We start from the raw sequence: 57671 nt of genomic DNA, 5'->3' as shown, positions 1-57671 counted from the left end.
AGCAAACCATTGGAAAGCCATGACATTTTCGTTTTGGTGGATGAAGGCCACCGAACCCAGCATGGCACATTTAACATTGAAATGCAAAAAGCATTGCCAAACGCCTGTTTCATAGCGATGACGGGAACTCCGCTTTTCAAAAAAGACAAAAGTACGGCAGTTAAATTCGGAGGAATTATTGATGCCTATACGGTTGACCAGGCAGTGAAAGATAAAGCCGTAGTACCTCTGCTTTATGAAGGGCGTTTGGCAAGACAAACTGTGAACGCAGCTCCCTTAGACCGGTTTTTCGGAATGGTTTCAGAACCGCTAACAGAATATCAGAGAGCCGATTTTAAAAGAAAATTCAGCCGGGCTGATCAGCTGAATAGTGCTGAACAAAAAATTTATGCGCTTGCCTGGGATATCAGTTTACATTTTCGGGACAACTGGCAGGGTACTCCATTTAAAGCGCAGCTGGTTTGTGATAAAAAAATCAATGCGATTCGCTATAAAGAGTTTCTAGACGAAATTGGTATTGTCAGCAGTGAAGTTTTGATTTCTTCATTGGACGAACGTGAGGGAGAAGCCAGCGTATATGAAAACGCTTCGGATAAGGAAAAGCGATTCTGGAAGAAAATGATGGATGAACATGGTAATTCAAAAACCTACGAAAAAAACATCATCAATCGTTTCAAAAATCAGAAAGATCCCGAAATAATCATTGTCGTAGACAAGCTGCTAACAGGATTTGATGAACCCAAAAATACTGTTTTATACCTGACAAGGAATCTTCAGGGACATAAATTGTTACAGGCGATTGCGAGAGTAAACCGGATTTATGCGGATAAAGAATTTGGCTATATCATCGATTATTATGGTGTGATCGCTAATCTGGACGATGCGCTGGAAATGTATTCGACCTTCGAAGATTTCGATTCGCAAGATCTGGAAGGTGCTTTGGTCAATATCAATGATGAAGTCAAAAAATTACCTCAAAAGCATTCGGAGCTTTGGGATATTTTTAAAACCATTGCCAATAAAAGAGATGCAGAGGCATATCAATTATTATTAAAAGATGTAGCAATCCGGGCAATATTTTATGATAAACTGGCTGCATTTGCAAAAGGCATGAAGCTGGCATTTTCGTCAATCTCATTTTACCAGGAAGCCGATGAAAAGACCATAAACCGTTATAAAGAAGATCTGTCCATGTTTTTGAAACTTCGTGTTGCCGTCATAGAACGGTATAGCGATGCCATTGATTACAAACAATATGAAGGACAGATTCAGAAATTGATTGATACACACATCACCACCGAAAATGTAGAAACGATCACGGAACTGGTCAATATTTTTGACAAAGAGAAATTCCAGCAAGAAGTGGAAAGCACAACAGGCAAGGCAGCCAAGGCCGATAAAATCGCCAGCAGGACCTCTAAACACATCTCAGAAAAGATGGAGGAAGACCCTGCTTTTTATAAAAAATTCTCGGAAATGTTACGGGAAACGATTGCCGACTATGAAGCCAAACGTATCAGCGAAGTGCAGTATCTTAAGAAGGTACAGGAAATTATGGATCAGGTATTGACCCGTAATGATAGCGATATACCTGAATCGCTAAAAGGTAAAGATGTAGCAAGAGCATTTTATGGTCTGGCAGTAGAATCGCTACACGAAAAAATAACTGATAATAATTTAAAAAAGGAAATTGCAACACATTCTGCTTCACAAATTGATGACCTGATAAGGGCCGCAGTTCTGGATTTCGGAAAACCAGTGGTGGACTGGCAGTATAAAACCAGCATAACGGGCAAATTGCTGATCGATATCGGCGATTACCTGATTGACGAGGTTCGGGATAAATACCACATCAACATGACATTTGCTGAAATGGATGACCTCGTATCCAAATGCATAGAGGTTGCTAAATTACGCTATCGATAATGAAGGATTACATCGACTTTGGGTCAAAAAAAATAGAATTTCATTTAGAATTCAATAACAGAAAATCACTTGGCATTACAGTTACACCTGCGTTAGAGGTATTAGTAAAAGCGCCTATTGAAACGCCTATTGAAAAGATAAAAGAAAAACTGCAAAAAAAAGGCCCCTGGATTTTAAAACAACTAAGCTTCTTTTTGTCGTTTCATCCAAAAACTCCAACCAGAAAATTCGTAAGCGGGGAAACGCATCTATATCTCGGACGGCAATACCGGTTAAAAATCATACATGATGAATCAAAGACTGTACAAGACTATCTAAAAATCAACCGTCAGTTTATCGAAGTATATGTTTCTGACAAATCTAAGGTCGAGATCATGGTTAAGAATTGGTATTTGGCAAAAGCAAAAGAAAGGTTTCATCAATTGGCAAAGCCGTTATTTGAACAATTTGTTTCAAAATACAATTTGACAGATGCTAATTATCAGCTTGTAATCCGGGAGATGCCCACACGATGGGGAAGCTGTACACCAAAAGGGAAGATCATCCTCAATCCGGAATTGATTAAAGCACCAAAAGGTTGCATAGAGTATGTCATTATACATGAACTCTGTCATTTAGTTCACCACGACCATACTCAGAAGTTTATTGATCTTCAAACTAAAGAGATGCCGGATTGGGAAAAATGGAAAACTAAACTGGAAAAGCTGTTGGCTTAGCGAGCTCCACTAACGGACGTAGTAAATAACGTCAACTTCTCTCTTTACAATTTTTCGCTCTATACTTGTATTAACATTCGTACCCTTGCAGCCCTCAATAATTCCAAAACTCAAATATCCTACTCCCTCAACAACCAAACATCCGAAATCTTCGAATTCTTCCGCCAGTTCAGATCGGATTCTTCCGGGCCGTCGAAGGTGACCGAGATTTTGCCGTCTTGCGTGAGGGATAACGGGACGATCCATTCTTTGAACGAATCCTGCTCCTTGTTGTAAATTTTTGGAGAAAGTCTTTGTCCATCCACACGTAAAAGCGCCTCGCCATATCCCGCCACGCGGATGATGTACCGCGCGCCCGGATCCAGATTTATATAATCGAGCGCCGGTTCTCTTTGGAAAAGCTGGAAAGAAAGCCGTTTTCTGCTTTTTCCACTGTCCCACCAGGCCACATCCGTTGCGTCATCGGAAATCGTTTTTACACGCGGCCCCTTGCTCACACTGGAAATATCATCGTAGTAACTTCCTTCTCCGGGATTTTCCCAGGTCGCTATACGTTTCAACATTGCCAACTGTTCAGCAGGCTCTTTTATCTTTTTGATCTTCTCAAATTCGTCGGCTAGCCACCAGCGGTTGTTCAGCGGATAATCTACAAAATCCATCACCGCACCGCGTTCCGGATTTCGTGGTTTGTGTTTGGCCGAGCTCGTTTGCAAACCGATGGAAATGTACAAGGCGTCGCTCAGGTCTTCAATGTGTTTGCGGATATCTCTGGCAATCGGCTCGGTATCGGCTTTGTTGACAATCGACAGCGCCTGATCCATGGATTTTGCGATGGTCTTGTTATCTGCTTTGGCCAGGATTTCGTTTGCCTGTTTTTCCAGTTCCTGCTCATTGATCAGTCGCAGCCGGGTATATTCGTCGTAATATCCTCTCAGCAAAAGCATTTGCCAGCGCCAGTTATCTTTCAATTTGGGATTGGTGCTTTCCAGGTTTTTCCAGAACTGGTAGGTCATTTCAACGCCTCCGTTTTCAGCCAGAGCACTTTTCCAGTTTTGTTCCAGCGCCTCAATGCCACTGGCAACGGCGTTATCAATATTTTTACCAAAGAAAAAACTTGCATATTCTTTCAATATCTGGTGCACATCCTTTTTCACATCCCAGGCACGCATGCTCCACAAAACCTTGTTCACATCATCATGGCTTCCATCGGAATAAGACACAAAACCATCGGTGAAGGGCGCGTATTTTTCATGGATTTTGGCAAAAGCATAAGGCCGCGGATTCACGGATTCCCTTCCGAGCGTCAAAGCAAAAGCCTGGTCATACTTTTCAACAGGAAATTCACAGCGAATGGCATGGGTTATGTCGGGATACTCGCGGTGCTGATATTGTTTCGGAAGCCGGTAACGGGTTTCAGCCATTGGTGGACTACCCGGTCCGGATACCACGCCCTGAAGCCAGGTCGGTTTTTCCGTTTCAAGATATTTGTAAAAATAATCGATCTGTTCCACGCTGAATCCCTGTAACGAAATCCACATTTTGGCGCTGGGATGATATTTCACCAACCGGCTTTGCAGCTCTTTCAAAAACGGCATCACGTCCGATGGCTCATTCTCCCCAGGATCACCGCCGGGGAAAAATATATGATCAAGGCGAGGTGCTTTTTTGTAAAACTCCTCATGCATTTCAATCTCTGCTTTTCGCTTGGTTTCATCCTTCAGATTGAAAGTGGCCGGCGTCCAAACCCAGTAATCCATGTCATATTTCTGACACATTTCACTCATTTTGATCCGCATTTCAGCAGAAGAAATTTTAAAATGTGGACTCGGCGCTTCACCTTCCTGGAAAGGAATTCCTTCAATGGCATTAGTTCCAAAAATCGCCAGTTCGCGGATGTACTGATCGAATTGTCCGGTTGTCCAGGCGTCGTATGTATTGGCGGTAGTCCGGTATCCCAACTGATGGCCGCGGATCGGATAATCCGGAGAAGATGCAAAATCAGCTTTTTCATCCAGTTGAAGTATATTTTTATCCATTCTCAAATTCCGGAGCAACCAGCCGGAGCCGAAAAGAATTCCACGTGAATCCGCTCCGATGATCCAGATAATATTTCCTTTTTCAGAAGTTTCTGTCACAATACGATATCCTTCTTTTTTAAATTCAGGATTGTCGGCAGTTCTTTTTGCCGGAGCTATTTTTCCAAATAATTCAGAATCTGTTGCCAGAACGAGTGCAATAGTCGGCACTCCGGCTTTCGGCCAGACGGCCGAATTCTTCAAACCAAAACCTGTTCTTTTTGCTATTTCCTCCGAAAGTACCGCCGCTGCCGTTTCCTTCATTGGGGATGAAATATTGGGTGAAACCAGCAATATCGTATTTTTCAGATTTATAGTCTGCGCATATAAGGAATGACAGAAACCGGAAAGAATCAACAAAATACAACTTGCCGACATTTTAAAAGCTGGCAGAAAACCGTAAGACTGAATTTTTAAACGCATAAAAAGAAATACTTCCGTGGCAAAATTACTTTCTTCTATATACTTCAAATTCGTTCATTAAGGCCAGTTAAGGAATCTCCATCCTTTTATAAAACAAAACAGGGCTGCCCAAAAAGCAACCCTGTTTTTGAAAATCCCTAAACCCTATGCTTTCCCGTAAACGCCTGTCAGATATTCTTCAACTGTCGCCGGTTTTCTGCCTAATATGTTTTCCAATGCACCATTTGTTCCTTCAAATTCACCCAAACCAATCGCCTGACTGAAACCGGCAACAAGTCCGGCAACTTCCGCAGTAGCACCAGCGTTTGTCAGCGTTTCGATAAACTCAGAAACAGGTGGATTTACATAAGTAATTGTTTCGCCTGTAATTTTTGAAATGATCACAGCAATTTCAGTAAAATTAACTGCTTCGGAACCGGCCAGTTCAATGGACTGATTATCGAATTTCCCAGTTTCATCCAATAAAATCAATGCGCCCGCCTCTGCGAAATCTTCTCTTGCAGCAAAAGCCGTTTTCCCCTCACCTGCTGGTAAATAAATGGTTTTGTTTTGAAGAAGATGCTCACCCGCAAACATGGGAATGATATCTGAATACAAACCGTGTTGTAAAATCGTATAACCAACGCCGGACGCTTTCAACACTTTTTCGGTATATAAATGGCTTTCTGAAATAAATCTGATCGGCGAATCCGCGGATTCCGTTTTACGCTGAAAGCTTGTGTACAGAATATGTTTTACGCCCGCTTCCTTTGCTGCATTGATTACGTTTTCATGTTGCTCACCACGATTATGGTCCAATCCGGAAACCAGGTACAGTTTGTCGACACCATCAAATGCTTTCAAAAGGGCTTCGCGGTTTTCATAATCGCCCACATGAATTGTAACACCTTTTGTTTTAAACGCTTCTGCTTTTGCCGTATCACGAAGCAGAATGGTAATGTTTGAAGCTTCTGTTTTTTCCAAAAGGAAATTTGTCACTGCTCCACCAAGATGCCCTGTGGCACCGGTTATCAAAATCTTACTCATATCTTTTTATATTTTAAACCAATAGTTACTTTTGTATAGTTAAAGGTAAATAGTAACTTAACTACCCACAAGAACGTACGTAAAAATCAATTACTTACCTTGAAGTAACTTTTGCTGAAAATCAATCGATTATGATAAAAGATAATTTAAAAAAATACGAAATAATAGACGATTGTCCCGTACGAAATGTACTGGATCGTGTCGGTGACAAGTGGTCTATTCTGGTTATTTCAATTTTGGGAGAAAGTGGCACGTTGCGGTTCAATGAGCTAAATGCAGTTATTGGCACCATTTCTCAAAAAATGTTGGCTGTGACACTGAAAACATTGCAAGCCGACGGACTTGTTTCACGGAAAATTTATCCTCAGGTTCCTCCGCGAGTCGAATATACACTAACGCCGCTTGGAGAAAGTTTGCTCCCGGCCATGTCACTGCTTGTGAATTGGGCTTTGGAAAACATGCCTGCGATCAAGGCATCGCGGGAGGAATATTCGAATCGGAAAGAGTTGGTTTGAGGAGATTTATTGATTTTCAATAATTAAATTTCAGGTAATGTGAAAGGTCTGTGGGGACACAGACCTTGGAAAGAGGGAGACACAGATCTTGGAATTGGGGACAGATACCTTGGGATAATTCAGAGAAGAATAAATATTTATGCACCCATAGCAAAGGTATTTTCGTCCGCATTTTTGTTCAACAAGGCTGCTCCCAAGTCATCATGCGTTACTGCATATTCCAGGACAGACTTTACAAAATCATTTAATGTTACATCATATTGTGCTGCTAAAATTGCCGCTTTTTTATGCAATGCAGATGGAACACGTACGTTAAAAACCCCTTTATAAGTTTTATCCGGAGACTTATTTAATTGTTTACAAGTTTCCAGATAATCATCAATTGCTTCTTTTAAAGCATTTTTAAGTTCATCCACAGAAGTTCCTTCAAAAAGTATAAGATCATTGATTCCAATAATTTTACCGAAAAATACTTCATCCTCTGAACTGTAATTGATCGAGGCTGTATAGCCATTATATGTTAAGGAATTTACCATTTAGATTTCCTGTTTTCTTTTAAAATAATTATTAACTGATCAATTACATAAGTCTTTACTATCATTTTAGGATGCGGCTTATGTAACGTGATGATAAATTTATTCTCATCACTGAATTTTCTTCTGGACCCAGCAGTTTTTCCGGCAGCAATTTCAGTATAACCATAAAAATTCAGGACTAATACTAATTCGTCCCATGTCAAGTCTTTTGGTTTGCTTAAAAAGCGAATCACCAATTTATTTATCTTGCTCAAGTGCGTGTTATATTTGTAACTAATATTTAGTTACAAATATAGAAATAAATATTGTATCTACTTGTATATCTTTCAATCTGTCAAGTACATAAGCCATCGAACGAAATCAAAGTATCGTATTTGGATATTTTCGCACTCAATAAACGAACTTCGTCACCTACTATAACAAAATCTCAATTTTTCAATTCCCCTACCCCCACAATCCAACTTTTCACTCTTTAATGCAATATTTTTTTCGAAATTTATGTTACTTATTCGTAAGATATAAGAGTTGACACCTACCGTTGAATAAAATTTCTTTCCTGTCGCCAAGATTCTTTTTGGTACAATATTTTAAGGTATCATGAATTATGTTGACACAAAGTCCACATATGTATCGTATCTATCATAAACCAGATTGACGCTACTGACCATGCATATATTAGTTACCAGGGTTGACGCTATCGGAGATGTTGTTTTGGCTCTGCCAATTTGTGGATACATAAAGGAGAGCTTTCCTGGTGCACGCGTTTCAATTTTAGCCAGAAAATATACTAAACCGGTCGTTGATGCCAGCGATTCCGTTGATAATTTTATTGATTACGAGGAGATTTTCGCAATGCCTTATCACGAGCGGGTTGCCTTCATCAAGCAGTTTAAATTTGATGCGATCCTGCATTTGATTACTCAACCGGATTTGAACAACCTGGCAAAAGATGCCGGAATTCCAATACGGATTGGTACGATAAGTCGCCCTTACCATTGGCTGAAATGCAACAGACTGGTTTGGCTTCGCCGAAAACAATCGGATGATCACGAGGCTTTGCTACATTTTCGGCTACTCAGACCGCTTGGGATAAAAACAGTCCCTGAAAAACTATGGCAGTATTATCAGCTTAATCATTTTGCAGAACTTCCGAAAGAATTTTCATCGCTTTTGAATACGGATAAATTCACAATAATCCTTCATCCAAAATCGAATGGAAATGCCCTGGAATGGGATTTAAAACGCTTTTCTGAACTTATCGCATTACTGGATCCGGAGGTATACAGAATATTTATAACCGGCTCGGAAAAAGAAAGAATTGAATTAAAATCCTGGGTTGAAAGTTTGCCACCACATGTGGTAGATTTAATGGGAAAACTGCCTCTCGATCAGCTTATTTCGTTTATCCGTAAAACGGATGGACTCTTGGCCGCAAGTACCGGACCCATGCACCTGGCAGCAGCGACAGGAATTAATACATTAGGATTATTTCCGAAAAACAGACCTAAACATGCCGGAAGATGGGGCCCCATTGGACCAAAAGTAGGTTATATACAAACTAAAACCGAAGACCTGGATAGTATTTCGGCCTGGGATGTTTTCAGAAAAATAAAACAGTGGAAGAAAATCAGAGACACAAAATCAGTTTCGAATTAGTTGAAAGCCGGATATTAACTGATCAGGCTTTTTCTTTTATGGTTTTAAAACGACTGAAAATTTTCTTTGGAACGTATGCCACAATACATAAAAGCACAAGGATCAACGTCGCTTTCCAGGCAGAGGAAAATCCCTTAAACTGAAAACTTCCGTCGGGGGCCATGTCATAAAACACGCCAAATTTTTCAGTGATTACCATATCTTCTCTAAAAGGCTCTGCCTCACTGAACCAGGTTTTGGTGATCACTTTTCCGGTAGTATCAATATAAGCGTATTTATCATTCAGCTGGATCATAGCCACTCCATGTTTAAAATAGGAAGCAGACTGATAAATGATCGGCGTAGTAATTTTCCCGGTTGTATCAATGTGGCCAAACTTTCCATTCAGAGAAACCGAAGCTCTGTTTTCATCCATAAACCGTCCGGCATAATCATATAAAAACGGAATTACAGTTTCTCCCTTTTTATTAATGCAACCCCATTTATTTCCTTTTTTCACCCAATATCGTCCCAAAGACGGTTTTTGAGTATCGTCATAAAGGAATGGAATTATAATTTCTCCTGTTTTTGAACTGATATATCCAAACTTGTTTCCATATTTTACTCTTGCCAAACCACGACCGGAATGTTTGTAAATCAGATCAATATCATCCAACGCAACCGGCACCCGGAGAATCAGATTTTTATCAACAATCCCGAATTTTCCATGGTAATAAAAGCGGAAAGGTTCTTTTGCTTTTTTAATATCAATTTCAGTATACCGTCCGAAATTCCAGTTAAGGGTTGTCAAATTTCCGTTTACATACCAGATAAAATCCTCCTGACAATCGTGGTACGCAACATAAGCTGCCTGTGCTTTTCCAATTAAAAAATCGTTTGGAAACAACTCAACTGGTATTTTATAAATTTCCTTTCCCAGCGTATCAAGATAAGTCAGCCCGAACTGTCTACCTTTTGGATACATGACATACGTTATTCCACCCTTGAATTCCCCTGCGCCGCGATAGATTGGCGGAATTACTATTTTCCCGCTTTTATTGAGATATCCATGCATTCCCAAAGCACCCTGATGATTTTCAAAAGTCACAAATTCGGCCAGACCGTTTGAAAAATTACCGATGTCCCGGTAGGCCGGAGTCAGCTTGTTACCGTTTTTATCTACCACAAAACTACTATATGCACCGCCGGATTTATCAATCGTTTTGACGACATATACATTTCCAAACTGCGTATATTCCTGGTATTTTTTAAGCCATTCCGGATTTTCAGCGGCATTTGCCTCAATAGAAAAGCATATAATCAAAAGAATAAAAAGTGCTAAAAATATACGGGTTTTGGCAATCATAAAAATTTATTTTTAACATAAAAAGAGAAATTCCATTTTGATAAAGATATAACTAATAAATTAGTTATATTAATTTTATTAACAGAAAAATTTCTCACTTATAAAAACTGGACGGTAAGATAATTTTCTTTTTTGTAAAAAAACCATCAATAAACGCCCAATGGCATAATATTGATGGTTTTACGCTTATAAATACAACGTTTCAAAACTATCTTACAATCAAAACTTTCTGATTTAATACCCTTTCATTTCCCTGCAACCGCACAATGTACATACCTGACGCTACGGATTCAACGGGTATATTCAGATCACCGCTTTGGTTGGTGATATCTCTTTTCATTAAAACATTCCCGTTTGCACTTACCAGTTCAAATGAATTAAATGGTTCTTCAATCATTAGATGCATCATTTTGCTGTCGATCAAAGATGGCCGTACAAAATTCGAACTGATATTTTCATTACCTGAATTAATACTGATGATTGTTGAATATTTGAAACTATCATCTTTATCAACCATTTTCAAACGATAATAAAGTGTTTGAGCACTATTAACCGAATGAAAAAACTGATAGTCTCCTCCAGTCAGGCTACCTTTGGGATATACGCTACCAACTTGTGAAAAGCTTTTTGCGTTAGTACTGAACTCAACATCAAAAAGCCGGAAGTCTTTCTCCATTGCCGTTTTCCAGTTCAATTTTACACCTTCATTTCCAGATGTTCCTGTAAAACTGATCAACTCTACCGGTAAGGGATTTTGCGTAGTCAAATTGTAAATGATACCGGACGTTAAAGAAACTGCATAAATTTCACCATTTTCTGCCTCTCCAAAATCAGCAATATCGGTAAAAGAAGTAGTCCGAACTGTTGTAGCAATGGTTCCACCAACAGGACCTATAATATGAAGATCACCCGATTTAAAATCACCTCCAATATAATACCCCTGAAATTCAGGATGTAGGGTCCCTCGGTAAACAACACCACCTACGACAGAATTTCCAGCGGTACTATTTGTCACATACTCATGTATAGGGAAGTGATACTGGGCATTGGGTATACAATAAGCGCTATTATATGTCAGGCTTCCTTCATAACAGCCCCATCCATAATTTGCAGCTGATAAAGTTGCCGCGGTACGATGATTAATTTCTTCCCTGGCACCTTGCCCTACATCTCCGATCCACATATCACCTGTTCCGCTGTCAAAACTCCATCGAAAAGGATTTCTTAATCCTGTTGCAAAAACCTCATTTTTACCACCATTTCCGTCAGGATAAGGATTGTCAGCAGGATTTGTATAAATGGGCCCATCATCGGTTGTATTGACAGCCATTCTCAAAATTTTACCAAGGAGCCTTGTTGGATCCTGTGCATTATTATTAGGATCGCCCCCACCACCGCCATCACCAATGGAAAGATATAAATAGCCATCACTACCAAAATGAAGCTCGCCACCATTATGATTTGCCTGACCAGGGTGGAGAATTGTTTTTACAATGGTTTTTGAACCTGGATTACCCAGATTTGGATTTCCTGGATCTACTTTATATCGGGCAATTTCCAAATTGCCGTCAAGATTGTTATAATAAACAAAAAATGTCCCGTTGGTTTCATAGTCCGGATGAAACGCCAGACTTAACAGTCCTTGCTCGCCATTGTTTAAAACTCCTGCCACCGTAAGAAAAGTACCAAGCGATGTAAAAGCCGAATTATATACTTTGATATCGCCGCCCTTTTGGACAATAAAAATCCGGTTTGTTCCGTCACCGGCGTTGACAAGTTGAATAGGAGAGCTTAGCCCACTGGGAATTACAGATTTAAAATAAATTGCAGGCTGTGAGTAACTTTCATTTTTACAAAATAGCAAACCAAGAATTAATAGCATTACGAAACTTCCGATCCTTATTTTTGAGTTGAATTTTTCCATGGTTGATGAATTTAACGACGAGATATAGTTGTACAACTATTTCTATAACATCCATGCCATATAGTAGAAAAAATTCTAATATATCGAAATTGATTAGAAAATTTAGTATTAATTAATAAAGACATGTTAAGAAAAAGGTCACTATCTTAACATGTCTTTTACTTGTGTTAAAAATTTACTTTTTTTTTAACACATTATCGTGAGTTTACATTGCTTAATAACTGGAACAAAGCCGAATTGACATAATAATTTTCCTTACCCAATTTTACTTTGCTAATCAACCCTATTTTTTCCAGTTCATTTAAATATTTAGATGCAGTTTTTGGCAGGCTTAATCTTATGCGGTTTTTATAGCTTTGCATTTCTGCTTTTATACCCTCCAACAAAACTATGGTTTGCCTGGAAATACTTTCGATACCTTCCAGGATAAATAGAATCCAATTTTCCCAATTACCGCTATCTCTCACCTCTTGCAGTAATTCGTAATAACTTTTTTTGTTTAGGTTAATATATCTACTCAAATATAAAATGGGCAAATTTAAGAGGTCTTGCTTAACAAGATATAAAATATTAATGATACGTCCGGTTCTACCATTGCCATCATAAAAAGGATGAATGCTTTCAAACTGATGATGAATAACTGCCATTTTTACTAATGGGTCCAAATCGCTCAACTCATTATCATTAATAAATTGTTCCAAATTGTCCATTAGTTTGACAATTTCATCAGGATCTTGTGGTGGCATATATACAACTTCACCCGTCTGCTGGTTTTTCAAAGCCGTCCCCGGAAGTTTTCTAAAACCAGCATTATTCCCTTCAATTTCAGACTGTATCCTTAAAATATAACTATTCGTAAGAATACCGGTTTCCTTTACAATTTGGAATCCATATTGTAAAGCTTTGGAATAATTAAAGACTTCCTTAGCTGCAATACTTACGAATTGCTGGGTAAGTGCATTACTCTGATACAATTCATCATGAGTTGTGATAATATTTTCAATAGCAGAACTCTCCTTTGCTTCCTGCAAAGAAAGTGTATTAACCAATATCGCTTCGTTCGGGATACTTTTCGCAACACCTTTTAATTCAGCCAACGCCTGATGAGCCTTCGCAACTTTTTTCAAAATTGCTTTTGTCTCAACGTCCTGCTTCAACGGAAGTAACGGAATTGTCATCTGCATATTTTTAATATCGTAATCCAACCCGAAACCTGACCTTTAAGAACTTTACTGCATCAAAATTCACTCATAATAAAACGTCCCAGCCTCACTTGTAATCGTCAGTTTCTTAACCGGAGAAGCTTCCACACGTCCAATAATCTGCGCTTCAATGCCGAATGATTGTGATATTTCTATAACACGGGCAGCATTTTCTTCGGATAAATAAACTTCCAGTCTATGCCCCATATTAAAAACCTTATACATTTCCTGCCATGAAGTCTTACTTTCTTCCTGAATCAAACGGAATAAAGGTGGAACCGGAAGCAGATTATCTTTTATAATATGCAGGTTATCAATAAAATGCAAAATCTTGGTTTGAGCACCGCCGCTGCAATGTACCATGCCGTGGATTTGCGGACGAAGTTCATCCAATAATGCTTTTGCTACCGGAGCATAGGTTCTTGTTGGGGATAGAATTAATTGTCCAACATTCAAATCAGTTCCTTCAACAGCATCGGTAAGTTTTTTTGAACCGCTATAAATCAGATCATTATTAACTTCCGGATCAAAACTTTCAGGATATTTTTCAACAAGATATTTTCCTAGCACATCATGGCGCGCGGAAGTTAATCCGTTGCTGCCCATGCCTCCGTTGTAAGAAGTTTCATAATTCGACTGACCATAAGAAGCAAGTCCAACAATTACGTCGCCAGCTTTAATATTAGCATTATCAATAACTTCCGATCTTTTCATTCGGGCAATAACAGTACTGTTCACAGTTACGGTCCGTACCAGATCGCCAACATCAGCCGTTTCTCCGCCGGTACTATATATTTCTACGCCGTAGCTGCGCAGCATTTCCAGAATTTCCTCGGCGCCATTAATCACCTGCGCAATTACTTCACCCGGAATCCTGTTTTTATTTCTGTCGATTGTAGATGAATAAAGCATCGGGCCTGTGGCGCCAACACACAATAAATCATCGGTATTCATTACGATGGCATCCTGCGCAATACCTTTCCAAACGGAAATATCACCGGTTTCTTTCCAGTACAAATAAGCCAGCGAAGTTTTGGTACCCGCTCCGTCCGCGTGCATAATGGTGCAATATTCCGGATCTCCGGCAAGCGTATCAGGAACAATTTTGCAAAAAGCTTTTGGATATAACCCTTTGTCAATATTCTCGATTGCCTTGTGTACGTCTTCTTTCGATGCAGATACGCCGCGTTGCAAATAACGGTCGGTGGTTTCCATGCGTTAAGTATGGTTAAATCTAAATTTCTTCTTAAAGGGTGCAAAAATAGGAAAAAAGATGGGGGGAATGAAGCCTAACCTTACGATTGACAAACACAATCCTAAAAGCACTGGCTATTAATGACTTACCAGACAAATTAAGAAAGTTCACAAAAACTTAATTCTTTAAAATTTCTTAGATGCCAAAACCTTCTTATCTTTAAACTTCTTAGGTATTTAACAGGAAACACAATATTTTCTATTGGCCTAAGTTTAAGTATCAGAACCTAAACCAATCTGAATGCAGAATTTGATTCAACGTACCGTTTTCACAAGCTTGTTAATTTGTGCTCTTTTATCTGGCAATACTGCTCATGCAAGATCATTAAATCCTCCAAAAACAGCCGCTGATACGCTCAATCCAATTGAATCTCTGGTATCTTTCGCCGATAAACATCTTCATATCCGTTACCGCTCAGGCGGAACTTCCAAAAAAGGTTTTGATTGCTCCGGTTTTGTCCGCTATTGTTTTAGCAAATGGGATATTCTTTTGCCGCATTCAAGTGCCGCTCAATCTGAAAAAGGAGAACAAATAGATCTTTCTGCTGCCCGTAAAGGTGATTTGATTTTTTTCAAAGGACATAGTTCCAAAGATTCCCGTGTGGGGCATGTTGGCATTATTACTGAAATAGCTCCGGGTTATGTACGCTTCATCCATTCTGCCTGGAACGGCGGTGTGCGTTATGATCTGCTGAGTGCTGATTATTACCAAAAACGCTTCGTAGCCATCCGGCGGATGATTAATTAATATATTTAGGTTACACAGAGAAACACGGAGGTAAAAAGAGGGACACAGAGATTTTTTTATAGAAACTCTGTGTCCCTCTCCTTTTTCTCAGTACACCCGCGCGGCGTCCGCTCCGTGTAACCTGACAAATTAGCGAAACAATTTCCTCCGCTTTTCCTTAATAGATTGTAAATTTGTAGAAATATGAGGCGGATTAGGATTAATACCTCTGTGTAGCTCAATCCTACTCTGTGCACCTCTGTGTAACCATAATTCTTCTACTGATTTTGAAACTCTGGCAAAAAGAAAATACCGTTACTTCTGAAAAAATAGAACGCTTCACTGTCGGCCGTGATCGTGAAATGGATTTGCATCTTGCTGAATTTGATGTGCTGGGAAATCTGGCGCATGCAACAATGCTTGAAACAATCGGATTACTGACGACAGACGATCTGATTGCGCTGAAAGCGGAACTGATTGAAATTTACGCGCAAATCCAGCAAGGCAATTTTGCTATCGAAGATGGTGTTGAAGACGTTCATTCGCAGGTGGAATTGATGCTGACGCGCCAATTGGGCGACATTGGCAAAAAAATCCATAGCGGACGTTCCCGTAACGATCAGGTTTTGGTCGATATGAAACTTTATACGCGTGACCGTCTTTTTCAGGTTGTTCAGGCTACTGAAAAACTTTTCGATGTATTGATCAGCAAGTCGGAAGAGCATAAAAATGATCTTTTGCCGGGTTATACGCATTTGCAGATCGCCATGCCGTCTTCTTTCGGTTTATGGTTTGGTGCTTATGCCGAAGGTTTGATTGATGATGTGATTCAGTTAAATGCTGCGTATCGTTTAGCCAATAGAAATCCGCTTGGCTCTGGTGCGGGTTATGGTTCTTCTTTTCCGTTAAATCGTACACTAACCACCGAATTATTAGGATTTGAAGGCATGCATCACAATGTGGTTTATGCGCAAATGAGTCGCGGACGTACGGAACAGGCTGCCTTGACTGCAATTTCTTCTGTGGCTGCAACGGTTTCCCGTCTTGCTATGGATGTATGTTTGTACAACAGCCAAAATTTCAGTTTCATCGTTTTGCCAGACGATCTGACGACCGGAAGCAGTATTATGCCGCACAAGAAAAATCCGGATGTTGCTGAATTACTTCGTGCTAAAACGAACCGGATGAAGGCTTTACCAATGGAAGTTACCATGGTTTTGAGCAATCTTCCATCAGGTTATCACCGGGATATGCAGTTACTGAAAGAAATCCTGATGCCGGCTTTTGACGAAATTCTGGATTGTCTGGATATTGCCGCTTTTATGCTGGAAAATATTAAGGTGAAACAAAACTTGCTGGATGACGCGAAATATGATTTGCTGTTTAGTGTGGAACGTGTAAATGAACTGGTTATCAATGGTGTTCCCTTCCGTGATGCTTACCGCCAGGTGGGGGCAGAAATTGGTGACGGAAGTTACGTTGCCCCACGCGAATTGAAGCATACGCATGAAGGCAGTATTGGGAATTTGCAGAATGATCTGATCAAAGTGCGGATGGACAATGAGTTGGCGCGGTTTGAATTTGATAATGTGAAATCTGCTTTGGCTAATTTAATTATTTGAAATAAAGAAGCCGATCCCTGAAATATATAATATCCTAAAAGAGAAATCAATATTGGGTTAATCCGTTTTTGATTTCTCTTTTTTCTCCAAAACTTCACCTGGCAAGGTATGACGATTATTTCTTCCTCCAACTTTTAAATCGTTACCGTAAATGTCCTTCCTTAAACTCGGTTTGGTTGTTTGTCTTTTTCTTTGGATTACCGTTTTTTCAATAAAACAAAAAGAAGATAAAACAACGATCGTAGCTGATTTGCGGACGAATTTTTCTGATACATTATCAGGAAGACAACTGGCAGGACAATATTGTCGCGCTTGCCATCTATTTCCGGATCCTTCTTCTTTGGACAAAGCAACGTGGGTTAATTCTGTTTTGCCAAATATGGGGTTAAGACTTGGTGTAAAAAGTGCAGGCAGAAATCCCTACGAAGATTTAGCCGAAGTAGAAATAAACCTGATCCGTGCGCAGGGAATATATCCTGAAACCCAATTAATTTCGGACGAGAATTGGGCTAAAATCGTAAAGTATTACGAGACAGAAGCACCGGCAGAACCGTTACCACAAAAAGTAATTCCAGTCACAAATTCACTTCCTTTATTTAAAGCACAGGAAATAAAGCTGGGTGACAAACCTTTCCCACAAACCACTTTACTAAAATTCGATCCGGCAACTTCTCAGATTTATGTCGGTGATGCACAGAATGTTTTGTACGTTTTGGATAATCAATTTAAACTGAAAGATTCCTGGTGGATGGAAAGTCCACCCGTTGATATTGATTTCCAAAAAAATGCATCGCCGCGACTTTTAACCATTGGCCTTTTTCAACCTTCTGAACAAAAACTGGGCAAATTAATTTCTCTGGAAAAGAAGGCATCACCCACAGCCGTAACGATTCAAAATCTGCACAGACCCGTTCAATTCACGGCATCCGATCTTAATATGGATGGAAAAGAGGATGTTATTATCTGTGAATTTGGAAATCATTCCGGGAAATTATTCTGGCTTGATAATTTTCAGCCGACAAAAGAACATATATTAAAAGAATTTCCCGGTGCCAGAAAAGTTGAAATTGCAGATTTTAATAAGGATAGCAAACCCGATCTGATGGTACTTATGGCGCAGGCGCGTGAGCAAATTTCAATCTTTTACAATCTGGGGAATGGAGAATTCAAGGAAAAAACATTGCTAAGATTTCCCCCGCAATATGGCATCAGTTATTTTGAGCTTGCTGATTTTAACAAAGATGGTTTCCAGGACATTCTGGTTACGAATGGAGACAACTGGGATTATTCAGCGATCAGGAAAAACTATCATGGCGTAAGAATTTATCTCAATGACGGAAAAGATAATTTCAAGGAAAGCTATTTCTATCCGTTATATGGCGCTGCCAAAGCCGTAGCACGGGATTTTGATAATGACGGCGACCTTGACATAGCAGCCGTATCTTTTTATACCGAACTGGAAAATCCGGAACAGCAATTTATTTATTTGTCCAACGAAGGGAATTTAAACTTCAAAGCCCACTCTACTCCCGAAGCCGCAACCGGAAAATGGATGACGATGGAGGTCGCAGATTTTGATAAAGATGGCGATATTGACATCATACTTGGCTCCTATTTTCATAATTTATCAGAATTGACGAAGCTGGTTTTTCAGGGTGTTTTGTCATTTCCTCAGGTTTTGGTTTTGAAGAATGGGAAAAATAAATGAGTTTTTCAATAAAAAACCCGGAGTATAAATCCGGGTTCGATACTCACTATTCTACCGTTTCAAACAGATAAAAAGCGTAAGGATCCAGAACGAGATAGTTTTCATCATGCCCTACCTGGAAATATTCCTCCCGCCAATGATCGTATAATTTTGTCGGAATAAATCCATTTTGCTTGAAAGCATACCAGGTCAAATATGCACTGTCCTGACTATAATTAAAGATGCAATATAAATTTTTCCCGTTGCCGTTTCTTACAAATCCAGCTACATGGATATTCTGGCGCGTTAGCCATTTGGTATTTTTATAATCCGCCACAACTGTCAACTTTTTACGAATAGTCAGCAATTTTTTAGTCGCTTCATAAACCCTGTTTTCGATAGTTCCTGCGGATTTTGTCTTCTCATTCTTATCCCAATCGATCACAGGCCTGTGCATCCAGCGATTATCATAGCTTTTTCCAGGATCATTCAGGTAGGAATAATCATTGGTATAACCCGCCTCATCGCCATAAAATAGCATAGGCAATCCCCCCAAAAAGAAACTGTTTGCCTGCATCAAAATAATCTTTTGAATCGACAATGTAATATTTCCCTGATTATTTTCTTTTATCGCTTTTTCCAGTCCGCACAAAGAGGCGAGGGTTCCGCTGATCCGCGCATCCTGTGTTTTCGGATTGACTGAAAACAGCGCACCCGTTGCCGGAGAACCGGGAAAACTTCCTGAGAAATATTCCTTTAAATATTTTCTGTGTTCATAGCTATTATAACCCGCGCTTTCAATCATATAATCGTCGTAACCCAGACCGATATCATCGTGGCAGCGTGTGTAGGTAATCCAGGTTGTACCAAATGGTTTCTCAGCCAAAACAGGTTGTGCCGATAACATCACCGAAACCTGACCCGTTGCCAGTGCATCCCATTGCAGCGCCATTTGTGTTGCATTGTATGCAAAATCACATTCTCTGCCTTGATAACGGCCTTCTCCAAAATATTTCATGATCGCAGCGGGCGCTACAATGGCCTCACCAAGCAAAGCCATTCCGGGCGCGGCAACCTGAACGCATTGTTTTATCAATTGAAGAATAATGTGTGCCTGAGGTAAATTCTGGCAATTGGTCCCGATCTGTTTCCACAAAAAAGCAGGCGCATCGATCCGAAGCACATCCACACCAAGATTTGCATAAAAAAGTACATTATCCAGCATTTCAACCAATACCTTTGGATTGGTATAATTGAGATCCCACTGATACTGATGAAAAACCGTCATGACCCATTTCTGACATTCCTCGATCCAGGTGAAATTTCCTGGTGAGCTCTCAGGGAAAATTTCAGGCATATTTTGTTCGTATTGATCAGGAACAGTCCTGTCATCGAAAAAATAAAAATAATCCTGATACTCCTTATTTCCCGATCTTGCTTTTTCTGCCCATTCATGTTGGCGGGAAGTATGATTCAGTACGATATCCAGCATGATGGACATATCCTTTTCATGCATTTTTTCTCTTACTTTCTTCAAGTCAGCAATACTACCAAATCTTTTATCAACCTTTCTGAAATTGGAAACGGCATAACCGCCGTCGCTTTCGTTGGCGGGACTTTCAAAAACCGGCATCAAATGGAGAAAATTGACACCGAGATCAAGCAAATAATCAAGTTTTTCTGGCATTTTAGCCAGATTATCATGGAAGAGGTCAACATACAAACTCATACCTGCGAGGTCATTACTGAGATACCAGTTTTCATCTTTCGCGTTATCCCGGTTTTTTAAATCCTGGGAACGTTCCAGATGTGTAGAAATCAGAACTTCGATAAGTTTGATGAAATTCTCTTCATATCCCGGATGACCGGCATAAAGCTGCGTGTACAGGTCTCTTATTTCACCTGCATTTAGCGCAAGTTTGGTATAAAACTTTTTGTCAACGCCGGCTATATCCAGATTTTTGTTTTGAACCGCATCGAAAAGCGCGTTGACACCATATTTATTATTCATAATGTACTTATTAAATCCCAAACGAAAATCACTTTTTCTTTCGTCAGTTCAAAGATGCCGGTATTAAATTTAATGTGCAGATCCCCTGAATTCTGTTTCAGCGTTGCTACCTTTTTTTATTTTTATAAACGATACCGAAAGCGCCGCCAGGACGAGTAAAATACCGGCAAGTCTTATCGCATTTACAGGATTATTGCCCAGCAAAGATTCATAATACATCGGCAATGTAAATGTTTCCAATAACATTGGTATAACAATAAACATATTAAAAATCCCCATATAAACGCCCGTCCGTTCGGGTGGAATACTTCCTGCCAGCATGATATAAGGATTTCCCATCATACTCGCCCATGACAAACCCATGCCTATCATGGGAATAAAAAGAAGATATTTATTATGAATAGAAGGTAACGAAATCAGCCCGATCCCGGCCATTAACATACAAAAACCGTGCAAATATTTTGGTCCATATTTTTTGGCAAGCCACGCAAGTCCAAAAGCGGAAACAAAAGCTACTGCGTTGTAAAAAGCGCCCATCGGCCCCACCCAGATTTCAGCCTTCCGAAATAGCGGACTTTCAGAATCAATGGTACCGTATAAAGTTTGTGATACGCATTTGGCGATATATTGCCAGTAAATAAACATACCATACCAGCTAAAAAGCATCATGGGTGCCATCAATTTCATGGTCAGCGGCATTTCCCGCATGGCTTCAAATATTTCGCTGAACGTGGAAGAAACCCCGGCTGGAGATGCTCTTATTTTTGCTTTTTCCTCATCAGTAAGCGGGATTTCTTTGGTTGTTTTTAATGTCCACAAAATAGAGGTAATCGAAACTACCCCACCGATTAAAAACGCCAGTAAGGTTGAAGTTGGGATACGGCCAATTTTACCGGATTCAGAAACGGCGAAAAAATTGATCAGTAAAAAGGGAGTCAGATAGGAAAGCGTTTGCCCTAAACCTGTAAAAGCACTTTGTGTCAGGAAGCCAAGTGAATGCTGACTTTTATCGAGCTTGTCACTGACAAAAGCGCGGTAAGGTTCTTGTGTAACATTATTGGAAGCATCTAGTATCCAAAGCACACTTGCTGCCATCCATACAGAGCTGCTGAACGGCATGATCAATAAAGAAAGGCTGCAAAGTACCGCACCAATCAAAAAATAAGGCGTCCTCCGCCCCCATTTTGTAATGGTTTTGTCACTAAGCGCACCGATAATAGGCTGCACGATCAAACCGGTCATAGGCCCGGCAAGCCAGAGTAACGGAAGGCTGCTTTCATCAGCTCCGAGGTAGGAATAAATGGGGCTCATATTTGCTTGCTGCAAGCCAAAACTATACTGCAAACCAAAAAAGCCAAAATTCATATTAATGATCTGGCCAAAAGACAACTGCGGCTTGTAAAATTTCATTTCATCGTTTTTTCTTCAAATGTAGTATTGTTTTATAAAGAAAAAAGGAAAATATTATCAGATTGAATGATTACCTAAACATTATATCCGTCTTATTTGAAAAACAAAAACGGGCTATTGGTTTTATCCTAAAACCAGTAAAACAGCAAAAAAATAAAGCGGAAAAGCGAATCAAATGATCCGCTTTTCCGCTTTATGCACTATTGAATGAAACTCAGACTATTTTACGTCCCAGAAAATTTTGGTAGTAAGTTTATCCTGGTCTCTTACCGCTGAATAGTTATTCGCATTGTAAGAAATCTCATTACTTGGTATCGTCCATTTTACAGGAGGCAAAGTCTGGTTATTTGCATTGTCAACCTGGAAAGTAAATGTTGGAAGATCAAGTCTGCGTGTTTCTGCCCAGTTTTCGTAAGGCTGAACAAGGTTGAAATGAAGCCATTTTTGCGTAGCAATCAAAGCAAGTTTTGCAGTGCTTGACGTTGCTTTATCCCAGTTTACTGCATCTAGGGCAATGTAAGCCGTGATGGAAGCATCCGTAGCCGGAGCTGGTGCAACGTTTACACCTGTTGCATTACTCACTGCCAGAATTCCATTATAGAATTTGGTCGAAAGAGAAATCGCTGATTCATATGCAGCCTTAGCAGAAGCATCGTTTCCAATTCTCAAATAATATTCCGATTTAATCAGGCTCACTTCCGCTGCATTAATAATCACACCTGGAAAAAACTGGTTGTGGCTTGTAACATAACGGTTGTAAATCGCAACCTGTCCTGCATTTGAAAGTGCAGTTTGAACTGCGGAAGTTGCTGTTGGATCAATACCAATGTATTTTCCCGCTGCGCTTGCACCTGGTTCAAAAAGAATTGGCAAACGTGGATCTGAATTCGTATTCATGAAATCAATCATCTTTTTACCCGCTGTGTTGCCATACCAGGTTCCACCCGAAGCAATCCCATCCTGGAAACCTTTGGAGTTAATATCCGAATTTATACTGAATACATTGATCTGGATATTCTGATCATTGGTAGTAACAATTGGATATGTTGTAGCATTACCCAAAATCTCAGCCATTTCAGTAGCAGATCTTGATTTGAAAGCCTCAACACCAGAAACACGGTTCAACATTCTCAAACGAAGGGAGTTGCTGTAACGTTTCCAGGCAGTAAGATCACCTTTGTTGAAGAAATCCTGAGTCTGGAAAGATTTAAGGTATCCCGCATTAATTGTTGTTGCGTTCAATTCTGCCGAAATGCTCTTCAAGTCATCAAGCATCAGGGTATAAAGCGTCTGCGGATCATCAAATTTTGCCAAAGAGTTAGCATAATCACCACCTTTGATACTTACCATACCAGCCTCAGTGAAAGGAATAGCACCAAAAAGGTCGACCATTCTTTCTGTCTGATCGTACAAATAGATGGTAGCAACAGTCATGAAGAACTTACGGTCAGCTTGTTCCGCAGCTGTTTTAGAATTATATACTTTTTGCAGCTCACGGTATTGAGCCAACATGTTGTAATAATTAAACCACACTGCTTCTGTACCCGAAGAACCTGGAATGTATTGTCCCGAATCATTGATCCAACCTGTAACCTGATTGTAATGATTGATCGAAGTGCGCAACGCTACGAAATAATTGGTATATCCCGGCAGGATATAATCTTTTGTGGATTGTAAAAAACCAGTGAATTGTTTTTCAACCGTAGTTTCAGCAATCTTCGACGGATCAGCATAGGAATCAGTGAAATCCGATTCTTTACAGGACACTGCACCAAGCAAAAGCCCTGCTAATATTAATGAGGATATTTTTTTCATTTTCATAATCGAATTAAAAATTAGAAGCTTGCTCTTAACATAACACCCATGGTACGGAATGATGGGTTGTTACCCGCGTTATTCACGTTTTCATACCATCTAGTACTTGCATTGGTTTGTTCAGCATCAAGATCTTTGATCGATCTGTAAATGAAGAACAGGTTACGCCCGAATACAGATACTGTTACATTCTGCGTTCCGATTTTGTGTGCAATGAAAGCTGGCAATCTGTATGCAAGAGAAATTTCTCTCATTTTAATGAAGTTGTTTTTCTTAACATACAATTCATAACGAGAGCTACTGTACTGCGGCCCACCCCAGTTGTAAGTACTGTTGTAATAAACAGCCTGAGAAACAACGTTCGTATTCGCTTCACCTGTTGAAGTTACACCTTGCATCAGCATACCGTCATGATAAATTGTAGCACCACTCGGAGCTACTCCGTCTGTTGTCTGAACACCTTTACCATTCGCGTCAACATAATAAGTCAAACCGCCATGTTCTGTATCCATTGCGGTCAAACTTTCCTTAGTCAAACCTCTTGAAGTCATCCAGTTGATACCGGTTGGCATGATTGATCCACCCATTCTGAAATCGGTTACGATGTCAAGGCTGAAACTTTTGTAGCTCAGGTTATTGATCAAACCACCTGTCAGCTTTGGCATTGCATTACCTACTTGTTTAAAATTAGGATCAAGCGCATAAATACCATTAGGCCCTACAACCTGTTCTCCTTTTTCATTTTTAAGGATACCGTGTACAAAAATATCTCCCATCGGACGACCAACAACTGATCTCAACTGAGCTGCATTACCATCAAAATCGGCATGGAGCAATTCTGTTGAATTATTAGCAAGTTTTTCAACTTTGTTAGTGTTTTGTGCAAGGTTCAAAACTACATCCCAGTTGAAGCTGTTCAAACCTTTTCCTTGTATCGGAGAAAAATTCAAGCCTACTTCCAAACCTTTATTTCTCAAAGTTCCTACGTTAGCAAGGATTGATCTTGCACCAGTCGATGAAGCAATCGATAAAGGTAAGATCTGATCAACGATCTGCGCGTTGTAATAAGAGATGTCTAAACCAATACGGTTATTAAAGAATTTTGTCTCCAAACCGAATTCAAATTCACGTTTTTGTTCAGGGCGGATTTTGTCATTACCATAACTTGAATTCATGTATGTATACAATACAGACTGTCCGCCTGTTTGCTGAACTTGCAAACTTCCTTGTTGGTACGCAACGTTTGCCTGATAAGTCTGTGGATAGTTACCCACAACTCCAAACGAACCTCTTACTTTACCATAGCTGAAAAACGATGGCAGGTTAAATACATCTGTGAAAACAAAGCTGGTATTAACAGATGGATACACAAATGAGTTGTTTCCTTTTGCCAAAGTAGATGTACGGTCTCTTCTTACAGTTCCTTCGATAAAGAAAAAGTTTTTATAATCGAAATTTACAGTTCCCAAATAAGCATCTCTTGTGAATCTGATACGGGAATTAGAACCGTTCAGGTTGTTTACGCCGGCCGAAAGGTCAAAGAAATTTTCGGTGCTCAAACCTCCGTTTGTGCTCAGACCTTCCAATGTGGTAAGTTCTTTACGCGCATTGTACCCGGCCATGACATTAACTGTAATATCCTCGTTCAACTTCTTTTTGTAGGTAAGCAAAGCTTCACCAAAGACATTGTTATAAAGGTTGTTGTTCATTCCAAATGCTCCGGAATAACCAAATGCCAGTGGTTTTTCAGTTGCTTGTCTGTCTTCTGTTCTTTCAGACGTAAAATCAGTTGCAATTCTACCTCTTAAATTTAGTTCCGGAGTAATGTCCCAGTGTTGGGTCAAACTTGCAATAATACGGTTGCTATATTCGTCGTATGTATTTTTTCTCGTGCTCCATACATAATCAGCAATATCACTTTTGAAACCGTTGTATTTGATATTTTCATTTGGCGTCAAACTTGGGTTACCAGAAGCGGCCGTAACATATTTATATCCCTGGCTTGTCTGATATTTGTTGAAGTACCAGTCAGCAGACTCAAAACGGTTCATCATACCTGTAAAGTTGTTGATCATACGATCTACTTTGAAAGGTCTGTTGTGCGTATGCTGATTTACAAAGTTTACTGTAATGTCAGTCTTTAATTTTTTACCTGTCTTAAAGCTCGAATTAAGGTTAGCAATGTTTTTGCTGTTTTTCGAATCGTAACTGATCATTCCGTTATCCTGACGTGTGAAAGAAAAACGAACATTCGCATTGTCAGTCACTTTTGAAACTGCAAGGTTAATATTTGAGCTGCTTGCATTCTGGAACAAGTTTGCATAGCTGTTGTTTGATGGAGAATAAGGTCTGACCACACCATCAAATGCCATAACTGGCTGACCATCAAATTTAGGTCCAAAGTTAACCGTTGCATTAAGCAAACCTCTTGTTTCTTTAGTACCGTCTCCATCCGTATCATAATAAATAAATCCGGCTGCATCCTGCCCACCATTATTATAATTCAATGGATATCCCGGACCTCTTACGTTCTGGTATCTTGGAAGGTATGCGATTTTATCAACGTTGTAACTTGCGCTGAAATCCACTCCAAATCCTTTTTTGCCTTTTCCGCTTTTTGTTGTTACCAACAATACGCCATTCACTGCTTCAGAACCGTACAAAGCCGCTGCGGATGCACCTTTCAAAACAGTAATAGTTTCGATATCCGCCGGGTTCAAGTCCAAAAGACCATTACCACGAATACGTTGATCACCCCAGAAATCTGTATTTCTTGATTCTCCGTTACGAATTGGCACACCATCCAATACAAGCAAAGGCTGTGTATTTCCTGAAATAGAACTGAAACCACGAATACTCACACTTACACCACTGGTTGCTCCACCCGGAGTAGCATTGATCGTAACACCTGGTGCCTTTCCGTACAATGCAGTTGCAAAATTTGGAGATGCCGTTTTCACAAGAGATTCGTTGTTGATCGTTGACGTAGCGTAACCCAATGCACGTTCTGCTTTAGGAATACCAAGTGCAGTTACAACAACTTCATTTAATTGCGACGCATCTTCTTCCAAAGCAACATCTACGACAGATTGATTTCCTACAACAACTTCACGGGTTTTATAACCAATGAAAGAAAAAACAAGTGTATTCTTTTCTGTTGCCGTGATACTAAATGCCCCGCTGGCATCTGAGGTAGTACCTGAAGTGGTACCTTTTACAAGTACAGAAACGCCTGGCAGCAATTGCCCGTCAGGTGCACTGGAAATTTTTCCTGTGATCGTCTGAGCGAAAACAGGAGCGCTCATCACCATAATCATGACAATAAGCTTAAGTAAATTTTTTCCCATAGAGAGTAAATAGGTTTTTTGGTGAACAGCAAGAATTCTTAATAAAAAAATAATGCAGCACAAACTTAATAAAATATTTTAATAAATATCAAAAGCATTTAAAAAAAAATATGTTTATGAAAAATGTTTTTAATATATATCTCGAAGTTGTAGTAATGAAGAATAATCTTTTGTTTAAAAAAACAAGAGATTGTAGTTAGTATACAGGATCGTATACGTTACGTTATAATTTTAACAGGAACAATTCAATTAATATCCCAATTGAGTACTAAGAAATATAATATTCCAAGCAAAGTCTGTTATAGAAACAGACCAAATTTTCCACATAATACAAAGCATTAAATAAATTCTGCTGGTTTTAGAATTCACAGAATTTATTTAATGCGTTTAGAATAATTTCTATATAATAATTGTAACTAATATTTTTCAGAAATTATAAATCAGGGTGCCAGCTGCTCCAAAAACCGCTTTTCCTAAATCATCCGCATGGCAAATAATCACGCTGGTCACTCCTTTTTCCAAAGCAGAAAAAGCATTATCCAGTTTTGGGATCATTCCCTTGTTAATCACGCCAGACGCTTTATATTCAGCGTAAGTCACAGGTGTTAAGGAAGATATCACAGATTCATCATTATCCGGGTCAGATAAAACCCCCTTTTTCTCAAAACAGTAGATCAGTTTTACATCGAAACTATCTGCCATGGCTACCGCTACGGCCGAAGCCATGGTATCTGCATTGGTGTTTAAAAGCGACCCCTCATTACTATACGTTAACGGTGCAATGACCGGAATGAGATTACTATTTAATATAGCTGCAATCTGGCTATCATTAACTTCTTCTATATCCCCTACAAAACCATAATCAATCGTTTTTACAGGACGTTTCACTGATCTGATAATTCCACCATCCGCACCGGTAAGCCCAATTGCGTTACATTTTAATGACTGCAAAGTTGCAACGAGGTTTTTGTTTACCAGTCCACCATATACCATCGTTACCACATCCAGCATCGGCTTGTCGGTGATACGGCGACCATCAACCATTTGAGTTTCTATCTGAAGTTTCGCAGCAATTTGTGTTGCTACTTTTCCTCCTCCGTGTACGAGAATTTTCATTCCCGGCAGCTTGGAGAAGGTATCTAAAAACCGGGCAGAAGCTTCTGGATTATCAATTACATTACCACCGATTTTTATTATGTAAAGAGATTCAGACATTGAAATTACAGTTAATGTTCCTTTTTAAAGTCTGCAAAGTTAGAAGAAATCATCAATAGCAATTTAATTGTGCTGCGAGGTTTTAATAAAATAAATTTTGCCTCAAACTTCACTTACATCGATTCACGAAAGCTAACCGCTTAAATTTGTACATCCGATCTTATATATTAAACAATAGAATTTATGTTATTTTACATGATGAATTTTTTTAGAAAAATTACGTTGAGTATTAAATCAGGCAGCGACGATTACTGCCTTCAATCTTATAAATTAGAAACCTGAATTACCTAATTCAGCTCCTACTATCAAAATATCCAATGAAACGAAGTATTTTTCTATTCATTATTGTTTGTGCATTTTTTGCAAAAACCAATGCCATTGCCCAGATTCAGAAGCATGCGCAATGGACTTATACTTTCTCAAAAAATGAAGCCAAAGCAGGTGAAACGATAGATCTCATTTTTACCGCTGTGCTCGATAAAGACTGGTATATCTATTCCTCAGATTTCGATCCGGAACTGGGTCCGATGCTTACAACATTTAAGCTTACACCAAATAAATCATTTTCGTTGGTTGGAAAATTGAAACCGCAGAATCCGAAAACAAAATATGAGGAAATCTGGGGCGGAAATGTCAAGTTTTTTGATGGGAAAGCCGTTTTCAAACAAACTATAAAAATATTAACGGACAACCCGGTTATTAAGGGAAGTTCAGAATACCAGACTTGCAGCCATACTTCAGGAACCTGTGTCCCGGGAAGTGATGATTTTGAATTTAAAGGTTTAAAAGTTGTAGCAGGAGCTTCCACTGAATCTGTTGGAACAACACCGGCAGAAGAAAAAACAACCGCAGCTACGGAAATAACGGATACTACTTCTCAGGAAACAGCTAATATTTCCTTATCGGCCGGAGATTCTGCAACTGCTTTCAAAGCAAAATCTGAAACTCCGAAAATAGATTTAACTGCCGAAGATACCGGTGCAGATAAATCATTATGGGCATTTGCATTGGCTGCTTTTTTATCGGGATTGGTCGCTTTGCTGACGCCTTGCGTTTTTCCAATTATTCCAATGACGGTCAGTTATTTCACCAATCAAACGAATGGAAAAGTAAAAGCGCTATTATATGGTATATCAATCGTATTGATTTATACGCTTATCGGAACAGTCGTTTCACGATTGAACGGACCTGCTTTTGCAAACTTTTTAAGTACGCACTGGATTCCAAATGTACTTTTCTTTGCCATTTTCTTCGTCTTTGGATTATCATTCCTGGGACTTTTTGAAATCGTTTTGCCAAGCGCTTTTGTAAATAAAATGGACGCTAAATCGGATCAGGGCGGATATGCCGGGATATTCTTTATGGCTTTTACATTGGTCCTTGTTTCGTTTTCCTGCACAGGGCCAATCGTGGGAAGTTTGCTGGTAGCATCTGCGGGCGGTGCAGTTGTCAAGCCGATTGTGGGTATGGCGGCTTTTTCTTCCGCTTTCGCTATTCCATTTACCTTATTCGCCTTATTTCCCCAATGGCTAAAATCTTTGCCAAAATCTGGCGGCTGGTTGAATACGGTAAAAGTAGTGCTCGGTTTCTTGGAACTGGCCTTAGCATTGAAGTTTCTAAGTATTGCAGATCAGGTTTATCACTGGCATTTACTGGATCGTGAAGTTTACCTGGCGTTCTGGATCGTAATTTTCTCCATGCTTGGATTCTATCTTTTGGGAAAGATACTTACCCCACATGATTCTCCAATTGAGCGCGTGAGCGTTCCCCGGATCTTGTTTTCTATTATCACTTTCACTTTTGTGGTTTATATGCTTCCAGGCATGTGGGGCGCGCCCTTGAAAGCATTGGCAGGTTATTTGCCCCCGCAATCAACCATTGATTTTGATCTTAGTAAAAGAGCTAGCGGAATTGCTCCGGCAGCCTCTTCGGGCGAAACTAAAAAGTATGCGGATCTTTTCCATTTACCTCATGATCTGGATGGTTTTTTTGATATCAAAGAAGCGCAGGCTTATGCCAAAAAAGTAAACAAACCAGTTTTTATTGATTTCACAGGACACGGTTGTGTAAACTGCCGGGAAATGGAGGCCAGGGTTTGGCCGGATCCGGAAGTTTTGAAACGCCTTCAGAATGATTTTGTCATTGCTGCACTTTATGTAGATGATAAAACGGAACTACCGGAAGCCGACTGGTACACTTCAAAATATGACAATAAAGTAAAGAAAACGATCGGAGCACAAAATGCTGATTTGCAAATTGTTAAATATAATAATAATGCGCAGCCACATTACTGCATCGTCGATCAGAATGGAGACCTTTTGGTTGCTCCCAAAAATTACGATCTAAATCCGGCTCATTTTGTAGCCTTTCTGGAAAGTGCAAAAGCTGCTTTTAAGAAATAGAGTTTAAATAAAATTTCAGGAATGGCTTCATTGTTTAAACAGTGGAGCCATTTTTATTTAAAAACCACAAATAAATCAGCATATTTTACAGAACTTCGTCTTTCGCTAAAACGTTTTTCCTACTTCCTAACACCACAAAAAATTACCTAGAATCTGTGAAAACAATTTTTCATCAAATGACAAAGAGCTGCTTTTTTGCTGTCTTGCTGTGCGGATTTAATATCTGTGTCGCACAGAACTTCCGACCACCCGCTGTTCCGCTGATTACAATCGATCCATATACCAGTGTATGGTCATTTGGGAATGAACTTAACGGCTCACCTACTAAACACTGGACGGGAAAACCAAATCCACTAGACGGATTAATTCGTGTTGACGGAAAAACATATCGTTTCATGGGCGCTGCTGTACCCATTTTAAAAACAGTAATTGGTACGGCGAAAGTTGAAGAATATCAAGCTGTTTATACAACTGAAAAACCAGCTGCTGACTGGAATAAAGAAAATTTTAAAGCCACTGGGTGGGAAACCGGAAAAGCACCTTTTGGCACAAAAGACCGGAATGACAACATGCTGAAAACCGGAACCATCTTTCCAAAAGAGATATGGTATCGCCGTGAATTCACTTTGGACAATATCAGTTTTGAGAAAATCGGTTTGAATATTTTTCATGACGATGACGTATCCGTTTTCATAAATGGTGTCTCAGCCTATGAATGTTCTAATTGTTTTACGGGTGGTTATGAAACAAAAAAGATTAGTGAAGCCGCCAGAAAATCATTAAAAAAAGGGAAAAATATCCTGGCTGCTTACTGTAAAAACGGAGCAGGTCCGGGATATATTGATATAGGTTTGACAGACGAAATTGCACCAAAAGGGACAGATGTGATTAGGACTGCAAAACAAACCAGTCTGATCATGAAAGCAACGCAAAGCATTTATTCCTTTGACGCCGGACCGGTGCAGATCACGGCAAGTTTTGTCGCTCCGTTACTAATGGATGATCTTGCATTACTATCCAGACCAGTGAATTACATTGTTTATGATGTCAAATCGAAAGATGGAAAAGTACATGATGTTCAGGTATTTACATCTGTTTCCGGATTATTGGCTGTTAATGAAGGAAATCAGGAAGTAACAGAAAGAGCCGGAAAAGATGGAGGATTGCTTACGCTTGCTATTGGAAGTCTGGATCAAAAAGTTTTGCAACGCAAAGGTGATGACGTACGAATTGACTGGGGATATGCCTATTTGGCCGCTTCTGAAAAAACGGTTTCAAGTTCTGCTTTTGGAACACCAGCTGGCCTTATCAAAAGTTTTTCTCAAAAAGGTACGCTTGATCCGATCAATACGATGGTAATCGGCACCGGTGAAACAAGAGCGATGGGCACCATTTCCAATATCGGAAAAGTGGATAGCAAAGGCGCTTCTAATCATGTTTTACTAGGATATGATGACGAATTTTCTGTTCAGTATTTTGAAAAAAATCTTCTTCCATGGTGGAATAAAAGTGGCGACAAAACCATTCAGGGAGAATTGAAAGAAGCTGAAACAAATTTCAATCAGATTATGATTGCATGTAAAGCAGTTGATATAAAAATTTATGATGACGCTTTAAAAGCAGGTGGAAAAATCTATGCAGAACTTTGTACTGCTGCATATCGTCAGGCCATTGCTGCGCACAAATTGGTTGCCGGACCGGGTGGAGTTCCGCTATTCTTATCAAAAGAAAATTTCAGTAACGGATCAATCGGAACTGTGGATATTACCTATCCTTCGGCACCCCTATTTTTAACCTACAATCCGACCTTATTAAAAGGAATGATGGAACCGATTTTCTATTATTCTGAAAGTGGGAAATGGAAAAAACCATTTGCGGCGCATGATGTAGGAACATATCCGCTAGCAAACGGACAGACTTATGATGAAGATATGCCGGTAGAAGAATCAGGTAATATGCTGATTTTGACTTATGCGATTAGTAAGGCTGAAAAGAATTTAGAATTCGCGAAGAAACACTGGGAAACCTTAACAGTCTGGGCAAATTATTTGAAGAAAGAAGGTTTCGATCCCGCAAATCAGCTCTGTACGGATGACTTTGCCGGCCATTTAGCGCACAATACTAACTTATCTATCAAAGCAATTATGGGCTTAGCCAGCTATGCGAAAATGGCTGAACAATTAGGTCAGAAAAAAGAAGCAGACGAAGTGAATGCTTTGGTTAAAGAGTATGCAAAAAAATGGATGGAAATGGCTGCGGACGGAAATCATTACGCCTTGACTTTTGACAAAAAAAATACATGGAGCCAGAAATATAATCTGGTTTGGGATAAACTTCTTGGCTTGAATGTGTTTCCAAAAGAGGTGGCGAAAAAGGAAATTAACTTTTATCTGACAAAACAACTGGCTTTCGGTCTACCGTTGGACAGCCGTAAAACTTACACAAAATCGGACTGGATTTTGTGGACAGCAACGTTAGCTGATAACCAAAAAGATTTCGAAGCTTTGATTAAACCAGTTTACAAATACGTAACAGAAACTACGGATAGAATTCCTCTTTCTGACTGGCATGAAACTACTGATGGAAAATCGGTAGGTTTCCGGGCACGTTCGGTTGTTGGGGGATATTATATGAAGGTGCTGGAAGCGAAGTTGAAATGATAAAATTGGGGTGAGTATTTTAAATGCTCATCTCATTTTATTCATTATTTTCTAAATCGTTTTGGACCTTTTTTACAAATGATTCAGGGCAATTAATAAGTGTTGCGATTTTGGAAATCCTAAGGTCAGTATGGAGTAATAGATTTTTAGTAACCTCGTAAGTTTTACACTGCGAACCCATTTCGATGCCAATTTTTGTACCTATTATGACGCCCTTTTCAAATGCCTCCTGAAAGGTTATCAACTTTATAGCTTCTATAATCCCCATACTTTATTGCAATTTTTTAGCTATCCAAATTTGAGTTAGGTACTATTTTCCTAACCGCAAATCTTTTTGAACCTTTTCGACCAATGATTCAGAGCAATTAGCGAGAGCCGCAACCTTAGAAATTTGGAAATCAGTATTTATTATAAGATTTTTAACAATTTCATAAGTTTTATTATACTCACCCGTTGCAATACCCTTCTCAATTCCCTCTTCCAAAGTAATCATCTTAATTGCTTCTATAATACCCATACCTTTCTCATTTCCAGTTAATATATCTACCTCATTATCAAATTTACTATTTATTTCAGGATTTTCAATGTAAATGAAAGTCTTCAGGAAATACAGAAAACGCCTGATTTTTTCGTTGTCATAGCGCTTGCTTTTTACCAGTGCACGCACGATTTCCAATCTGTGTTCTCCGAGTTTAGATTCCGGAATTTTATCTGCTAAAGAAACCTTTTGCGCAGTAAGAATTACGAGTGCGAAAAGATTATCCATTCCTATTAATTGATCCTCATCATGGTCGAATATGTGATAGGAATTGTACCTGTAAATAATTTCAGTTCCTAAAAACTTCTTTCGATATTCCGAAGACGGTTTTTGATTTAGCTTACCGGTAAATACGGCCAATGCCGCAACTTCGACTTCAAATCTATCTAATATCCTGTAATAATATTGAAACATTCGTTGCGGGAAATTTTTAACGGCGCCATCCTGAATTTCAATGTGAACGAGAATATATTCTTCGGCACCTGTTTTCAGATACGTCTTCACTAACATATCCACAAACCGATTTCCTCCCCTTTTCTCCAAATCAGGGAAAAGTTCAGCCAGCTCCTTATCCATAAAATCAAAACCCCGTTCGAAATCAAAAACGATATCCGCGTTTTTGAAAAAGAAATATAAAAGGTCAGAAAACGATTCTTCAAATGCACTTTTTAGTAATATATCGTTTTTCTTACGCATCAAAATTCTAGTAATATGCTTTCAAACAGATTAACATAAAAAAATCTTAACAAAATAAAACCACTTGTAAAAACTGATAATTCAGTAATACAAGTGGTTTTATTTGTATCTGCATCCAGACGTAAAATCCGGTTGCTCGTCTCGAAAATGAATGCGTTTTATTTATTCAAAGTTTTGAAAAGCATTCCTTTTTCAACTTTATCTGTCAAAGCCATTCCGTTAAGAATTGCTATATCGTCAAGCTTATTATCCGGCATGTTTGCATCTTTCAAAAGATCACGAAGTGTACCGTCGCGTTGGGCAGTTTTTATTCTGATACGATCAGGCTCTCTATTCAATTTGGACTGATCTGTAATAGACTTAAATCCTTGTGCAACCGATTTGAACTGGTTCAAATTTGATCCAAAATCTGTACTCGCTGCAACACCATGAATGGCATAAATCGATCCATTATACTGAATTAACCAACTCGCAATCTGTGCCGCATTTGCCGCAGGAGCTGTTTGTCCCTGAGCTACTTGTTTTGCGATCATGGCAATAGCAGGAAATCCGTTAATCGTCGTTTTGTTATTTTCAGAAGTTTGCAGACCGTAGTTTTTAATAACCGTTTGCGCAGCTTCATCAAGCGTTTTGCCTTCTGCAATTGTAAATAACATCATTGCCTTTCCATCTTTCGATGCCATTTGAAACTGTGCAGGCGTGTTTTCTGTCTGCCAGTCGGCTGGAACAGGGAATTGGAATTTTAACTCCGGATGATAAAATTGACCACCTTCTACAAACCCTTGTTTTGGATCAACACCATAAATCAATCCCTCAATTTTTCGCAGATAAACATCCCGGTTGACGTTATATTTTGCCTGGTGCGCTGTTTGATAATTCGTTGCAAGTTTTTCAACAGTTACCTGACGATTTCCCGGATCCGGGTGGGTCGACTGGAATGTAGGAATGCTTGCTCCGCTTTTGTCACTGATTTTTTTCAAAGTACCAAAAAAATCTGCCATCTGATGTGCATCGTATCCGATTTTGCTCGAATATTCTACACCCAATTCATCCGACTGACTTTCATGATCACGACTGTATTTTAAAAGCAATAACCCCAAACCCTGCGAAGCCTGATCTGATAAACCTCTGAATGTTGGAGAAAGTACTGATCCTGCCAGTATTATACCTTGCGAAAAAACTTGTTTGGTTTGCTGACTTGCTGAGTGGCGAGCTGCAATGTGGCCAATTTCATGACCTAAAACACCAGCAAATTCTGCTTCATTATTAAAATGAGCCATAATGCCGCGGGTGAAGTAAACATATCCGCCAGGTACTGCAAAAGCATTCACGACCGGAGAATCTACAATAAAAAATTGATAGTCAACTTCCGGACGATGAGAAACCTTACCCATCGCTTTTCCCTTTTCATTGATGAAGGCAGTCAGGTTTTTATCATCATACAATCCCATAGAAGCCACAACAGAGGGATGAGATTCTGCACCCAGTGCCTTTTCCTTTTCCGGCGACATCAAAATAATTTCTTTCTTTCCCGTTACCGGATTTCTTGAACAACCGGAAAGAAGTCCTGCGCCCAAAACACAAGCGAGTATGTGTAACTGAAATTTGGTATTCATAAAAATTTGTAATGTTTTTGTTAGTGAGCTGGTCAAAATTAAGTAAGTATTGCTCTGTAATCAAAGAATCATGCCAAATGACATAACAATTACTATGACTAAAAAACATACTGCCGGTTACATTTTACGGTAGCTTAGTTATTTTAGTGAATTTATCAATCTCTTTATTAACTTACCTTCACTTACAGAATTGTGGCTCAATATTATCAAATAATAGCCGAAAATTAACCCAGACACGTTTTATAGAAAGACTTTATCTCATGACATCAAAAAAAAGTACGTTCAGCGCGCTTCCAACCTGGCTGGCTCGATTTGATTTTCTTGGGATATTTGAAAAAGACCCTTTCGGCAATTTCCTGACTATTAAACGCTTCTTTATTTTTGTTATTGGCTGGTTTACCTATTATCGTTATACGGCAGTTAATAAAATAAAAATTACAGGAAGTGAGCAGCTGATTGACCTCCCGGATCATGGTGTTATTTTCTTATCAAACCACCAGACTTATTTTGCAGACGTTATCGCATTTTACCACATTTTCTGCGCAACGAAATGGGGCTATAAAGATAGCATCGCACCACCGTTTTACCTTTTTTCCCCAAGAGCACGCTGCTATTACGTGGCTGCTTCCGAAACGATGAAGGAAGGTATTTTACCAAAACTTTTCAGTATAGGCGGCGCTATCACTATTGATCGTTCCTGGCGTGCAAATGGTGAAAACGTAAAACGTGAACTTGATAATGCTGCGCAGGACAAAATTGGTATGGGCCTCAAACATGGCTGGGTTGTGAGTTTTCCCCAGGGCACCACCAAACCCTTTGCGCCGGTCAGAAAAGGAACGGCGCATTTGATAAAAGAGCATCAGCCCATTGTTATTCCCGTTGTGATTAATGGTTTCAGAAGAGCTTTTGATAAAAAAGGGTTGCGTTTTAAAAAGAGAAATACAACACTTACTGTTCAGTTTAAAGCTCCCATGCACTTTTTACCGGACGAATCAGTAGATGACATGATTGATAGAATCACCAAAGCAATTGAACAAGAACCTCCGAAAGAAAGCAACGTTTTACTTCCTATCATGTAGCACGGCATCATTTTTGTATTACTCAGCATATCTCATTCATAAAATTTTATGGCTCAAAAAGTATTAATTACCGGCGGAACAGGTTTAATTGGAAAAAGACTGACGACATTGCTTTTGAAAAAAGGGTATAGAGTTGCTTATCTTACCAGAAGACCAGTAGAAATTCCTTTTGTAAAAGTGTATGAATGGGACGTGAAAAATAATTACATCGAAGCGGGTGCTCTGGAAAATACTACGTATCTGATACATTTGGCAGGAGCCGGCGTTGCTGATGAAAAATGGACCGAGGAAAGGAAAAAGGAAATTTTCAGCAGCCGTACGGATAGTATTAAACTGATTGCGAGAAGGTTAAAAGATCTAAAAATAACCCCAAAATCTTTTATTTCTGCTTCCGGAAGTAGCTATTACGGTGAAGATACAGGTGATATCCAGCATACCGAAATGTCACCTCCCGGTAAAGACTTTTTGTCGGAGGTAACCATTGAATGGGAAAAGGCAGCTGATACCATAAAAGCATTTGGCGTAAGAACTGTAAAACTAAGAACGGGTATCGTTTTAAGTAATGATGGAGGTGCTGTTCCAAAAATGGCCCAACCTGCAAAATTTGGATTTGGAGCTCCTTTGGGCACAGGCAAACAATGGCTTTCCTGGATTCATATTGATGACCTTTGCAGATTGTATATTGAATCTATGGAAAAAGATTCCTGGGAAGGCGCATACAATGCGGTAGCGTTTCCTCCCGCAACCAATGAAGATTTTACCAAACAAATCTGCAAAGCACTTAATAAACCGCAATGGCTTCCGAATGTACCTTCCTTCGCGCTTCGTCTTGTTTTTGGAGAAATGGCTAATGTCGTTTTAGGAAGTAATTATGTGATCAATCAGCGTATTAAGGATGAAACGGATTTCAAATATGATTTCCCGGATTTGTTGGAAGCATTGAAGGATGTCTTGTCAAAATAATATCAATAGACATAAATTGGATTGGTATAAATCCACGGTAGCTGTTTTCTCCTGAATTTCAATCGGGCTACAATCCGATAATTCCCTTTTTTATTTTTAGTTTGAAATTCGTAGTCATAACTATCTTCCTTACTATCGATAAGTTTTCCATTTTTATACAATTCGAATTTTACGGCAAATGGCGAGATAGCTTTTAATTTCAATACATTTTTACTTTGGATTGAATCTCCAATAATCGCGTTTATTTTCCCCGAACTGTCGGTTGAAACGAATTGAAAACCCTTCGCTTCGGCCAGACTTTCAAAGGAAATATATGCATGTCCTTTGACTAGATCATTTTTCAAAGATCGACTTGAAAGTGTATCACTAAAAATATGCGTGTTGGCAAAATTGAAAGAATGAAAATAAGTATCGAGTTCCATTTTAAAAGCCCAACCCGCGACATCAGGTTTTCCCAGTAGTAATTTTTCTTTCCAACCGGGCTCATTAATAGAAATCGTTTTCGCATTGGGCCCAACCCATTCAACTTTTCCATTCTTCAAATATTTTGCCCGGAGACTTTGGTTGTTATGTGCGTCAACGGCTGCCATTCCTACTATTTTCCGATGGTTATTTAGAGAATCCCAAAGCGAAATAATTTTCGTTTGTTCATCAAAAAGTTCGCGATAACTCCAGTGCCGATGGATACCGCTGTTTATCATGCCGTTGATTAAAAATTTTACCGGATTTTTTTCATCAATAAGATCCGAGTGAATATTATAAATTTCCAGTCCCTGATAATCCGGATTGGCCCAGTCGTGTCCATCCTCTGAATGCAGATAAAAAACCATCCCGCCTTTTTTTACCACATCATGAATCAGCTGGCTTCTGTCACTTTTCCAATCCAGCACTACATTTCTTAGCGGTGTTACCATCATACTGGGTCCCGGAGATTCCGTACCTGATTCGATGACGATATCATTAAAAATTCCGTGAATTCCTCTCGGAAAAGTATCCAGATCGGACATGCGGTGGTCGGCGAGGAAAATGAAATCCAACTTTGCCTTTTTGGCGGCCGGGAGTATTTCGGCCAAAATACCACGGCTATCATGCGAACGATACGTGTGAGAATGAAGGACGCCTTTGAAATCCGTTTGCGGTATTAATAACTCCGGCTTTTTATATTTTTTCCACAAAGCAGTTCGCTCATGTTCGAGTTCAGGATAAACTACATATCGGTTGTAAAATGGCGGGATAAAAAAGTAAAGGAGTATAGCCAGAAAAAATACGGCCAGGACTTTAACCAAAATAAGTAAAACACGTCCGATTATTTTCACCGTTTTCATTTTAGGAGAAGGATTTAAGAGAGTTTATTAATGAAAGCAGTTTGCAAGATAAATCTAAGACGTGCAGATTTTAAATTTATATTAAATAACCGGAAAGTTCACAGGAGGCTCCGAAGGAGCCATGGAAAGTGCAGACGATACGTTATTACCAGAAACAGGCGGCTCCGATGGAGCCTTTTATAAATACCAAACGTATCTAATTAGTTAACGGACTATGACTTTCCACCAAAGCTAATCGCCAAAAGCTAACAGCCAAAAATTACTCTTCTTCTTCCTCACTCAGTACCTGCCTCGTTTCCAGCCATTTATCCCTCTGCACTTTTGCCCGAAAATCATCCTGGACATTGAGCTGGATATTACCATTGCTAAAAACCGTCATTTGTAAGCCTACAAAAGCAAGTGCTTCATTCAGTCTTGATTCCAGAGGTTCATTCGTAAAAATGCATTCTTTCCAATACCATTCCAGCTTTTCACCGGCGATTTCTTCCACTACATTTTTATAATCGTCAACAGTATAACCAATGAACGGTTTACCAAAACGTTGCCATAAAACTTGCATGACCGTATCCAAAGAAGCTTGATGATTGGATTTTTTTCGCAGGTATAAATCCAGAATCAAAGCCACCAAAGCACCTTTATGATATACCGAAACTTTTCGGTGCGGAATTCCTTTTTCGTATCCATCCAGCCACAAATCAAAAGAAGATTCGGCCAGAGATTGGGACGCCAGAGCATTATTTTCAAAATGCCGTTTCATGTAAACCTGCAATTCTTTTACATAAGCTTCATCATCGAAAACACCGGAGCGCCTTAAAAACAAATCGCCATAATAAGTTGTGCAGCCTTCGGCTACAAAACAAGTTTCAAAATAATTTTCTTTTGTAAAATCATACGGCAAAAGCTCGATAGGACGAATTCTGATGATATTCCATGCGTGAAATAATTCATGAGAACTTACCCCTAATAAATCGGTATATAATCCTTCGCCTTCATCATCCGGGCCCAAAACAATCATCGTAGAATTATGATGCTCTACACCGTGATAAAAAGCGTTTGGCAAAATCAGGTTCAGAAAATGGTAATCCTGCTCTGGAAATTCGCCCATGGTAGCAATCTGCTCTCTGGAAAATCTTCTGAAATCGCGCTGGATACGTTTCCAGTTTGGCTTCAGATTCCCGTGCATCCAGATATGGAACTGAACACTGCGAACTATATAATCAGATTTCTGCAAGGTTTCTGATGCAAGAAGCGGACTATCGACCAATTGATAAAAATCCTTCGCAGCCAGTTGATGACGACCGGAAGATTCCAGTCCGCAAGCGATTTCAAAATTTTCCGGCAATGCCAGTGAAACAGAGCACTCATCATTAATTCTCCCTTCGGTATAAAAACAAAAATTGATAAAATTGAGATACCAAAGCTCTTCATCAACATAACTGCTGCCAGCATTTTGTATCGCCGCAAAGAAAGAATAGCGTATTTGAACTGTTTTTTCAGAATTTGTTTTAACCTCCCAACGATCCTTCGTGATTTTGCGTATCGGTAGTTTATTACCACTTATTGAATTTGCTTCAATAAATTGAATATTTTTGGCAAAATTTTGAATTTCATAACGTCCGGGGCGCCACGCAGGTAACTGAATTTCAACCTGATCCGTCGTAATTTCAGGGATGGTATACGTGATTGTCAGGAAATGCGAAGCCGGGTCAGTTACAGAAATTTGATAGTGCATAAACGTTGAAATGAGGCGTAGTAATGAGGGTCAAATCAATAATAAACCAAAAGTTAAGAATTTTGCGTTAGTATTAACAATATTAAAATAAACCATTTAGAAATGAAAAGGAAAATCCTCCTGTCCTGCTTATTTATCATCACACTAGCGATTAAAACGACAGTATTTGCACAAAACGATGAATATTACCGTCCGGATACTATTAAAAAAGAAAGACCGGTAAGAAAAGAAATGCCTCCTGTTGAAGATAAGGCTCCGGTTGAACCAAAGAAAGTTGAGAGCGATTTAAAAAATCTTGCATTCAAGGAAAGGATACGACTAGGCGGAAGTTTTGGTTTAAGTTTTGGTACAATTACCAATGTCAACTTATCCCCAATGATTGGTTACCAAATTACGGACAAACTTGTTGGTGGTGTTGGAGCAACCGTAATGTGGTTTAAATCAAAATACTTTGGATATAATACTATTAACTATGGAGGACGCGCTTTCCTGATGTATCAGATTGTGCCGGTCGTTAATATTATAGCAGAGTACGAAACTTTAAATGTACCTATGTCCTATCAGCGCAGGACTTGGCTAAGTTCTCCTATGATCGGTGCTTCATATAGCCAGCCAACAGGTGGGAAATTAATCCGGGCAGTTCATTTTACAGCACTTTATAACGTTAATTATAATAACCAGATTGATCCTTACAACCAGGAAAATCTTTCACCATACGGAAGCCCTTTTGTTTTTCGCGTGACTTTTCTGTAAATCAATCCGTACTTTTGTAACAACCATTTTTTCTGCTGCATTTTTGCGTCACTTTTCAATTCTGGTGCACAAATCAATCAGATTCATTAACAAATACTATTACGTTTTCATTTTCAATCTTTACTACAAGAGAAAATGAGATCATTTAAATTATGGAAAATCCGGTTTTAATTTTTGGTGCAGGCGCATTGGGTATGCAGGCACTTGATATTTTTAGAAGAAATAATGTACTCGTCTATGGCATCCTGGACGATAATAAAGAATTACACGGTAAAGAATACGGCGATGTCAGTGTTTTAGGCGCTACGGACGACGAAGGTTTTATCAATATTATTGGTGAAAAATGTGAAACTTTTGTCGCCGTTGGTGAACGGTCCGTTCGTAAACAATTGACAGAAGGTTTGAACGAGCGTTTCAAAAGTATGCCTGTTAACGCAATTCACGACAGCGCAATTATTTCAGAAATGGCAACGGTTGGACATGGTAATCTTTTTGCAGCACGTGCTGTGGTTGGAGCGACCTCTGTACTCGGAAACCATAGTTTATTTCTAACAGGCTCAGTTATAGAAACGGCAGTCAAAATCGGAGATTATGTTACCGTTGGAGCAGGAGCAATTATCAATGACCGGGTAACAGTCGCTGATGGCGTATTTATCGGATCAGGTGCAATTATTGTTGCAGGTATTCAAATTGGCAAAAATGCCCGGATTGGCGCAGGTTCTGTTATTGTTGAAAATGTTCCTGCAAACGCAACCTTTTTCGGAAATCCTGCAAAGAAGATTTAGATCTGTTTTGTAAGGAAAAAACCAATGCTTGCTGAGTAAGAGCTGGTTCAATGTTAAATACCTCAGTTTAAATCAATAAAATTAGTAGATAGTTTTTTTATTCACACGAAAAGACACTACCTTTGCAGTCCTTTTGACAGAAATAGTGAAAGAGCTAAGTAAATACAACATAGACATTTACGGTTTGGAAGACAAACAGTATGACTATGATATGGAGTCTGGAGACGCTTTTTTTGAAGAATTAGAGCAAGATCTCATCGAACGCGGCCAATTTAAAACCCACGTGGCTTTAAAAAAATCTGCGACTATGCTTCAGTTACATTTTCATACTGAAGGTTCGGTCGAATTAACTTGTGACCGTACTTTGGAACCGTTTGAGGAGCCCATAATTTCGGATCATCAGATTATTTTAAAATTTGGGGACCGTGATGAAGAGCTGACCGATGAGATAGAAATCATCAACCGGAACACAAACCGGATTAATGTTGCGAAATATGTATTTGAATTCATTGCACTTTCGCTACCGGTAAAAAAACTGCATCCAAGTCTAAGGACAGACGATGATGCCGACGAAGAATCAGAAGATGACGAAGTAATACTGGTGTATTCTTCAGAAGACAATGAGGATAACGGCGACGGCGATTCCGAAGAGAAAATTGACCCACGTTGGGAAGCATTAAAGAAATTAAAAGGGCAATAAAGAATTAATAATTCTGAGCCGCATATAAAAGTTTTTCAAACCGAATATTAACAACCGAACATAAAGCATCATGGCACATCCTAAGCGGAAAATTTCCAAAACCCGTCGCGATACACGCAGAGCACATGACTTCCTTACAGGCAAGCAATTGTCAGTTGATTCTTCAACAGGGGAAATCCATCAGTTCCACCGTGCGCACGTACACGAAGGAAATCTAGTTTATAGAGGCAAAGTTGTTGTTGAAAATTATGCCAAAACGGTTTAATTTTTGATGATGATAATGCCAATTTCGCAACAGCCTTATAAAAGTTGTTGCGAAATTCTTTTTTACTAAGGCACAACTGCTAAATTTACAGCTTCGATTTATAACTTTTAGTACAAAATAACAGCGTGTAAATGAAAATTGCGGTAGATGCTATGGGGGGAGATTTAGCTCCACAAGCAATTGTTGAAGGGGTTATCCAAGCCACTTCCGAACTGCCATCGGATGCTCGAATCGTGTTAATTGGTCGTGAAAGTGCTATTCTGGATATTTTTCGCCAGCATAACTTTTCTTCACCAGTCGTTGACATCATTCATGCAGAAGATGTTATTGAGATGGGTGAGCACCCTACAAAAGCTCTTTCTCAAAAACCTAATTCGAGTATTGGAATAGGTTTTAAGCTTCTGAAAGAAAAAGAAATTGACATCTTTTGCAGCGCCGGGAACACGGGAGCCATGCATGTAGGTGCTCTTTTTAGTATAAAAGCTATCGAAGGAGTTTTACGGCCTGCGATTGCAGGTTACGTACCTCAGGTTGAAGGCGGATATGCCATCATGGTGGACATTGGTGCCAATGCGGACTGCAAACCCGAAGTTCTGGCGCAGTTCGGAGAAATTGGCTCTTTATTTGTCCAGCACACATTCCAGATTGAGCGCCCGCGTGTAGCATTAATGAATATCGGTGAAGAAGAACAGAAGGGTTCATTGACTGCTCAGGCGACTTATACGCTACTCAAGGATAATAAAAAAATCAATTTTATTGGCAATATTGAAGGAAAAGATCTCTTCACTAATAAGGCAGATGTGATCGTTACTGACGGTTTCACAGGGAATGTGCTATTTAAATTAGGAGAATCGTTTTACGAAATCGCCAAACAAAAAGGGATTCAGGATGATTTTATTGATCAAACCAATTACGAATCCATCGGAGGAAGTTCCATTATTGGTGTGAACGGAAATGTGATGATTGCACATGGTATTTCTTCGCCGCTGGCAATTAAAAATATGATTGGATGGGCTTATAAACAAGTCAAATCGAAAGCATATCTGCACATTGCACATGCGCTGAGTTAAGACAGGCCCAACCGGAAAGTTATAATTGCGAATAAACTCTGATACTATTTTTTACCAAAATTCATATGAATTTTGAATGCTAGAAATTAACCATGACCCACGCAAGAGCCTCTATAACAGGAATACACGGGTATGTGCCTGACTATATTCTGACAAATGCTGAATTGGAAACAATGGTGGCGACCAACGATGAATGGATCGTTAGCCGTACCGGCATTAAGGAACGTCGCATACTTAAAGGAGAAGGTTTAGGAAGCTCACATATGGGCGCTGAGGCTGTAAAAGGGTTGCTTGCCAAAACCAATACTGCTCCGGAAGATATTGATTTGCTGATCTGCGCCACTACTACTCCCGATTTTATCTTTCCGGGTACCGCCAATCTTATCTGTGATATGACGGGAATCAGGAATGTGGGAAGTTTTGATATTCAGGCGGCATGTTCAGGATTTGTTTACGCACTTACGATCGGTTCTCAATTTATTGAAACCGGCAAATATAAAAAGGTCATCGTCGTAGGCGCCGATAAAATGTCGGCCATTGTGGATTATACGGATCGTAAAACCTGTATACTTTTTGGTGACGGCGCGGGCGCAGTACTTCTTGAACCAGATACAGATGGTTACGGTATTATAGATTCAATCATCCGTTCTGATGGTGTTGGATATCCTTATTTGCATCAGAAAGCAGGTGGAAGCCGATATCCGCCAACACACGAAACCATTGATAATAAATGGCATTCTGTTTATCAGGACGGAGCGCAGGTATTTAAATTTGCTGTGAAAAATATGGCGGATATATCTGCTGAGATCATGGAAAAAAATAACCTGACCAGTGAAAACGTTGCATGGCTTGTTCCGCATCAGGCGAACAGGAGAATTATTGAAGCAACGGCCAACCGTATGGGTGTAGGTATGGACAAAGTGATGGTCAATATTCAGAAATACGGAAATACAACTTCGGCTACGATTCCGCTTTGTTTATGGGATTATGAATCACAGTTGAAAAAGGGAGATAATCTTGTTTTAGCTGCTTTCGGTGGAGGATTTACCTGGGGAGCTGTATATTTAAAATGGGCTTTATAATAAAGAAATGAATAATGGACATGCTTCATTATTCATTTTGTGTTTAAGATTTTACAAAATTTTTGCATTACTTATTAACTAAACATGGCAACGACTGCAGATTTACGTAACGGACTGGTAATACATTTTAACCATGACCTTTTTCAGGTTATTGAGTTTCAACACGTAAAACCGGGTAAAGGAAACGCTTTTGTTCGTACTAAAATTAAAAGCCTTACTACCGGAAAAGTATTGGATAATACTTTTTCCTCAGGTGCTACTATTATTCCGGTTCGCGTAGAAAGACATAAATTCCAGTTTTTATACAAAGATGAAGTTGGCTACAACTTCATGAATTCTGAAACGTTCGATCAGGTATTGATCGATGAAAAACTTGTAACAGCTGCTGATCTGATGAAGGATGGACAGGAAGTAGAAATCCTGATCAATACCGAAACAGATGTTGCTTTACTTTGTGAATTGCCCCCATTTGTAGAATTAGAAGTGACCTATGCTGAGCCAGGCTTAAAAGGAGATACTACAAACTCTCCGAAAAAAGCGATTGAGGTAGAGACGGGCGCACGTATCATGGTACCTTTATTTATTGAAGAAGGTCAGAAAATTAAAGTTGATACACGCACGTACGACTACGTTGAAAGAGTAAAATCATAGGCCACCATCCTGCAACTGTTTAAACTTGACTAAATGGAAACTAAAGAAATTCAAAAACTTATTGACTTCATCGCCCAGTCTGGTCTTGATGAAGTAAACATTGAAACAACGGATTTAAAAATTAAGGTAAAAAGATACGGTTCAGCTCCGGTAGTATCTGTCGCTTCGGCACAGTCTGCCCCTGCTCCGGTTTACACATCCGCTTTACCGGTTGCTTCGGCACCTGCTGTTCCGGTTGCTGCTGAACCAGCTGCTTCTGCCAATCTCATTACTATTAAATCACCAATGATCGGTACTTTCTACCGTGCTTCTAATCCTGAAACGCCTGCTTTTGCAAGTGTTGGAGACGAAATCGTACCTGGAAAAACAGTTTGCGTGATTGAAGCGATGAAACTTTTCAACGAAATTGAATCTGAAATTTCAGGAAGAATTGTGAAAGTTTTGGTTGAAAATGCTACTCCGGTAGAATTCGACCAGCCTTTGTTTCTTGTTGAACCTATATAACGGCAATGACCGGTCTTCAAAAACTTAATTAAATTTCATGTTTAAAAAGATTCTCATTGCCAACAGAGGTGAAATCGCATTACGTGTGATCAGAACCTGCCGAGAAATGGGCATAAAAACGGTTGCAGTTTATTCAACTGCCGATCGTGACAGCCTTCACGTACGTTTTGCTGACGAAGCGGTTTGTATCGGACCTCCGCCGAGCCGTCAGTCTTACCTGAGTATACAAAATATTATATCTGCTGCCGAAGTTACCGGAGCAGATGCCATACATCCGGGATACGGATTTTTATCTGAAAACGCTGAATTCTCTCAGATTTGTGCTGATTACGGTATCAAATTTATTGGAGCAACAGCTACTCAGATCAACGGAATGGGCGACAAGGCAACTGCCAAAGCGACTATGATCAAAGCCGGTGTTCCGGTTGTTCCAGGTTCAGAAGGTTTGCTCGAATCCGTTGAACAAGGAAAAGAGCTTGCAAAAGGTATTGGTTATCCTGTAATTGTGAAAGCAACAGCCGGTGGTGGTGGACGTGGTATGCGTATTATCAACAAACCTGAAGAATTTGAAAAGGCATGGAATGATGCCCGTACAGAATCTGCTGCCGCTTTCGGAAATGACGGATTATATCTTGAAAAATTCGTTGAAGAACCTCGTCACATTGAAATCCAGATCATTGGTGATCAGTATGGTAAAGTGTGTCACTTATCAGAACGCGATTGCTCTATCCAGCGTCGTCACCAGAAATTGGTTGAAGAAACACCTTCGCCTGTTGTGACGCCAGAACTTCGTGAAAGAATGGGTGCTGCTGCCATTAAAGGCGCTCAGGCAATCGGATATGAGGGCGCCGGAACGGTTGAATTCCTGGTTGATAAACACGGTGAATTCTTCTTTATGGAGATGAATACCCGTATTCAGGTTGAACATCCGATTACAGAAGAAGTTACTGATTTTGATTTGATCAAAGAACAGATCAAAGTAGCTGCGGGAGATCCGATCAAGGGTATTAATTATACACCAAAATTGTTTGCTATGGAATGCCGTATCAACGCGGAAGATCCTGCAAATAACTTCCGTCCATCTCCTGGAAAAATTACAAATTTACATTTCCCGGGCGGTCATGGTATTCGTATCGATAGTCATGTTTATAGCGGTTATACTATTCCGCCGAATTATGACTCGATGATAGCAAAATTGATCGTTAGCGGTCAGTCGCGCGAGGAAGTGATCACCAGAATGAAACGTGCTTTGCAGGAATTTGTGATTGAAGGAATTAAAACAACAATTCCTTTTCATATCAAGTTGATGGACGATCCTGGTTTCCAATCGGGTAATTTCACAACGAAGTTTTTGGAATCGTTTGATTTTTCTACGCTTTAAATTTTGTTTTAAACGCAGAGTTATTGGAGTTTTTTCGCTGAGTGGCGCTGAGTTTATTTGATATAATATTTTGAAGAGGTGTTTGGTTTAATAACCGGGCACCTTTTCTGTGTTTTGTCAAATAGTTATTAGCTTTATAAAAACTATACATACTTATGAGAGAAACTTATGCCAACACTATTCCTCTTGATCTGGGTGTAAACTACTCTTACACGGATTATCTTTCATGGGATTTTAAGGAAAATTTAGAATTGATTAATGGACAAATATTCCCGATTAATTCAAAAATTGATTCATATCATCAGCATATATCCTCCAAAATATTGTCAGCCATGGCAATATTTTTTCAAAATTTTCCTTATAAATTGCTTTCATTTCCGGAGGAAATAAAACTAGTAAATGAAAAAGCTGCTCTTTACAATGACAACCCTATTTCGATAGTTCGTCCCGATATTTCGATAACTTCTAATGGTAAAAATATTGCTATTCAAAGCTGCAACGAGATACCGGATCTTATTGTTGAAATTCCAACTACGGGATTTTCAAAGGTTGAAATGAACAAAAAATTTAATTTGTATGAAGAAGTCGGAATAAGAGAATAATGGCTAGTGACCCAAGCAGCCGTGTTTGTCTATATATTGGACAACGAGAAATTAATCGGACTTAAACCTGCCACAACCATTTTAGAATCTCATATTTTTCCAAGCCTAAAAATAAATCTAGAAAAAATCATTCATAACAATTAAATATTCGAACAGCTCGGACGAAATCTCACCCGGGCTGTTCTGCTTATAAACACATAAATTTTTAAACAACTTCCGGAACCGTATAAGGCGCTCTGTATTTTCTTGTCAGGTAAGTATTTGCATCATTATCCCCCACGAATTTTTCCGTTTTAGGATCGAAGGTTAATGCTCTGCCTGTTCTGTAAGCGATGTTTCCTAAATGTGCCAATCCGGCAGATAAATGTGCTGTTTCAACCGGCGCATTTACTTTTTTAGGGTCTCTTGCTATAACCGCTTCAATAAAATTTTTGTAATGATCTCCACCTTCCTTACGTGTGGGCCCAGGTTTTTTATCTTTCCCTAGAAATGTTTCATAATAATCATATCCTTTCACAACCAGATATCCTTCGCTTCCGTAAAATATATTCCCGATCCCTACTCCACCTTCTTCATTCGTCATCCAGGGACGCACTTCAAATTCTATAATTTTCTTTTCTTTTGGATAAATGTAAGACGATGTCAATAATTCGGGCGTTTCTTTTGCATCATTCCAAAGGAATTTCCCGCCCGAAGATGTTATTTTTTCAGGGAAACTGTCCACACCAAGTCCCCACATACACATGTCGGTTTCATGGATTCCCTGGTTTCCTATATCACCGTTTCCATAATTCCAATGCCAGTGCCAATCATAGTGGACGTAGTTTTTTGAGAATGGCTTCATTTCCGCAGGACCAGTCCACAGATCATAATTTAAACCTTCCGGTACCGCTGAAACTCCTTTATCTCCAATATCCGGCCTCCATTTATAAACAAGTCCTCTCGCCATATAAACATTACCAATCAACCCATCCCGCATATGTTTTACAGCTTCCTGCAAAGCAACAGAACTTCTCAGCTGAACTCCGTGCTGCACTACACGTTTGTATTTATGCGCTGCTTCCACCAATTTCCTTCCTTCATGAAGGTTGTGTGAACCTGGTTTTTCAACATATACATCCTTTCCCGCCTGGCAAGCCCAAATCGCCGCCAATGAATGCCAGTGATTTGGTGTAGCGATACTTACCGCATCAATCGATTTGTCATCATACACTTTCCGGAGATCATTCTCGGTTTTCAGCTGTTTACCATTATACTTTTCCGCATATTGTTTTGCGCGGGTCTGCAAAATGTTATTATCCGGATCGCAAATCGTTACCAGTTCAACATTAGGAAGATTTGAAAAACCTTTGATATGATCTTGTCCACGCCCATTTACTCCAATAACGGCCACCCGCACCCGGTCATTTGCACCGAAAGCACTGGCTGGAATGATGGAAGGAATAGAAAGTGCTACGGCTACGCCCGCCGAATTTTTAATAAATTCCCGACGGGAAACTTCGTTTTGTTTATTCATTACGATAGGGATTTAGGAATTTCGTATCAAAGTATTTCCCGTCAGCAGTGATCTGATGGTTAAATAATTAGACGAAATTAGAAGCACCTGACCCCGAAATATTACTTATATAAAATACAATTATTTTATATAATAGTACTAATTGAAGATAAAGAAATAAGTTAAACAGACGAGACTATTTACCGTCCACGTGGAAAACACCATCATAGTACGTCCCCATATAGGCACCCCACCGAATAGGCTTTGTAATTTTAATTGCCGTTTTGATTAAACTGACCTGCATTCCGTCGAATGAATACGTGCGGTTTTTATTTGTACTGCTGCAAAAAACGATATCCAGCATATTGTCATTATCAATATCTCCGATCCATGGCGTAGAAGAAAGATTATGGCCCGGAAGTCCGTTCAATAACTCGACAACTTCATTGGTTTTGAAACCGATAACAGCCAGCGTATTCAGAAATTCCTTTCGCCCAAACTGATCTCTCGTCTCATAATTAATGCTCATAATAACCTCTTCTTCATTATCGCCATCTATATCAACCACGACCGGAGTACTGGTCTGGTATTTCCCGAGTGAATCCCGGAATGCTACCTCCCCATTTTTCCCATTGATCATATACTGCTCCGTCGTTTCCAGCTTTGGCCATTGTCCTTTGGCTACGGAAACAAAGAAATCAGGAATTTTATCCGGCGTAAAATCGCCCACAGCAATGGAAGTATATGCCTCGGAATTGGGGATTTTAACAGTCCATATTGGCGCCAGGGTTTTCCCGTCAAAGGCTAAAACGCGGCCATCCACAGCATTGGCAACAATATCAGCAATGCCATCCTCAGTAATATCAACCCATACAGCTGGTGCAATAAATCCTTTATCCGGACTCGTGGCGATTTTCACAGCTGCTGATAAATTACCTGCCAAAATATCTTTTAATGAACCAACAAAGAGGCTTCCACCAATGGTTTCACCACCCGTCCCAAAAATTACTCTATAATCTTCGTTTTTAAAATGTTTTGAAACTGATACCGACATATACGTTTCCTTTCCGTCAGGCATCATTGCTTCGGCCAATAGTTTCCCCGAGGCAGAGCTCAATATCACCAACTCTCCCGGAGGGCGCTTGGGATCATATGGTTTTACCATCACATCACCTCCATTGGATATGATTATATCTTCCAAACCGTCACTGTCCTGATCAGGAATTAACTGCGGGTTATAGAAATTATACCACTTTTTATTTTTCAGAGAAGGCGTTTTTTTATCAAATTTCCAGATAACAGTCCCGGTATTTCCGTTGATCGCCTGCAATTCTCCTACCCTTCCGCCAATAATGACGTCTTCTACACCGTCATGATCAATATCTTTCAAAAGCGCAGAGCCATACATTTGGTCTTTTGCTGGATTTTTCCAGAGTAATTCTCCTGTTTTACCATCCAACGCGATAATCGCGGAGTCGCAAGCCATAAATTCCAGTCTCCCAATTCCCAACACAACATCTTTTATCCCGTCACGATTAAGATCCGTAACTCTGGGAGAAGAAAAAGTTGAAACTTTCGGCAGTATTTTTGACCAGGAGCTTTGGGCGTGCACATTTAATGGAGACAAACCCCATAAAACAAGTAACAATACGCTTGATAACCGAATACCTTGTCCTGATAACATCAAAAAAAATCAGCTGTTAGTCTCTGATAAATTACCTACTGCCTCATGAATCGACTTCACAACATTTGAACTTGTATCTTCGCTGGGCAATCCGAAAAGTGACTTTTCCTTGATAATTTTTGCTACATTTTCCGGTACCAGATTCTCCCATCCCACTTCTCCTTTTTTTATTTTTTCCAACACGCTATCTGTTGTGATATGCATATGCTCCTTGTTGTAATTCCGGATATCCTCAATTTTATTATTGATGATGAGATATTGGAATAAAGGACGCAAATGATCGTCTACGACGAAATTCTCACAGCTGTAAACCGATCCATCCGGCTGCAAAGTCGGATAAATAAACAGCTTAACCTTGCGACTGAAAAGCGTGGCAAACGATTCAAGAATACCGCCCTGAAGAAACTCATAATGTTTTTCATCAAAAATATCCTGTAAGCTAGGGCTTCCTAAAAGCAAGCCGGCTTTCAATTTTGACAAACGGGAAAGATAAGCTACCAGACGGAAATATTCGTGGTGGTTGGAGATCATCACCATATGCCCGAGTGAGCACAGGATATCCACACGGTCCAGGAAATCTTTTTCATCAATATCCTTATCAACACCTTTCAGGTTGTGTAAAGTCAGCTCCGAAACAAGCACTACCTTGGATTCGTCCACATCGGGTTCGGCAAGAAATTGCTTTTGACCGTTGCTGATCAGGTCAATATGTACATTCGTGATCGGGCGCAAACGGCCACGCATCATCAAAATATGCTTTTTATATAACGCTTCCGAAGGCTGCAAAACACCGCCATCCGAGCCAAAAAGTGCTGCATCCGTAAAACCATTTTTCACCAGACGAAGGCTCATCAAACGGTTATCAACCTTCACAAAATCCGGTCCGCTGAAACGCACCATATCGATTTCAATCCGATCCGGCGTTAAGTCATCCATTAAGGACAACAATAAAGTTTCTGGCGATTTATGATAAAAAAAACAGCCATACATCAAATTGACACCAATAATTCCCAAAGCCTGTTGCTGAAGAAGATTTTCATCATCCCGCATACGTACGTGGATCACTACGTAATTGGACGGCCCAAGTGGCGTTAACTGAAACTGAAGGCCTATCCAGCCATGGGATTCATTCGTTTTTTGAAAATTTAAAGCGACAACGGTATTGGCAAAAGCAAAAAACTGGCTTTCTGCGCCACGTTTTTCCTGAAGACGTTTTTCAACAAGATTGTATTCCCTGTTCAACATTTTCATCAGCCTTGACTCCACGACGTAACGCCCGCCTTCCTCTGTTCCATAAATTGCGTCACTGAAAGTCATGTCATAAGCCGACATGGTTTTGGCGACCGTACCTGATGCGCCACCCGATTTAAAAAAGAATGCAGCTGTCTCCTGCCCTGCGCCGATTTCAGCAAATGAGCCATAAATCCGACGGTCGAGATTAATTCTTAACGCCTTTTGTTTAGTACCAAGATTCTTTTCGTACATACCAATGCTGGGTTAGATGAAGAGCTTTACACGTAAATATAAGAAAAATCCCATTCCGAATAGTTAATAAGAATAACAGATTCTATATTAGAATCGAAAAATTCTATAAATTATTATTATTAACAGAATGAATTAAATTATTTTATTCCGATGTCTTTACAAGCCAATTTCCTGTTCACTTATGGAACGCTGATGCAGGGCTTTTCAAATCCCTTTGCCGAACGTCTCCACACATTATCAACATTTATCGGCAAAGGATCATTCCCAGGAACGCTGTATAAAATTGAGTGGTATCCGGGTGCCATTTATGAACCCGAAAATCAAGGCAGGATCTACGGGGAAGTCTATCTGATTACCGTTCCGGAAATTATATTCCCGGAACTGGACGACTATGAAGATGTTTTTGAGAACGAACAAGATAGCCTTTATCTGCGAAAGATCATTCCGGTTTTGATGAACGACGGCTCGTTGATCAATTGCTGGGCATATCTCTATAACCAGGATTCAACAGATCTTGAAAGGATAAAAAGCGGAGATTTCAGACAGGCTATTTCGTAACCGCGCCTCCCACTTTTTCACCAATAATCCTCAATCCATCCAAGGTTAATTTTCTGTCAATTTCAACAAATTCGTTACGAAGCGTTTCAATAATAGATGACAGTCCTCCGGTAGCAACAGCAATACAATCTCCACCCATTTCTGCCCGAATTCTGTGTATCAGCGATTTTACCAAACCTTCATAACCTAACAAAATCCCAGCCTGAATCGACTGAACCGTATTTTTCCCAATAGCCGATTCCGGTAATTTCAAAGGAACTTCCGGAAGTTGGGCTGTATTTGTAAATAAGGCTTTTACGGCAGTCACCAATCCAGGTAAAATAGCTACGCCTAAAATCTCACCTTTCTTAGAAACGGTTGTAAAGGTCAGTGCCGTACCAAAATCAACAACAACGCAATTTCTCTGATACCGCGTAAAAACCGCCACTGCATTGGCAATTAAATCCGCCCCAAGTTCGTGCGGATGATCGATAGCGATGGTTAATCCCGGAAAGGTATTTGGTCCGACGACAATAATATCATCACCAAAAAGAGACCGTAGCATTTTTTGGATAATCGGTGTAAGGGCAGGCACAACGCTACTCAAAACCACCGTATTAACCTCGTTAAAAGAGATTCCCGCTTCCAGAAAATGCAGCATCAACTTCGATGCATAATGCGACTCACTTTCCTGGGCAAGCGATCGTTCCCGCCAAATGTGTTCCCACACGCCGGTATTGTAAAGCCCAAAAACAGTATCCGTATTACCAACATCGACAGCTAACAGCATAATCAGGTTTTTATATTAAGAGAACAAATAAAAGCATAATCGAAATAAAACTTCAATCGGTGGCGTTTTTAACCACAGTTTCTTTTTGTTTAAATCTACTTTTAATACTTTTACGAATAGCCCACTCTGTGTTCCCTGGTTACTTTTGTAATTAGTAAAATTCACTCCGATTTAGTAAAAAACATGTATTATTTGAATAGCTGCCGGTTTTTAATTCCATATACTTTTCTTTTTTTTACCACATTAACACTTAAAGCGCAAAGAATTCCTGAATGGAAAGATCCGGAAGTGATCAGCGTCAATACCGAAAAAAACCGTGCTGATTTTGTCCCCTATACTGACGAAAAAAGTGCGCTCAAACTTGATAAAAAATCACCGTTTGTAAAATCGCTAAACGGAAGCTGGAAATTCAAATGGGTTTCGCATCCATCGAAAGCACCTTCCAATTTTTTCCAGCCCAATGTTTCTACTTCGGGTTGGGATGATTTAATTGTACCATCCAACTGGCAGGTTGCCGGAGCGAAAGAAGGACGTGCTTACGACAAACCGGTTTTTACCAATATAAAACATCCTTTCAAAGCAAATCCTCCTGGAATTGATGCTGATACGAATGCGACCGGACTTTACAGAACTACATTCAACATCGCTGAAGCCGATAAAGGAAAAACATTTTTTCTTCAGTTCGGAGGCGTACAATCTGCTTGTTATGTTTGGCTCAATGGCGAAGCAATTGGTTATCACGAAGACGGAATGACGCCTTTCGAGTTCAATGTTACAGAAGATGTAAAAACGGGAATAAATCATTTGGCCGTGGAAGTGATCAACTGGTCGGATGGAAGTTATCTGGAAGATCAGGATTTCTGGCGTTTGTCGGGGATTTTCAGGGATGTGAACCTGATTACGGTTCCTGATGTCCATATGAATGATTTTTCGGTTCGGACGGATCTGGATGCCAATTATCAGAACGCTACTTTAAAAATCAGTACGTTCATCAAGAATTTCTCGAAGCAGGCTGCTGCCGGAAATCAATTGGTTTATACGTTATATGATGCTAATAAATCTGCTGTTATCTCTCCTGTCAGCCGCCCGATTGCTACAATTGAACCGTCCGGAGAATTACCAATCCGTATCGATCTGCCGGTAACGAACCCCGATAAATGGAGCGCGGAATCACCAAATCTTTATACACTTACGATTCAGATTTTAAATTCAAACGGAAAAACAATTGAGGCAGTAAGTCAGCGCGTTGGTTTCCGTGAGATTAAAATTACTGGCGGACAATTGATGGTCAATGGGAAACCGATCATGATCAAAGGCGTTAACCGCCATGAATTTGATCCTGAAACAGGCCGCGTGATGAACCGCGAAACCATGATCAAAGATATCGCTTTGATGAAACAACATAACATCAATGCTGTCCGTACCTCACATTATCCCAACGTGCCGGAATGGTATGATTTGTGCGACGAATATGGCTTATACGTAATGGATGAAGCCAACATTGAAAGTCACGAATTATGGGGCAAAAATATTATCCTGGCCGATAAACCGCAGTGGAAAGCTGCATTTCTTGCACGAGGAACGGCCATGCTGGAACGTGATAAAAATCATCCGTCCATCATCATCTGGTCTTTGGGAAATGAGTCAGGCATGGGAGCGAATTTCACAGCCATGGCCGATTATATTCATTTATCTGATCCCACACGTCCCATCCATTACGAGGGAAGAAGTAATTACAAACCGACGACATTAAGCAGTTTTGATATCATGTCGGTGATGTATCCTTCGGTCAGTGATATGATTGAATTGGTCAAAAAAGATAAAAACCGGCCGTTGATCGTTTGTGAATATGCCCACGGAATGGGAAACAGTATTGGAAATTTTAAAGATTACTGGGATGTAATTGAAAAATATCCAACCATGCAGGGCGGTTTCATTTGGGACTGGGTTGATCAGGGACTTAGCCTGAAAAGAGCCGATGGCAAAACCTACTGGGATTATTTCAATTACATCGACGGCGCAAATGCGGGTGATGGTTTGGTAAATCCGGATCGCGTTCCTCAGCCGGAAATTAACGAAGTCAAAAAAGTATATCAAAATATAAAATTTGAAATTCCTGACACGCTTCGTGCCGGGCAGCATCAGATCACTATTAAAAACACCTATGATTTTATTTCATTGAGTGGATTTGAACTTATCTGGTCGGTTCAGGAAAATGGAAAATCAATTGGCGAAGGTACCGTTTCAAATCTGACTGCGCTTTCAAAACAATCACAGCAGCTGACAATCCCTTACCAGATTCCTTCAAACCCAAAACCGGGTTATGAATATTTTCTTAACCTAAGCATTCGAACAAAAAAAGCAAATTTATGGGCCTCGGCTGGACATGAAGTGGCCTGGTATCAGGCTCCTCTTGAAGTTTTGACGGATGAAATGAAGGATGT

Annotated in this window: 44 protein-coding genes (2 of these 44 running past the window's edge); 23 read left to right on the top strand and 21 right to left on the bottom strand. The window is 39.7% G+C overall.

What is annotated here, in order from left to right; all coding sequences use genetic code 11:
- Both FZF08_RS11520 and FZF08_RS11515 read left to right on the top strand, forming a co-directional pair.
- Positions 1-1926 carry the 3' portion of a type I restriction endonuclease subunit R gene (locus tag FZF08_RS11520; RefSeq protein ID WP_159468830.1) on the top strand. The gene continues 1302 nt to the left of window position 1, outside the view, so 1926 of the gene's 3228 nt are visible here — the last part of the coding sequence; the start codon falls outside the window, past its left edge; it ends in the stop codon at positions 1924-1926.
- Complete coding sequence (locus FZF08_RS11515; protein ID WP_159468828.1) at positions 1926-2642, top strand: M48 family metallopeptidase; 717 nt, start codon at positions 1926-1928, stop codon at positions 2640-2642. The genes FZF08_RS11520 and FZF08_RS11515 overlap by 1 nt, the downstream gene beginning before the upstream one ends.
- Before the next feature lie 119 nt (positions 2643-2761).
- On the opposite strand, the gene FZF08_RS11510 is transcribed toward FZF08_RS11515, so the two are convergent.
- Positions 2762-5188 (bottom strand): hypothetical protein, encoded by a 2427-nt coding sequence (locus FZF08_RS11510; RefSeq protein WP_310590590.1) that lies wholly within the window; start codon positions 5186-5188, stop codon positions 2762-2764.
- 96 nt (positions 5189-5284) lie between these two features.
- Complete coding sequence (locus FZF08_RS11505; RefSeq protein WP_159468826.1) at positions 5285-6166, bottom strand: SDR family oxidoreductase; 882 nt, start codon at positions 6164-6166, stop codon at positions 5285-5287.
- A gap of 131 nt (positions 6167-6297) precedes the next feature.
- Here FZF08_RS11505 and FZF08_RS11500 point away from each other — a divergent pair, with 131 nt between their 5' ends.
- Positions 6298-6681, top strand: a complete 384-nt coding sequence (locus FZF08_RS11500) for a helix-turn-helix domain-containing protein (protein ID WP_159468824.1) — start codon at positions 6298-6300, stop codon at positions 6679-6681.
- A 137-nt stretch (positions 6682-6818) separates the two neighbouring features.
- Here FZF08_RS11500 and FZF08_RS11495 read toward each other — a convergent pair whose 3' ends face one another.
- Both FZF08_RS11495 and FZF08_RS11490 read right to left on the bottom strand, forming a co-directional pair.
- Entirely contained in the window at positions 6819-7217 is a 399-nt protein-coding gene (locus tag FZF08_RS11495) for a type II toxin-antitoxin system HicB family antitoxin (RefSeq protein WP_159468822.1), read from the bottom strand.
- Entirely contained in the window at positions 7211-7471 is a 261-nt protein-coding gene (locus FZF08_RS11490) for a type II toxin-antitoxin system HicA family toxin (RefSeq protein WP_159468820.1), read from the bottom strand. Before FZF08_RS11490 ends, FZF08_RS11495 begins: the two co-directional genes overlap by 7 nt.
- Before the next feature lie 412 nt (positions 7472-7883).
- On the opposite strand from FZF08_RS11490, the gene FZF08_RS11485 reads away from it, so the two are divergent.
- A complete protein-coding gene (locus FZF08_RS11485) occupies positions 7884-8873 on the top strand; it encodes a glycosyltransferase family 9 protein (protein WP_159468818.1) in 990 nt (329 codons plus the stop codon).
- Positions 8874-8895: 22 nt separating this feature from the next.
- Here FZF08_RS11485 and FZF08_RS11480 read toward each other — a convergent pair whose 3' ends face one another.
- The 4 genes from FZF08_RS11480 to FZF08_RS11465 form a co-directional block, all read right to left on the bottom strand.
- Positions 8896-10218 carry a WG repeat-containing protein gene (locus tag FZF08_RS11480; RefSeq protein ID WP_159468816.1) on the bottom strand — a complete coding sequence of 441 codons (1323 nt, stop codon included), beginning with the start codon at positions 10216-10218 and terminating at the stop codon, positions 8896-8898.
- A 208-nt stretch (positions 10219-10426) separates the two neighbouring features.
- Positions 10427-12142: a PQQ-dependent sugar dehydrogenase gene (locus tag FZF08_RS11475; RefSeq protein ID WP_159468814.1), complete on the bottom strand. Its 1716-nt coding sequence runs from the start codon at positions 12140-12142 to the stop codon at positions 10427-10429.
- 194 nt (positions 12143-12336) lie between these two features.
- Positions 12337-13320, bottom strand: coding sequence for a Fic family protein (locus FZF08_RS11470; protein WP_200837064.1), 984 nt, complete (start codon positions 13318-13320; stop codon positions 12337-12339).
- Positions 13321-13386: 66 nt separating this feature from the next.
- On the bottom strand, positions 13387-14559 hold the full coding sequence (locus tag FZF08_RS11465; protein WP_159468810.1) for an AIR synthase related protein: 1173 nt from the start codon (positions 14557-14559) through the stop codon (positions 13387-13389).
- Between the two features lie 280 nt (positions 14560-14839).
- Between FZF08_RS11465 and FZF08_RS11460 the strand changes: the two genes are divergently transcribed.
- From FZF08_RS11460 to FZF08_RS11450, 3 genes are all read left to right on the top strand, one after another.
- A complete protein-coding gene (locus FZF08_RS11460) occupies positions 14840-15346 on the top strand; it encodes a C40 family peptidase (RefSeq protein ID WP_159468808.1) in 507 nt (168 codons plus the stop codon).
- A gap of 266 nt (positions 15347-15612) precedes the next feature.
- A complete protein-coding gene (gene argH / locus FZF08_RS11455) occupies positions 15613-16947 on the top strand; it encodes an argininosuccinate lyase (protein WP_159468806.1) in 1335 nt (444 codons plus the stop codon).
- 151 nt (positions 16948-17098) lie between these two features.
- Positions 17099-18655: a VCBS repeat-containing protein gene (locus FZF08_RS11450; RefSeq protein ID WP_159468804.1), complete on the top strand. Its 1557-nt coding sequence runs from the start codon at positions 17099-17101 to the stop codon at positions 18653-18655.
- Between the two features lie 46 nt (positions 18656-18701).
- Here the strand turns inward: FZF08_RS11450 and FZF08_RS11445 are convergent, their stop codons facing one another.
- The 5 genes from FZF08_RS11445 to argB form a co-directional block, all read right to left on the bottom strand.
- The gene (locus FZF08_RS11445; protein ID WP_159468802.1) at positions 18702-20645 is read right to left on the bottom strand and encodes an alpha-amylase family protein; all 1944 of its coding nucleotides are present in this window, start codon (positions 20643-20645) and stop codon (positions 18702-18704) included.
- Between the two features lie 69 nt (positions 20646-20714).
- On the bottom strand, positions 20715-22055 hold the full coding sequence (locus tag FZF08_RS11440; RefSeq protein ID WP_159468800.1) for an MFS transporter: 1341 nt from the start codon (positions 22053-22055) through the stop codon (positions 20715-20717).
- A gap of 219 nt (positions 22056-22274) precedes the next feature.
- A complete protein-coding gene (locus FZF08_RS11435) occupies positions 22275-23870 on the bottom strand; it encodes a SusD/RagB family nutrient-binding outer membrane lipoprotein (RefSeq protein WP_304487028.1) in 1596 nt (531 codons plus the stop codon).
- Positions 23871-23890: 20 nt separating this feature from the next.
- Positions 23891-27217 (bottom strand): SusC/RagA family TonB-linked outer membrane protein, encoded by a 3327-nt coding sequence (locus tag FZF08_RS11430; protein ID WP_159468796.1) that lies wholly within the window; start codon positions 27215-27217, stop codon positions 23891-23893.
- A gap of 426 nt (positions 27218-27643) precedes the next feature.
- Positions 27644-28432: an acetylglutamate kinase gene (gene argB / locus FZF08_RS11425; protein ID WP_159468794.1), complete on the bottom strand. Its 789-nt coding sequence runs from the start codon at positions 28430-28432 to the stop codon at positions 27644-27646.
- A 317-nt stretch (positions 28433-28749) separates the two neighbouring features.
- On the opposite strand from argB, the gene FZF08_RS11420 reads away from it, so the two are divergent.
- Positions 28750-30834, top strand: a complete 2085-nt coding sequence (locus FZF08_RS11420) for a cytochrome c biogenesis protein CcdA (protein ID WP_159468792.1) — start codon at positions 28750-28752, stop codon at positions 30832-30834.
- A gap of 176 nt (positions 30835-31010) precedes the next feature.
- Positions 31011-33494, top strand: a complete 2484-nt coding sequence (locus FZF08_RS11415; protein ID WP_159468790.1) for a glutaminase family protein — start codon at positions 31011-31013, stop codon at positions 33492-33494.
- Between the two features lie 310 nt (positions 33495-33804).
- Here FZF08_RS11415 and FZF08_RS11410 read toward each other — a convergent pair whose 3' ends face one another.
- Both FZF08_RS11410 and FZF08_RS11405 read right to left on the bottom strand, forming a co-directional pair.
- On the bottom strand, positions 33805-34728 hold the full coding sequence (locus FZF08_RS11410; RefSeq protein WP_159468788.1) for a hypothetical protein: 924 nt from the start codon (positions 34726-34728) through the stop codon (positions 33805-33807).
- A gap of 158 nt (positions 34729-34886) precedes the next feature.
- The gene (locus FZF08_RS11405; protein WP_159468786.1) at positions 34887-36344 is read right to left on the bottom strand and encodes a M48 family metalloprotease; all 1458 of its coding nucleotides are present in this window, start codon (positions 36342-36344) and stop codon (positions 34887-34889) included.
- A gap of 260 nt (positions 36345-36604) precedes the next feature.
- Between FZF08_RS11405 and FZF08_RS11400 the strand changes: the two genes are divergently transcribed.
- Positions 36605-37423, top strand: coding sequence for a 1-acyl-sn-glycerol-3-phosphate acyltransferase (locus FZF08_RS11400; protein WP_159468785.1), 819 nt, complete (start codon positions 36605-36607; stop codon positions 37421-37423).
- Between the two features lie 48 nt (positions 37424-37471).
- The gene (locus FZF08_RS11395; protein ID WP_159468783.1) at positions 37472-38386 is read left to right on the top strand and encodes a TIGR01777 family oxidoreductase; all 915 of its coding nucleotides are present in this window, start codon (positions 37472-37474) and stop codon (positions 38384-38386) included.
- 2 nt (positions 38387-38388) lie between these two features.
- On the opposite strand, the gene FZF08_RS11390 is transcribed toward FZF08_RS11395, so the two are convergent.
- Entirely contained in the window at positions 38389-39711 is a 1323-nt protein-coding gene (locus FZF08_RS11390) for a hypothetical protein (RefSeq protein ID WP_159468781.1), read from the bottom strand.
- A gap of 259 nt (positions 39712-39970) precedes the next feature.
- Positions 39971-41443 (bottom strand): M61 family metallopeptidase, encoded by a 1473-nt coding sequence (locus FZF08_RS11385; RefSeq protein ID WP_159468779.1) that lies wholly within the window; start codon positions 41441-41443, stop codon positions 39971-39973.
- A 102-nt stretch (positions 41444-41545) separates the two neighbouring features.
- Between FZF08_RS11385 and FZF08_RS11380 the strand changes: the two genes are divergently transcribed.
- The 10 genes from FZF08_RS11380 (at position 41546) to FZF08_RS11335 (ending at position 49236) form a co-directional block, all read left to right on the top strand.
- Positions 41546-42196 (top strand): hypothetical protein, encoded by a 651-nt coding sequence (locus FZF08_RS11380; RefSeq protein WP_159468777.1) that lies wholly within the window; start codon positions 41546-41548, stop codon positions 42194-42196.
- Between the two features lie 152 nt (positions 42197-42348).
- Positions 42349-42981: a NeuD/PglB/VioB family sugar acetyltransferase gene (locus tag FZF08_RS11375; protein WP_159468775.1), complete on the top strand. Its 633-nt coding sequence runs from the start codon at positions 42349-42351 to the stop codon at positions 42979-42981.
- A gap of 145 nt (positions 42982-43126) precedes the next feature.
- Complete coding sequence (locus FZF08_RS11370; RefSeq protein ID WP_229216500.1) at positions 43127-43681, top strand: DUF177 domain-containing protein; 555 nt, start codon at positions 43127-43129, stop codon at positions 43679-43681.
- A 70-nt stretch (positions 43682-43751) separates the two neighbouring features.
- Positions 43752-43946, top strand: a complete 195-nt coding sequence (gene rpmF / locus FZF08_RS11365; protein WP_090337350.1) for a 50S ribosomal protein L32 — start codon at positions 43752-43754, stop codon at positions 43944-43946.
- A gap of 131 nt (positions 43947-44077) precedes the next feature.
- A complete protein-coding gene (gene plsX / locus FZF08_RS11360; protein ID WP_159468773.1) occupies positions 44078-45016 on the top strand; it encodes a phosphate acyltransferase PlsX in 939 nt (312 codons plus the stop codon).
- A 92-nt stretch (positions 45017-45108) separates the two neighbouring features.
- Positions 45109-46098 carry a beta-ketoacyl-ACP synthase III gene (locus FZF08_RS11355; RefSeq protein WP_159468771.1) on the top strand — a complete coding sequence of 330 codons (990 nt, stop codon included), beginning with the start codon at positions 45109-45111 and terminating at the stop codon, positions 46096-46098.
- 84 nt (positions 46099-46182) lie between these two features.
- The gene (efp, locus tag FZF08_RS11350; protein WP_159468769.1) at positions 46183-46749 is read left to right on the top strand and encodes an elongation factor P; all 567 of its coding nucleotides are present in this window, start codon (positions 46183-46185) and stop codon (positions 46747-46749) included.
- 33 nt (positions 46750-46782) lie between these two features.
- Entirely contained in the window at positions 46783-47253 is a 471-nt protein-coding gene (gene accB / locus FZF08_RS11345) for an acetyl-CoA carboxylase biotin carboxyl carrier protein (RefSeq protein ID WP_159468767.1), read from the top strand.
- A gap of 37 nt (positions 47254-47290) precedes the next feature.
- Positions 47291-48634, top strand: a complete 1344-nt coding sequence (gene accC / locus FZF08_RS11340) for an acetyl-CoA carboxylase biotin carboxylase subunit (protein WP_159468765.1) — start codon at positions 47291-47293, stop codon at positions 48632-48634.
- A gap of 155 nt (positions 48635-48789) precedes the next feature.
- A complete protein-coding gene (locus FZF08_RS11335; protein ID WP_159468763.1) occupies positions 48790-49236 on the top strand; it encodes a Uma2 family endonuclease in 447 nt (148 codons plus the stop codon).
- Positions 49237-49441: 205 nt separating this feature from the next.
- Here FZF08_RS11335 and FZF08_RS11330 read toward each other — a convergent pair whose 3' ends face one another.
- The 3 genes from FZF08_RS11330 to FZF08_RS11320 form a co-directional block, all read right to left on the bottom strand.
- On the bottom strand, positions 49442-50752 hold the full coding sequence (locus tag FZF08_RS11330) for a Gfo/Idh/MocA family protein (protein ID WP_159468761.1): 1311 nt from the start codon (positions 50750-50752) through the stop codon (positions 49442-49444).
- 175 nt (positions 50753-50927) lie between these two features.
- The gene (locus tag FZF08_RS11325; protein WP_159468759.1) at positions 50928-52415 is read right to left on the bottom strand and encodes an FG-GAP-like repeat-containing protein; all 1488 of its coding nucleotides are present in this window, start codon (positions 52413-52415) and stop codon (positions 50928-50930) included.
- A gap of 9 nt (positions 52416-52424) precedes the next feature.
- On the bottom strand, positions 52425-53900 hold the full coding sequence (locus FZF08_RS11320) for a TonB-dependent receptor (protein ID WP_159468757.1): 1476 nt from the start codon (positions 53898-53900) through the stop codon (positions 52425-52427).
- A gap of 150 nt (positions 53901-54050) precedes the next feature.
- On the opposite strand from FZF08_RS11320, the gene FZF08_RS11315 reads away from it, so the two are divergent.
- Positions 54051-54458 (top strand): gamma-glutamylcyclotransferase, encoded by a 408-nt coding sequence (locus tag FZF08_RS11315; protein WP_159468755.1) that lies wholly within the window; start codon positions 54051-54053, stop codon positions 54456-54458.
- Here FZF08_RS11315 and FZF08_RS11310 read toward each other — a convergent pair.
- Positions 54448-55227 carry a type III pantothenate kinase gene (locus tag FZF08_RS11310; RefSeq protein WP_159468753.1) on the bottom strand — a complete coding sequence of 260 codons (780 nt, stop codon included), beginning with the start codon at positions 55225-55227 and terminating at the stop codon, positions 54448-54450. The genes FZF08_RS11315 and FZF08_RS11310 overlap by 11 nt on opposite strands.
- Before the next feature lie 183 nt (positions 55228-55410).
- On the opposite strand from FZF08_RS11310, the gene FZF08_RS11305 reads away from it, so the two are divergent.
- Positions 55411-57671, top strand: the 5' portion of a protein-coding gene (locus FZF08_RS11305) for a glycoside hydrolase family 2 TIM barrel-domain containing protein (protein WP_159468750.1). 1192 nt of this gene lie beyond the right edge of the window; only the first 2261 of its 3453 coding nucleotides appear in the window; its start codon is at positions 55411-55413; its stop codon lies beyond the right edge, outside the window.

This window comes from Dyadobacter sp. 3J3 (assembly GCF_009801115.1).
In the GTDB taxonomy this organism is placed as follows: Bacteria; Bacteroidota; Bacteroidia; order Cytophagales; family Spirosomataceae; genus Dyadobacter.
The sequence above is the reverse complement of the archived record's forward strand: the minus strand, read 5'-3'. Positions and strand labels throughout refer to the sequence as shown.

What these genes read in the sequence shown, in the direction of transcription:
- FZF08_RS11515 (WP_159468828.1), top strand. Translation starts at nt 1,926, where the DNA reads ATGAAGGATTACATCGACTTTGGGTCAAAAAAAATAGAATTTCATTTA.
- FZF08_RS11505 (WP_159468826.1), bottom strand. Translation starts at nt 6,166, where the DNA reads ATGAGTAAGATTTTGATAACCGGTGCCACAGGGCATCTTGGTGGAGCA.
- FZF08_RS11500 (WP_159468824.1), top strand. Translation starts at nt 6,298, where the DNA reads ATGATAAAAGATAATTTAAAAAAATACGAAATAATAGACGATTGTCCC.
- FZF08_RS11495 (WP_159468822.1), bottom strand. Translation starts at nt 7,217, where the DNA reads ATGGTAAATTCCTTAACATATAATGGCTATACAGCCTCGATCAATTAC.
- FZF08_RS11485 (WP_159468818.1), top strand. Translation starts at nt 7,884, where the DNA reads ATGCATATATTAGTTACCAGGGTTGACGCTATCGGAGATGTTGTTTTG.
- FZF08_RS11480 (WP_159468816.1), bottom strand. Translation starts at nt 10,218, where the DNA reads ATGATTGCCAAAACCCGTATATTTTTAGCACTTTTTATTCTTTTGATT.
- FZF08_RS11475 (WP_159468814.1), bottom strand. Translation starts at nt 12,142, where the DNA reads ATGGAAAAATTCAACTCAAAAATAAGGATCGGAAGTTTCGTAATGCTA.
- FZF08_RS11470 (WP_200837064.1), bottom strand. Translation starts at nt 13,320, where the DNA reads ATGACAATTCCGTTACTTCCGTTGAAGCAGGACGTTGAGACAAAAGCA.
- FZF08_RS11465 (WP_159468810.1), bottom strand. Translation starts at nt 14,559, where the DNA reads ATGGAAACCACCGACCGTTATTTGCAACGCGGCGTATCTGCATCGAAA.
- FZF08_RS11460 (WP_159468808.1), top strand. Translation starts at nt 14,840, where the DNA reads ATGCAGAATTTGATTCAACGTACCGTTTTCACAAGCTTGTTAATTTGT.
- FZF08_RS11450 (WP_159468804.1), top strand. Translation starts at nt 17,099, where the DNA reads ATGTCCTTCCTTAAACTCGGTTTGGTTGTTTGTCTTTTTCTTTGGATT.
- FZF08_RS11445 (WP_159468802.1), bottom strand. Translation starts at nt 20,645, where the DNA reads ATGAATAATAAATATGGTGTCAACGCGCTTTTCGATGCGGTTCAAAAC.
- FZF08_RS11440 (WP_159468800.1), bottom strand. Translation starts at nt 22,055, where the DNA reads ATGAAATTTTACAAGCCGCAGTTGTCTTTTGGCCAGATCATTAATATG.
- FZF08_RS11435 (WP_304487028.1), bottom strand. Translation starts at nt 23,870, where the DNA reads ATGAAAAAAATATCCTCATTAATATTAGCAGGGCTTTTGCTTGGTGCA.
- FZF08_RS11430 (WP_159468796.1), bottom strand. Translation starts at nt 27,217, where the DNA reads ATGGGAAAAAATTTACTTAAGCTTATTGTCATGATTATGGTGATGAGC.
- argB (WP_159468794.1), bottom strand. Translation starts at nt 28,432, where the DNA reads ATGTCTGAATCTCTTTACATAATAAAAATCGGTGGTAATGTAATTGAT.
- FZF08_RS11420 (WP_159468792.1), top strand. Translation starts at nt 28,750, where the DNA reads ATGAAACGAAGTATTTTTCTATTCATTATTGTTTGTGCATTTTTTGCA.
- FZF08_RS11415 (WP_159468790.1), top strand. Translation starts at nt 31,011, where the DNA reads ATGACAAAGAGCTGCTTTTTTGCTGTCTTGCTGTGCGGATTTAATATC.
- FZF08_RS11410 (WP_159468788.1), bottom strand. Translation starts at nt 34,728, where the DNA reads ATGCGTAAGAAAAACGATATATTACTAAAAAGTGCATTTGAAGAATCG.
- FZF08_RS11405 (WP_159468786.1), bottom strand. Translation starts at nt 36,344, where the DNA reads ATGAATACCAAATTTCAGTTACACATACTCGCTTGTGTTTTGGGCGCA.
- FZF08_RS11400 (WP_159468785.1), top strand. Translation starts at nt 36,605, where the DNA reads ATGACATCAAAAAAAAGTACGTTCAGCGCGCTTCCAACCTGGCTGGCT.
- FZF08_RS11395 (WP_159468783.1), top strand. Translation starts at nt 37,472, where the DNA reads ATGGCTCAAAAAGTATTAATTACCGGCGGAACAGGTTTAATTGGAAAA.
- FZF08_RS11390 (WP_159468781.1), bottom strand. Translation starts at nt 39,711, where the DNA reads ATGAAAACGGTGAAAATAATCGGACGTGTTTTACTTATTTTGGTTAAA.
- FZF08_RS11385 (WP_159468779.1), bottom strand. Translation starts at nt 41,443, where the DNA reads ATGCACTATCAAATTTCTGTAACTGACCCGGCTTCGCATTTCCTGACA.
- FZF08_RS11380 (WP_159468777.1), top strand. Translation starts at nt 41,546, where the DNA reads ATGAAAAGGAAAATCCTCCTGTCCTGCTTATTTATCATCACACTAGCG.
- FZF08_RS11375 (WP_159468775.1), top strand. Translation starts at nt 42,349, where the DNA reads ATGGAAAATCCGGTTTTAATTTTTGGTGCAGGCGCATTGGGTATGCAG.
- rpmF (WP_090337350.1), top strand. Translation starts at nt 43,752, where the DNA reads ATGGCACATCCTAAGCGGAAAATTTCCAAAACCCGTCGCGATACACGC.
- plsX (WP_159468773.1), top strand. Translation starts at nt 44,078, where the DNA reads ATGAAAATTGCGGTAGATGCTATGGGGGGAGATTTAGCTCCACAAGCA.
- FZF08_RS11355 (WP_159468771.1), top strand. Translation starts at nt 45,109, where the DNA reads ATGACCCACGCAAGAGCCTCTATAACAGGAATACACGGGTATGTGCCT.
- efp (WP_159468769.1), top strand. Translation starts at nt 46,183, where the DNA reads ATGGCAACGACTGCAGATTTACGTAACGGACTGGTAATACATTTTAAC.
- accB (WP_159468767.1), top strand. Translation starts at nt 46,783, where the DNA reads ATGGAAACTAAAGAAATTCAAAAACTTATTGACTTCATCGCCCAGTCT.
- accC (WP_159468765.1), top strand. Translation starts at nt 47,291, where the DNA reads ATGTTTAAAAAGATTCTCATTGCCAACAGAGGTGAAATCGCATTACGT.
- FZF08_RS11335 (WP_159468763.1), top strand. Translation starts at nt 48,790, where the DNA reads ATGAGAGAAACTTATGCCAACACTATTCCTCTTGATCTGGGTGTAAAC.
- FZF08_RS11330 (WP_159468761.1), bottom strand. Translation starts at nt 50,752, where the DNA reads ATGAATAAACAAAACGAAGTTTCCCGTCGGGAATTTATTAAAAATTCG.
- FZF08_RS11325 (WP_159468759.1), bottom strand. Translation starts at nt 52,415, where the DNA reads ATGTTATCAGGACAAGGTATTCGGTTATCAAGCGTATTGTTACTTGTT.
- FZF08_RS11320 (WP_159468757.1), bottom strand. Translation starts at nt 53,900, where the DNA reads ATGTACGAAAAGAATCTTGGTACTAAACAAAAGGCGTTAAGAATTAAT.
- FZF08_RS11315 (WP_159468755.1), top strand. Translation starts at nt 54,051, where the DNA reads ATGTCTTTACAAGCCAATTTCCTGTTCACTTATGGAACGCTGATGCAG.
- FZF08_RS11310 (WP_159468753.1), bottom strand. Translation starts at nt 55,227, where the DNA reads ATGCTGTTAGCTGTCGATGTTGGTAATACGGATACTGTTTTTGGGCTT.